We start from the raw sequence: 50,792 nt of genomic DNA, 5'->3' as shown, positions 1-50,792 counted from the left end.
TTAAGCCCAGAAGCCTTTGAACAGAAATATTTCAAGAATTTAGAGGGATCGACTGTCCACAATACTGTCTAGGATCAGCTTGACCAGAAGGCTCTATTAAAAGGATGGGGCATTACTCCAACCAAACGTTCGTGTGTCCTAGAAGAAAGTTGGGCAATAAGTGGCGCTGAGCACTGTCTAAATTATGCTGAGTAATCAATTTCACCGCTTCTTCATCTTTGCATTAGAGGATAATAGCATTGTCGATCTATAATGCTTTGTTTTGTAAAAATACAGGATATTTATCGAGTAGAATTATGGTAGTACGAGTAGAACTGTGTAAAGTGTGTATGAAATAGAAAGACAAAAATACACATTCAAAACGATTTAGATACTTTTTAAACTAAGTTGAGGCTGCAATGTTTTTGAAAAATAAATCACTTGTACTTGGTATGGTGCTGGGGTGTTTAGCACAAATTTCATTTGCTGACGAGGTGGAATTAAGTCAGCAATTTTCTAGCTGTATGGATCGATCTGGTGGTGTTACTGTAGAAATGCTTGATTGTATTGGAGCAGAAACACAACGTCAGGATATACGTTTAAATCAAGCATATAGAGATGTGATGGCATCGCTAACACCTGAACGAAAGAAGCAACTACAAGAAGCTCAGCGTGCATGGATCAAATATCGAGATGCAAACTGTGATTTCTACGCCGATCCTGATGGTGGAACAATGGCAGCTGTGAGTAGTAATGACTGTTTTATGTCCACTACCGCTTCTCGTGCCAAAGAACTGGAGAACTTCAAGTAGGAAATAAAGTACTTATTAGGGAATGGTGGACTGCTAAACAAGAGGATCAGCTTGTAAAAAGGGGAGTCACCATCCAGTTTCTCAAAGAGAATATTTTACTTTCAGATCCTATTATTTTTAGGGACATTACCAGTATGATCCATGAGTTCATTTATCCCTAATTTAAAGATACTTTTGCTCCATATAAATTTCGCCACATTCTCCAGCCATTGAGTGCCAGAAGAATAAAGAAAAAATAGAGCACGGCTGTTAAATACAATGATTTATAGCTATACATGCCGACATAAATCACATCTAAAACACACCATAGTCCCCAGCTTTCAATATATTTTTTGGCCGCCCAATAACTTGCCACCAAGCTAAAAGAGGCCAACATGGAATCCAACCAAGGTAGTGACGCCGCGGTGAAATGAGCAAATAAAGCGCCGATCACCAGACCAGCGACAATACCCACAATCAGACTATACACCCAGATTTTTTTATTTAAATAGCCAATCTGTACGGTAAGATCCTGGTCTTGATCTTTCTTCGACCAGCTATACCAGCCATACAGTTGCATCAAGATAAATACGGCTTGTAATGCTGCGTCTGCATATAAATTGACGCGATAAAAAATAATGATATAGAGAAATACAGCGACAATATTCACCAACCAGCAGGCTTTATATTGTTTGGAGGTCAGCCACACCCCCAACACATTGAACAGGAACGCTGCAATTTCTATATTTTCCATGGCAATATAACCTGATTAAGCAGCCAATTTAGAAGTTCAGATTGAATGACAAGGTTGCTGTGCGTGGCGAACCCAAGAATAAATAATCATCGCCCAAAAATTCACCTGCATCACGCCAGTATTTTTTATTAAACAGGTTATTAATGTTCAAGCGCAGCAATGCATCGGTCGTATTGAGCTTAAATTGATAGGCTGCCCCTAAATCAAATACGCTATAACCCCCAACTTTTGCAGTGCCTTCTTTGTTGGCATATTTACTTGAACTGTACTGACCACCTGCCAGAACAGTGAGACCTTCAATACTTGGTACGTTATAGCGAAGATGCGTTGCGAAACGAACTTTTGGCACGTTTTGCGCTTGATGATTACCATATTCAACCGCTTCAACATCCTCCAAACGGGCTTTGGTCCATGCCAATGATGAGGTCAATGCCAAATCATCCGTTAATGCACCATTGAGTCCTAACTCTAGACCAAGATTATGTTGTTCGCCTTCCTCAACAAAATAGCGAAGTCCTGAAATTGGCTTGGTATATTGATTGTCTTGACGTAAATCAAAAATTGCTGCGGTAAACAAAAACTGCTTGATCTGTTGTTTTAGGCCAATTTCATATTGCTCTGAATAGATCGGCGTCAGAGTTTCAGTAGCATTCTCTGTAAACCAAGGCGCTGTTTTTCCATCTGACAAACCTTTCCCATAAGAGGCATATAGAGTCGTTGACTCTACGGGACTATAACTGACTGCAAACTGCGGTAAAAATTTACCTAAATCTGTATCGCGGACTTTTATTACCCGATCTTCAACATATGCTTGTGCTTGTTCATCAAGCTCAATCCATTTCCCGCCAAGCAAAGTTGTCCAGTGTTCATTCCATTCGATACGGTCTAAGACTGTGAGTGCAGTTTGTTTACTATCTAAAGCTTTAAAATAGGGACTAATATCTCCACCTTCTGGGATTCTATCGTAGGTATCTTGGTAAATATTGCCTACATAATCTGTTGAATTTACGTATTGATATATACCTTTGTAGTGATGTCTAGATTTATTGGTTTGCGTAATATCAAAATTTAGATGATGTAATGCCCAATCAGTACGTAATAGGCCATCTAACTTGATTTTAAACTGATTAGTTTGATAAGTATCATCTGGATTTTGATAGTCGTAAATATCGTACTCACCATCTTTACCAAACGTGTTACAGGAATATGCTTCCAGACACCCTTCTCGATAATAACCGTAAGCAAAGGTTGAATAATCATCAACCTTGGATTTACTGTGCGCTGCAACGAGTCCCAAGTTCCAGTCATCATTAAACGCATAGCTATATTTTAAACTGGTATTGAAGCTGTCAATCGTGACCGGTTTACCCCAAGTCTGATAACCTAGCAATCGATCCCATTTCACATTTTGTGGGACTTTACCATCCAATAATTGATAACCAGGCACTGATCTTTGTTCGGAACGCTGTGCTTCAAGATCAAATTCCAATTTGGATTGCGCTGACATCTTCCAATCCAAAGCCAATGCCGCTAGATAGCGCTCCCCATCCACATGGTCGACATAAGACTCTATCTGCTCATTCACCAGATTGATACGATATCCGAATTGTTGCGCATCACCCAAGAAACCACCGACATCACTTGCCACCGCAAACTGTCCATGTTGATCGGCAGAGAATGTTAATGCTTGTACTTCTTTCGGTCGCTTGGTGACATAATTGACTACACCACCCGGGGTCGACATACCACTTTGAATCGCGGAAATGCCTTTTAAAATTTCTACGCGTTCTTTGTTTTCAAGCGCAACGTTTTGTTCACCACGAATCAGATTGCCATTAATCAGATAGCTAGATGCCAAATCGAGTGCAAAACCACGTGAGACAAAGTTTGGATAATAGCCAATTGCAGCATAGCCATCACCGATGGATGCGTCATTTTTGACCACATCACTCAGTACACGAGCATGTTGCTCCGCGATGAGATCTGCAGTCACGATGGAGACGGATGCAGGTATTTTTTGCAGAACGTCCGTAGCAAATCCCTCAACATTCACTTTGGCACTCGAGTAAGGGATGCTTTGATCAGCTGTGGCGACAATCGTGTCAAGCTGTTGAACATCGTCTTCAGCATAAGTCAGCGGGGCTAAACAAAGCTGCGACAGAATGATCATTTTTAAAGACTTGGTTAATACATTCTGTTTGAATTGACGATTGTTCATACGAAACCTTATGTATTTGAAATGGGGGATGATGCTGGGGTTAGAGAGAGCGACTGAGAAGAGCACAATTCGTGTTGAATGAGTCGGCTTAACATCCGGGTAAATTGCTGACCTTGTTTGCCAAAGAACCAATCGACGTGCCCGATGATCCAATGGTAATAAGCAGCATCTGCATGTTGTTGGTTTTGAGTAATGCCAACAAAATACTCAAGTTCTGAAAAAGCGAAATCTAAATGTACGATTTTCAGTAGTTCCGGCAAAATACTCAAATCTTCTTGTGGAGGTATCTCGGAAAAATAGGCGTGTAGAAAGGCGGTTAAACCGGCTTCATCAATCTGAATATGTGAGTGCTGTTCTAATTCTAACCAATCAATAAAATTACGTTCAATCGTCACAGCCAGATCATAAATTGCTGAATTTCGATCCGATAAGCCAAAATCAATCACAGCCGTAATCTCAGCATCCGCACTAGGTGCTGACCAAAAGAGATTTGAAGCATGTAAATCGTTGTGCGTCCAAATTTTTGCCGCCTGTTGCAAAACAAGCTTAATCTTCTGATGAACCTGTGAGACTCGATCTAGAAAGCATGGATCTAGATTTTTATCGGAAAAATAACGGCTTAATTCTGGACTCTGTGTAATGCGCGATTGTATGGCTGCAACGATATTTTCACTTTCTAAAAGCTGTTGATTGGATACTAGATAACGTGCTGATCGACCCTGTAGATCAGGAAAATCCTGCATCGCACGATGCAGTTTTGCAAGCAAAGATCCCGCTTTGGAGGCATGTTCAGCATAGAAAAAAGGCTTCCAAGATTGCTGATCTGCATATAAATCGAAGCCCTCTGCTTTTTCATAGACTTCATAAGTCCAGTCACCCAACTCTAAAGCCGTGAGACCTTGATGGGTTGAGAGCAATCTTGCAACAGGAATTTCCTTGCCGGCTAAATGCTGAAGAACGGCATGCTCCTGTAAAATATCGCGGGCACGACGAAATGAACAATGGCTGCGCTTAATAAAATACGGATGAGCGACGGTTTCATCTGTGGTCGCTGAATCCTGCATAACGGTTAAGAGTACAGCCGATGAAAAGGGGCGTGGACTATGCCATAAGGTCTGAATATTATTGCCTTGTAAACATGCATAATGCTGCTGTAGGCTTTGTAATTCCCGGTCAGGAATATGTGCCCAGTCTTTATTTTCCCAAGCATTCCCCATACCATGACCTAAATCATCTGTGATGATAGTCATCGTAGACACTCCTGAGCCAGATTCTCATTTCGCAATAGTGGATCTTCATCATTTAAGAAAATTTGCATGCATCATTTTGATCCACATTTAATATGTAAGACATACGATACAGTTAAGTGGTACATACCAGTATTAAGCTGAACGCAAGTTTAGCGTTTTAAATATAAAAATAGAATGATTAGTTGTTATAAGTATTTCATAAATAAAAAATCCTAAAAACAGTTCAAGTCGTTAGGATCTAAATTTTTATGATGAACATTAAAGCTTATACCTGTATATCCAAGGTCATTTCAATTTTGTCTTGTGACCAAATTTCGATGTCATATTCGATCACCAGATCATCTGACTTTGAAATACGTTCAATGTAAGTTGCTGTTTGGCTTAAAGGAATTCCTAAATATTGGCTCTCAAAATGAGACACACCGGTATTTTTGATTTTTAACTGGCTACTCGTGTAATCATAATGAAAACTATTTTTAACGACTTCTTGGACTGAAGTAATCACGTCATAATTCAGTACATTTGGAAATAACATGATAGGCAAATAGTTATATTCTAGAAGTACAGGTACATCATCAGCATAACGTAAACGAATAATTTCAATAAAGCCGAGTTGGCGACTCTCTTCACTAAACAGATCACTGCGATTAAATTGATCAATCTGTTGGGCCGAGATCAGTTCAGTCCGTGCCTGAAAGCCCTGTGCCTGCATGTAGGACGAAAAATTATCAACTGAGGTTGGATAATATTGAATTTTCTTATTGCTTACGAACCAGCCAACATTCTGACGTTTGTAAATTTTATCTTCAGCACGAAGCTGTTCATAGGCTTTACGCACGGTTTCCCTTGAGCACTCAAACTTTAATGCCAAGTAACGTTCTGATGGAATCATTTGATTAAAACTATAATTTTTCAATTCAGCCTCAATCAAATCTTTGATTTCCATATATTTCATTCAGTGAGTCCAGCTCGTCAGCGATAAGTTATATTGATGGTACTAAATTAAAGAATCGAGAAACATAAAAATAAGGCATAGATCAGTAAAATGAGTGAATGAAGCACTCAATCAAGCAGATAAGTTCACAAAATACCGCATGATTTCTTCTTAAATGATAATTAAATAGGAGTACATCGTTAGGCACTTTTGCAAATAGCCATTGATGATAAGCAAAATGGTTTTTAGCTAAAGGTCGAGTATATAAATCTCTTCCATAGTCGGCGTTTTTAGGGTGAAACTATTCTTTGAGATGTACGCTGGTATTGGCATAGGAATTGAAGCCATGTGTGTACTACATAAAGGGCAAGCTTCGTCATTTTATTGTGGTCACAGCATCAGGGTGAAGTATATCTAGTGAAGAAAATTTTCGGCCTCTAAACACTTTTTAAAGGGAACATCACCGACTTAAATTTCTACTTTTTCAAATTGCTCTTATCTGAAACTCCACTTAAGAAAAGACCAAAAATCAAGTAAAATAAAAGGCAGATCAATACCTTATTAGGATGCTTACTGAGATAAACTTTTAAATGCTGTGAATGATCTGTTGTGAACCCTATTCAATACGCTTATTTAAGATATTCTTTTCCATGGATCAATTAGAACAAACTAAAAATTCTCAAAATTCAGAACTGATCGAGATCGATGAGGGTATTCGACTACATATCACTTGGGCGCAAAAAGTATTTGAATACCTCGTTTTAAAAACACCTGCAGAACCTCAATTTTCGGCTGAAAATAGTCATTTATTGTGTCAATTTGGCAAATGGTTTCAATCAAATCACAGCAAGTTTGAAAAAATCAATCCTGATAAAACCCGGGAACTAGAACAAGCGCATTATCTTGTCCATCATTATTTGCATAATATCCTTTCCAGGCTCGGTGGAGATCAGCATGTAGATACAGATTTAGTCAGCCAATATCAAACAAGTCAAAGAGATTTGATTGAGCTCCTGATTTATTTTAGAACCCATTTTATTACCAAGAAATTACAGTATGACCCTTTAACCGGTTTGGCTTTAAGATATGGGATAGAAAATAAATTCGCTATCCTGCGTCAGAGTACAGAAAAATACCAGAAAATATTGGCGGTCGGTTTACTGGATTTGGATTATTTTAAACGGGTGAATGATCAATATGGGCATCAGGCGGGTGATGAAGTTCTTGCTTATACTGCGAAGTTACTCCGTGATTCTCTTCGAGATACGGACAACATTTTTCGCTTTGGCGGAGAAGAGTTTTTAATCTTTCTAGAAGTGAGCAATGTTGATTCCCTGCATAGGATTATTGACAGAATTTTCCAGTCACTGCATAACAATCCGATCCAATTAGAAAGTGGTGAAGTCATCCATATTACCGCAACAATCGGCATTATCATTGTAGAGCCTGATGAAACCATGGAAAACGCCATTGCCAGAGCAGACCGGGCCCTTTATTTAGGAAAACAGCAGGGACGTGACCAGGCAGTTTTTGCATGATCGGATGAATTTGCCGGGTTCATTTACATTCAGAAGAGTCGCTGTTGCAAATAACTACGAATGATAAGCTGAAGAGTTTCATGATAAACATCGTTTTAGTGTGTATGCCTTGGCTATGGCTGAATAGACATTCCACCTGCATTAAGAGGAGAAAGGTGGAGTGATATATGAAAACTATTTGGTGCGCTTGTCGATGCAGAGAAACACATCGGTGCTGCTCAATATGAGTTAGAACGCGACCATGGAATTAAAATCCAATTATTATGATTTAACTTTATGATTTTTTGAATTTCTTACTTTAGATAATTCTGGATATTGAATATTTTTTTGCAGTAGTTTGATAGGGGAAAGATGCATCCCCTTGTTTTAAGTTTAAAGCAGGACTAGTCGTGGGCTGGGTAGGATTTTTCTTTACCGAAATTATTTTTTCTCGATAAAGAACCCTCAACCGTTTTATTAAAGTCAGTTTTGACAAATTATTCATAATTTGAGCTTTCAGTTTGGTATTTGGCTTACTATGGGCGTGCCATTCTCAATGGCATGTGGATTTTTTGCGGATATTTTCATTAGTCACTTCAAAGGTTGAGTATTGTAAAAAATAATACGATTTGTTCATACGTATTCTCTGTGAATTCATAGAAAGAAAATGAGGCCAGTGTGATCGACCTCATCAATATAGGTTCTTTATTCAGATAAAACCTGAAGATCTTTGTATGAGGTAATCAGGTCAGAATATATCCTGCTTGTTTTGGGAGATGGATGGGGCAAGAATTTTTCGCCTTATGCTTAACCGTGAGCAATTGAGCTAACTGTGTTTCAATATTTCGCTGCAGGGTTTGCTGATGTTGCTCGCTTAATCCAGATTGCGCCAACTGAATTTCCAGATGTTCAATTGCTTCACCATAACTAATCTCTTTTTGTTCAATAGCATAGTAGTAACCATATAAGGCACCCTGATTTAAGTTCTGGTAGGGTAAGCCCTGCTGAATATTAAAAGCTATTGACCCCAAAACGCGTTCAGAGGCGGCTAACTTCCGCAAAGGATCACGTGCGACACGTTCACATGGGTCTTTGTAAGCATTGACACAGGAGTTGATGAAGCTTTGTGCCAGGTCATTAAGGTCTTTTTTGCGATGCGGCAGGGTAAGGGCAAGTCCCGCTTTCACTTCTTCTAAAAGATCCTGCATAAACTCTCGAACTTTTAGGTCGGTCATGGATAAACCAATCGTTTCGTAACCTAATTGTGCCGCATACCAGGCAGTCATGGCATGAACACCATTCCATAATCGGTTTTTGATCAACTGAATTTCTCGGATATCTTCCACTACAATCATTTGACGCATTTTGCTGAGTAATGGGCTGTTATTTTCTACGTAAATCGGCATATCCACTTCCGCATGGAAGAGAATCAAGTCCATGGTTTGTAAAATATGACTCGGTTTAAAGTTGTTACACATCTCCTCCACATACATTGAAGCCAACCGTTCCTGCTCAGGATTTAAACGAGTGGCATCTTCAATATCGGTCTGATCAAGTTCATGATCCAGCTGATATTGCTTAAAGATGTTGTACTTAATACGAAGTTGCCGATATAGATTTTGGTCGGTCAATTTGGAAACCATGCGGTTAACCACCGTATCACAAAAGTAGTGCTGATCTAGTATCTGCTCAGCCACGTTTAAAGTCGTGATTTCACTCAAAGCAGTCCGTAGATGTTCAAGTAAGACATTCTTGGCACCAACTTTATTTAAGATAATGAGGATGGTTAAAGGGTGGGTGCATTGCTCGTCATACGCAATGTAACGGGCATACAAGCCTTGGGCAATAGTTTTAGCCTCGCTGGCTAGCGCATGCTCCGGCAAGCAAAGTGCAATCATGCTTGATGTAGTATACATCTCCTGCATTTGTTCAATATTGCCTGCATCAATGATATGCATATTTTCAATACGTTCATCATAGGACAACTGCCCATAACGAATACAATAACTGCCAAAGGCATTAACTGCTGATCGATACAAAGGATTATGTGTTGAAGCATAGATCCGTTTTGGGCGTGTATAACCATCCCAATGCGACATAATCTGTGCCATAAAACCACCACCAATCGCACCAAATCCATGAATGCCGACGATTAATTGATTCAGACTTTGTGGAAAAGGCTCCTGAAGCATGGGCATTTCAAGGCTTGGTGTATATTGATCCAGTTCATGCAGACATTCATACATACTTGCAAAGAAGTAATCTGCCTTATCCAGCATATTGCTATTCGGTTCTTTGATGTCTTGAAGCAAGATGGTTACTCCACCAGCCTCATAGGCTGAAGTAATACCATTTTCAGAGTCTTCGAACATCAGGCATTCAGATGAGGGTAAACTAAGTTTCTCAGCGGCTGACAGAAAAATTTCCGGGTGTGGTTTACCTTGCTGTACTTCATCACCACACACCAGAACATCAAAGAATTTATAAACATTTGCATTTATTAAATATTCTTCAGCAATTAAGCGACGGCTTGATGTAGCCACAGCCATGCGTAAACCAGATTTACGTAAGCGTTCTAGCACCTGTACCAATCCTTTTTTGATTGGAACACCAAAACTTCTCACACTTTCAAGTTCGAGTTCATCCGCTCGTTTTCGAATCTCTGCGTAAGGGATATCTTCTCCATACTGCTGTTTGGCCAGTTGATGTGCACTGGTTGCACTGAGTCCCAGGCAAGCCATTAAATAGGCATCACTAAATGAAACCCCAATTAATTCCTGAGAAGCCTGTTTCAAGGTTTTGAAACGTAGACGCTCAGTATCGAACATGGTTCCATCCATGTCGAAAATTGCCCCATGAATAATATCATTATTAAATTTAAGCACTTATAATCCCTCTTACTGTAACACTACAATCAAATACAGCATAAGGAAAACTGATAACATGATGGAACGATTATAAGAAATGAAACAGTTTTGTTTATTTTTTAGTCGCTTGATAGCTGGATTTACAAAATTATGTAATTTTAAGTAAAGTTACTTTTCTGAAGTGTATATATGTCCCAGGGTAGAGCGTAATCCAAAGACTCATGAATCAGTAGAGATTCAAGATTTTCACTGATATGGATAAGACGTAGGATGTTAAATTGACAAACGACTCGAATGAACATAATTCCCCCCCTAACTCAATCAGTAGATTAAGACGAGTCCGTCATCGCTTTAGTCTACTGGCAGATAAGGCTGAAGATGATGAAATAGAACGTCGAATTCGTGACGGGATCGAGCTATCAGGAGCGATTCCCTGGATTCTCATCTTCGCCATTTTTATTGCATCCGTCGGATTAAATATTAATTCAACCGCTGTGGTGATTGGAGCCATGCTGATTTCCCCACTCATGGGACCGATTATGGGGATCGGGTTAGGGGTAGCAGTTTATGATTTTAAACTGGTGAAACGTGCACTTTTCAATCTGGGTATTGCAACACTGATCAGTCTGGTCGTATCAACCCTATATTTCTCGATATCACCACTCGATAATGCACAATCCGAACTTTTATCACGGACTAGCCCAACAGTTTGGGATGTGCTTATCGCATTATTCGGTGGATTGGCAGGGATCATTGGGGTCACCCGAGAAGAAAAGTCGAATGTTATCCCTGGGGTGGCGATTGCGACTGCATTGATGCCGCCAGTTTGTACCGCCGGATTTGGTATTGCGACCGAACAGTGGATCTTTGTCGGTGGCGCACTGTATTTATATACCATCAATTGTGTATTCATCAGCTTGGCAACGATTATCGGTATCCGAATTCTAAGGTTAAAACCACATAGTTTTGCTGATGAAAAAGTCGAAAGACGTGTGAAGATGTCATTGCTGATGATTGCGATTGTAACCGCAATTCCGAGCGCCTATCTGGCAACCAAATTAGTGAATGAAGAAGTTTTTAAATCCAATGCTAACAAATTCATTACACAAGAATTTACCTTCAAAGATACACAGGTTGCCAGTTCAAAAATTGATAGCAAAACACGTACGATTGAGCTGGCTCTGGTCGGTTTGCCATTAAGTCAGGCTACGTTGCAGAATATTGAGGGAAGACTTGCTGTTGCACAGCTTGAAGGAACTAAAATTATTGTTCATCAAACCAGCGATAATAAGGTGGATGTGACTGCCTTGAAGTCTGGATTACTGAGTGATTTGTATTTGAATGGACAAGAGGCCCTACGTCAAAAGGATGAACAGGTAAAACAGTTACAGCAAGAACTGAAGGTAAAAAATGCCTTATTTACCAATGCAGATGATATTTTTGCTGAACTTCGCGCACAGTATCCAAGCATAACCTCCGTCTTTCTTGGACAGGGGATTGATTTACCAACTGTTGCCAATCAAAAGCAAATACTTCAACTCAGCGTGAGAACATCTGAACCGCTATCTAGTGAAGATAAAGTGCGAATAGAAAATTGGTTCAAGGTCAGGACAAAAACAGATACTGTGCTGTTAAATTTCGTGGTAAATCAAGATAATTAGTTTGTGACGAATGCTTTTCATAAAAAATGGCTCTCTCACAGCAGAAAAATTGGAGAACAATAAGCTCTCCAATTTTTAGCTCAAAACAGTTCACAAGTGAATTAATATAATTGTTCATCAACAAGCTATCAGTTAAAAGTAATATGGATTACTTTTACTTGATATGCCTCTTTAGTTACGTACTACATTTAAAAAATACAAATGACGTTCATATTGATCAATAATGTCCTGAAGTAAATCTTCTTGCGTCCACTCCATGACATTGTAGTTTTTACCCCCTTCTTTCAGAAAAACTTCAGCTTTGTAACATTTCTGCGAGAGGTTACTTTCGTCATCTAGCATAAAACTCGGTGCCCGTGTTTCAGTGGCCATAACTTGATAGATGAAGTTGATTTCATTTTGATGATCTACTTTCAACAATATTCCTCCATCGACTTCAAGGATAGAAACATCCAAATTCCGGCGCTGAAACTCGTGTTTTATGTTCTGGAAAGCCTGGCGGACATTCTGATGAATATAGGATTTTACTTCGGCCTCAGAATGAGGGTAATGCATAATTAAGCCTAGACGCTGTTGCCAGCTTCTTGGGTTTTGTATGGCTCTTGGTGTAATTCTTGCAGTTTGTAAAGCCTGTACTTTAATAACATCCAAACGTAGGGCTTTGATCAGGCCCCAACACAGTAATAGCATGATAAAAGTAAAGGGTAAGGCACTCATGATTACAGCAGACTGTAGAGCACTTAAACCTCCGACGATCAGCAAAATAATAGAAAGGACCGCAATAATTGCCATCCAGAACAAACGTTGCCAAACAGGCGACTGTTCCGTTTTAGCCGTTAGATAGTCCGTGATCAAAGCTCCGGAATCAGCCGAAGTGATAAAAAACAGGAAGATCAGGAGGGTAGCTATCAGGCTGGATATACTTGAGAAAGGTAAAGTCTTTAGAAATTCGAATAAAGCAGTTGAAGAATCTTTTTCTACCGCTAGTACGAGACTAGAATGACTTTCAAAAAGAATGCTAAACAATGCTGCATTCCCCATAAAACCCATCCAAACTAATGTAAAACCAGTCGGAATCAGTAACACCCCTACAATAAATTCACGGATTGAGCGGCCACGAGATACGCGTGCAATAAACATACCGACAAACGGTGACCAGGAAATCCACCAAGCCCAATACATGATCGTCCACCCTCCGATCCAGCCATTCGGTTGATAGGCATACAGGTTGAAGGTCATGACAAATAAATTGGAAACATACTGTCCAATATTCTGAATGGTAGTTTGTAAAATATAAATGGTTGAGCTGGCGAAAAAAACGAAGAGTAGTAATATCACTGCCAAAATGATATTGAGCTCCGATAGCCGCTTAATCCCTTTATCCAGTCCTAAAAAAACTGAAAAGGAGGCAAATAGACTTACAATAACAATCAAAAGAATTTGAGTCTGCAGACTGTTCTGCAAACCGAATAAATAGTTCAAGCCCGAGCTGATCTGGGTGACCCCAAATCCTAATGTTGTCGCAATACCAAAAATGGTACCAATGGTTGCAAAGGTATCAATCCCGTCTCCAAGTGGTCCATAAATACGTTTCCCAATGATCGGATACAAACCCGACCGAACTTTTAAGGGTAAATTATGTCTGAAAGAGAAATATGCCAGACTTAAACCGACTAAGGCATAGATTGCCCAAGCATGTAAGCCCCAATGGAAAAACGTGATCCTCATTGCCTGCTGCGCTGATTGAATGGTTTCAGGTGTTCCTGTTGGTGGGCTGACATAATGCATGACAGGCTCAGCAACCCCAAAGAACATCAGACCAATGCCCATCCCGGCAGTAAAAAGCATGGCAAACCAAGAGCTATTTTTATATTCAGGCTCACTATGATCTGGGCCAAGTTTGATTTGTCCCATTTTAGATAAGGCAATACATGCGAGGACAATCAAAAAAATTGCGACAGACAGTACATAGAACCAGCTGAATGAATGAGTAATCCATTGATTAAGTTGCTGAGTAATCAGATCAAACGCTGCAGGGGTAAAAATGACCAGTGCCAAAAAAACAGAAATGAGTGCAACAGTACTAAAAAAAACATTTGGATTGACATTGTCATACCAAGATGTGTTCTTCGAAGGCATAATTCCTCCATATTTTGTATTGGAACAAAGATCCAAAAGAAGAAAATTTTTTGGATAAGTCACGCTCTTTAAAAGAAAGTAACTTTCATGTTTAAGTATCTCTTTAATGTAAAGAGCTAAATGGATTCGGCGATCGCGCCTACTTTAAGGATGCCTTAGTTATATTCAAGGCTGTCAGACGTAGTGATTGCAAACTGCTTAAAGTCTGTACCTGACGGTGCCTGATACAGCTTTAAACCAAACTCAGGAATAATGGCAATTAAATGATCAAAGATGTCTGATTGAATATTTTCATATTCCTTCCAAACAGTGGTTTGGGTAAAAGCATAAATTTCTAGAGGTAAACCTTCACTGGTCGGTTGTAACTGACGCACCAGTAAAGCTTCTGTATCGTTTATGCCTGGGTGTTGTTTCAAGTAAAACTCAAGATAAGCACGGAAAGTACCTAGATTGGTTAAACGACGGTGGTTATATTGAGACTGATTGGCCAGTTGCTGATTAAATTGTTCAATTTCTTCATTTTTACTATTGATATAGTGATCTAATAATAAAAACTTTTTTAGCTTATCTTGTTCGTGAGCAGTCATAAAGTGCACAGAGTTTTGATCGATCAGCAATGAACGTTTAATTCGTCTGACCCCCGCATCTTGCATGCCTCGCCAGTTTTTAAATGTATCGGTAATCAGTTTGTTGGTTGGAATCGTCGTGAGCGTTTTATCCCAGTTTTGTACTGTGACAGTATGCAAGGAGATATCAATGACATCACCATCTGCATTTAAAGATGGCATTTCAATCCAGTCACCAATACGCACCATGTCATACGAGGAAATTTGTACAGATGCCACCAAGGACAAGATGGTATTTTGAAACACTAGCATCAGTACTGCAGCCATTGCTCCAAAACCTGCCAGTAGAGTAAAAACATCTTTGTTCAGAAAGGTGCCTATAATCATCAGGACACAAACTAAATAAATAATTAGCTTTACTAACTGCAGATATCCTTTAATTGGCTTGTTTCTGGATTTTGGATTACGCTGATAAATGAGATTGAAAATATTGAGACATTCTGAGATCGCAAGGGCAATTGTTAAGAAAATAAAGGCCTGTGTGCCCATTTGCACAAAATTTTCAACTTTATCTGACAGGTGAGGAACCGTAGAAATGCCATTCATGATCACCAGTGCAGGTACAATATTAGCAATGCGCTGAATCACGCTATATTGGGTAACGATGTCATTATTGGCAAAAGCTGTTTTAGAAATGAGCTTACGTATGCCACGTACAATGACTTGTTTGGCAACAAAGTTGGCGAGGATTGCCAAAAAAATCACAATACCGAGAGAGGTGATCATCTCTAACCAAGGGTATTGATTAGACCATTCTTGAAGATTTTGAATAAAGTTAAATTGTTGCAAAAGATACTCTCTTTAAGGTTTTAAATATTTATTTACTGAGAGAAGGTCATACCGCTTGATAGGTAAATCCTTCATACTCAACCTGTAAAGATGAGGTAGTGTATCTGGCAGAGTTCGATTTTTAATATTGAGTAACGCTTCTTCTACATTTTAAACTTTTGTTACATCTTCTATTTTTTGATTTAAGCTACAAAATTCTTCCATCTGACCCTAGCTAAAAATAAAAGGTCATTGTTCTAAGGTTTTGAATATAAAAAATAAAACAGCCCAGCTAAGAAGAGATGGGCTGTGAGAAACATGATGTTGCCTTTGAATTAACAGTAATCGCGATAAAGCGTTTTCTCTTTATTGAAGAAATTCTAGCGATAGGTAGGCTCTACTCAACTTAAATTTTGGCATGCGTCCCATACTTATCAATCATGATAGAACTTGCTTCATTTAAGCCACGTACAGCGACATTCGCACCATTCTTTTGAAACTTATTGACCACAGAATCAAGCATAGCAACAGACGTTACATCCCAAATATGGGAATGGGTTAAATCAATAATCACGTCCTTAATGTCCTCCTTAAAGTCAAAACCTTGCATGAATTTTTCAGAAGAACTAAAGAAGATTTGACCTCTCAAATCATACAAACGGGCTGTTCCTTCAGAAGATGCTATCACCTGGATATCATTTTCAAGCTTATTAGCCAGGAACAAGGCTGAGAGCAATACACCTGTTAGCACACCTAAAGCCAAGTTATGTGTAGCGACTACCACAATGACCGTCGCAATCATGACGATATTACTACTCTTAGGGTTGTCTTTGAGGTGAGTGACTGAACGCCATTCAAAAGTACTGATAGAGACCATGATCATTACAGCAACTAAAGCAGCCATAGGAATGATTTTGATCCAATCACTTAAAAACACCACAAGAACAAGCAGGAAGATACCCGCACAAAAAGTCGATAACCTGGTTAGTCCACCCGATTTTACATTAATCATAGATTGGCCAATCATGGCACAACCCGCCATGCCGCCCATAAAGCCAGCCGCAATATTCGCAATTCCTTGTCCTTTGCATTCCTGATGCTTATCACTTGGCGTATCCGTCATCTCATCTACGATCGTGGCTGTCATCATAGATTCGAGTAAGCCAACTGCTGCTAGTGCGACTGAATATGGCAAAATGATCATCAATGTTTCAATATTCAAAGCAATATTGGGAATCAAGAACATTGGAAGTGTGTCAGGTAATGACCCCATATCACCCACAGTCCGTACATCAATGCCCAGGGCGATTGCCAGTAAGGTAATCGTAATAATGCAGACAAGCGGAGAAGGTAATAACTTCCCTAGTTTTGGAATCAGAGGGAATAGATAAATAATGGCCAGACCTAAAGCAACCAGAGCATACACATGCCAGCTCACATTAATCAGTTCAGGCAGCTGGGCCATAAAGATCAGGATTGCTAAGGCATTGACGAATCCGATGACCACAGATTTAGAGACAAATCTCATTAACTTGGCCAGTTTTAAATAGCCTGCCAGTATCTGAATTACACCCGTCAAAATTGTTGCAGCAAGCAGGTATTCCAGCCCATGCTCTTTAACCAATGTGACCATGAGCAGTGCCATAGCCCCAGTGGCTGCTGAAATCATCGCTGGACGGCCACCTACGAAAGAAATCACGACAGCAATACAGAAGGATGCGTATAAACCCACTTTCGGATCTACACCGGCAATAATTGAAAAAGCAATCGCTTCAGGAATTAAGGCAAGGCCAACCACAAGTCCGGAAAGTACATCGCCGCGGATGTTAGAGAACCATTGTTCTCGTATATTAGATAACATAAACATAGCCTGTTTCTGATTTTTTAGAGAGGCTAGTGATGTGATATATAAACACACAAGCGAGTACACCACATCACTAGACACTGATGAGTTATTTACGGGTTTAGAAGGTAAATAAACTTATGATGGAGTAAGTGTCATGGATTATTAGGAACTTAGCTTAGTTTGAGAAAGAAATCAGGGCAAGGATAACAGCTAGTCATCGTTCCATCCACCCTAGCAACCATATTTAACATAATATACATTATGCGAAATCAGCGTGTAAGCCCCAAATAGAAATGTCCGGTTTCTCCCGTTCATTTAATTAAACTTGTTACTGAAAATTAACTAATTTTGTAACTTTGTCAGATGCAGATGATCCTACAGTATTGATGAGTATGCATTTATCATCTTCTAATTTTAGATAGATATTAGATGCAAATATTTCATGAAGATCTATCTTTCTCCCTTGAAACTTATGTACCTCTTTAATTTTATTGCTTAATTCAAAAATAATATTTATAAGTAATTCGAACAGGATTTCATCAAGGAATTTCTCAACTTTTTTGCTGATATTTATTTTTTGATAATTAAACTCCTGACTTAAGATTCTCTTGACCTCAGTATGTCCTAATAAAGTGTAATCTAACCAATTAGCAATGATTAAATATTCTACTTGTTCATATTGACAAGTTGTCCATAAATTGTTATGGAATTGATTTTCACTTGTTTTCCAATAATACTCCCTCTTTCTATCAGCCCATTTACATTTTTTTTTGCAATGAATTTTATTAATATAATTTAAGTAATTATTAATAAATTTGAAAAATTTAAAATTATTAAACTTGTCAGCTTGCAATTTATTTTTATAGTGCTCTAGTAAATTATTTATTTCATACCTATAATCTCTTACAAAAATTAAGACCTCCTTATCATAATATAATTTTACTTTGGGTGGTGTCTGTTTTATATTCCTGAACATAAAATTAAGATCAGTACTATTGACGGGGAAAATGTAGTTAAAAAATCCTAATAATCTATTAATATCATTCTCATTCGTAGCACATATAATATTCCCTGTAATTAAGAAATAATTTTGAATTTCTTTTTCCAATCCGACCACCCAATTTTTTATTTTACAAAATTTCAATGTTGAAACCCTTTCTTTATTTCTTGGCCAATCTAAATTTAAACTAATTGCCAATTCTTTTATTTTTTCAACCCTTGACTCAAAATAGTCATTTTTATTAGATGTTGATTCTGTCAACAAGTTTATTTTTTGTAATTTAGTCTTGTGTACTGGACATATACTAATCCAATTTTTATTAAAAATTTCACTGTGAAATCCAGATTTCATACATAATTCGCAGTATAAAAATATTTGCTTATGAGTATTGTTTCCTTTTTCTAATTGCATTTCACTCTCAATGCAATCTAGTTTAGCGTACTTGAATTGAGAGTAAGATTCGATTCTGGATGAGTTAAACATTGATATTATCTTCGCCAACTCACCCCAGGCCAAAGGTCGTGTGGAACGTGCTAACAGGACACTTCAGGATCGTCTGATCAAGGAGATGCGTCTGGAAGGCATCAGTTCGATTGCCGAAGCCAATGCCTGGCTACCCTGCTTCATTGAGCAGTTCAATCAGAAGTTCGCCAAGTGTGCGAGAAATTCCAAGAACTTGCATCGCCCTTTAACAGAGTCTGATGCTGAACTGGAGGATATTTTCACCTGGCAGGAACCGCGTAAGGTCACAAAGAACCTGACCATCACTTATGACAAGTGTATTTATATGCTTGAGCCAACAGCACTGAATCATAAGCTTGTTGGGCAATACATTTCATTTCTGGAATACCTGGATGGAACTATAGCCATCATGCATGAGGGACGAAAACTCAACTATAGCGTCTTCAATAAACTGGCAGGACTACAGCAGAATGCAGTGGTTGAGAATAAAAGATTAGGCTCGGTTCTAGCCCATATCCAGCAGCAACATGAGGAGTTGGAGAAACAGAATAAACGTTCCCGTCTCAAGAAAAGTATGCCGAGTCGTAAAGCTCAGAAAGCCATCATTGAACAAAGAAATTTAAATCCTGTGCTTGACTCTTGCAGTTAAAAACAGGACATTTTAAATGGTTTATCGCATAGACATTTTAATTGGTGAATAACACAGTCTGTTAGAACCCATTCAAAATGTCTATATTCTCACCAATAAAAATGTCTAGTTTATGATGGCTTAAACATCATGGACTGGATATGAAATATAGATGCTGATCACTATGTCTGACAAAGAAATTCAACGTCTTGCTGTTCTGCAAGACGTTCGAGATCAACGCATAACCCAGTCCCAAGCTGCTCAGCTACTTCATATTTCAGAGCGTCAGATCAGACGTTTATTGCAAAAATACAAAGCTCAAGGCCCAGCTGCATCTGTGCTTTAGTGGGACTGAAACAACCTTTGACTATATACTTTTCAAGCAGCACCTACATCGCATAGACATTTTAATTTATATGGGTGCCTACATTAATTAATTTCCCATTTCTCAATTCCATAACTTCCGCTTGTAAAAACTCAACTTCATCTAAGTGATGCGTGACGTAAATCATAGGTAATCTCATCTGATCTTTAACCCGCTTTAAAAACACTAAAAGCTGCTTTTTTAGTGCATCATCCAGCCCGGTCAAAGGCTCATCCAGTAACAGTAAATGTGGAGAAGACAACAAGGCGCGCCCAATAGAAACTCGTTGTGCTTCACCACCTGAGAGCTGAGATGTACGGCGTTGTAGTAATGGCGTGAGTTCCAGTAGTTCCACTACTTGCTCAAACTGAAATTTTCGCTCAAACGGCTTCAGCATTTTTTCTGCATAACACAGATTCTTCCGCACGTTCAAATGTGGGAACAGCAATGCCTGCTGGAAAATTAATGCAATCCTGCGTTGATGCATGGGAATATTGATATTGTGTACTGTGCTGAAAAGTACCTGTTGCTGAAATTGGATATTGCCTTGGGTCGGCCTGCACAGACCAACGATATTTTTTAATAAGGTGGTTTTACCACTTCCCGAAGCACCGACCAGCCCCATCATGGGCTGCTGCATGTTCAACTCAACCTGCAACCTAAAATCGGCATGTTGATATTCAAAAGCACATTGCAACATATCAGCTCCCTAACCTTTTCTGATAGTTTTTCAGAATCCATGAATTGGCCAACAAAGCTAAAAATGACAACAGTACAGACAACAGCACCAAGCGTATTGCCATGTTTTCGCCATTCGGCTGCTGCAGAAAAGAATAGATGGCTATCGAGAGCGTTTGGGTTTCATCTGGAATATTACCCACAAAGGTAATCGTTGCCCCAAACTCTCCAAGACTGCGACTAAAGCATAAGATACTGCCGATCAAAATCCCAGGAAATACCAAGGGTAAATTGATACTCCAAAAGACTTTCCACGGTGCTGCGCCCAGTGACCCCGCAATCTGTTCAAGTTGCGGATTCATCAATTGAAAGGATAATCGGATGGGTTGCACCATCAACGGAAAGGCCACCAGCATGGCGGCTAAAACGGCACCTTTCCAGTTGAATGCCAGCTCAATACCTAGCAGTTGCAGATATTGCCCCAGAAAACCCTGTTGACCGAAAGTCAGGAGCAGTAAATAACCCAACACCACGGGAGGTAAAACCATCGGCAATTGCAAAATAGCTTCCAGGATAAACTTCAGATGAAATTCATACCGGGCCAATAGCCAGGCCAGCGCTATAGCAAAAGGCAAACAGAACAATGTGGTACATATTGCGACCTTAGCTGACAAGATCAACGCGCTTAACTCTTCTGGGCTAAACATGCTTAACACTCCTGAATCTATAGTCAGGATTTCAACTGAAAACCGTATTGATGAAAGATAGCTTTGGCTTGCGAACTGTGCTGTAAAAACTGGATGAAACGCACGGCTTCCGGATTTTTTTCACCGCCTTGTGTCAGAGCTATGGGATAGACGATAGGACGATGTGACTGTGTAGGGAATGTCCCGAGGATTTTGACTTTTTGGCTCAACAAAGCATCCGTCTTATAGACAATACCCACCTCACATTCACCGCGTTCGACAAATGCTAGAGCTGAGCGTACATCTTGCATTCCGACAATCCGCCCCTTCAGAGAGGTTAGCCAGTTGAACTGGCTCAAACTTTGTTTGGCATATTTACCGACTGGAACAGACTCCATATGACCTGTACACAGATAGCCCTGGAACGACTGGGCAAATTTAAAATTTGGGCTGGCAGTAAAGGTAATCTTGCGATTTTTTCGGCTAATCACTACCAGTTCATTACTTAGTAAAGGCTTGATAGTCTTGGAATCAACCACCTTTCGCTGCAACAGATAATTCATCCAGTCCGGATCAGATGAAAAAAATAGATCCGCTTTCGCACCCGCTTCGATTTGCTTGGCTAATGTAGAGGATGCTGCAAAAACCGGAATGATGTGCGTTGACTGATGCTGTATCTGATAGGCCTGTGCAATATCCGTCAGGGCATTGCTCAGGCTGGCCGCTGCATAAACTTTGACGCTACCGGCCTGTACTGTAACAATACTACTAGTCAAAGCGATGCCTACCCCCAGGGATGTTTTCATACACTTCTCCTTAGCCTTGGATGAGCAAAACCTTCACGATCTGCCCTGCATGTATTGCAGTCGCTGCAGGGACACGAACCAGCGCATTCGCTTGCATTAAATTACTCAGCATATGTGACTGTTGTTTAGATAAACTTGTAACCTTTAAGGTTGCCTGATCCACAGTCAAGGACATACGTAAAAAGCGCTCTCTCTCATCCGGTTTCAGGTCATGTGTCAAAATGGCAGTTATCCAGTGGGGTTGTTGCTGCTGCCCTTGTAAGGCGAACAGCAAAGTCGAGACATATACTTGCATGCCGACATAAACGGCGGCCGGATTACCAGGCAAACCCAATAAATAACAATGTGAGCCATCTTCACGGCGCTGTCGGGCAAAGAACATTGGCTTTCCCGGTTTCTGCTTCACTTTCCAGAAAATCTGTTGAAAACCCGAATCCAGAGCAGCCGGACGGATAAAATCATAATCTCCCACCGAAATGCCGCCCGTGCTTAGGATGAGATCATAATGTTCGCTTAAGCTTTGCAGTAAGGTTTTGACCGCAGCAGCACTATCCTCGACGTGGATAATATCGACAGAATGTCCGGCTTGCTGGAACCAGACATGGATTAATGGGGTATTGGCATCAAAAATTTTACCGGATGCCAGGTCCTCTATGTTTTCTGCTACCTCATCACCCGTAATTACCACAGCCACTTTCGGGTAACAAAAGACCTCGACTGTTTGAATACCTGCCATACCTAAAGAAGCAATCGCACCGACTGATAAATACTGTCCTTGTTCGGCCAGTAATTGTCCGCAAGTGATTTCTTCTCCAGCATGACGAATATCCACATCCAGACTTAGATTTTTCTCGACCTTAATGCAGGTCGAATTACCCCGATGGACAATTTCCTGACGTGCAACTGTAGTTGTCCCGGTTGGAATCGGAGCACCGGTAAAAATCCTGACGGCTTGTTCAGCCTTGAGTGACACAGCTGCCTGTTGTCCGGCACGAATTTCACCGATCAACTCAAATTCCGTATCTTCTTCAATCACCGATTGTGCACAAATCGCATAACCATCCACCGCACTTTGTGCAAATATAGGCAGATTAATCTTGGAATAAACATCTTCTGCCAAATACCGGTACAATGCCTGATTTAACATGAGCTGTTCTGTCTTCAAAGCTTTGGTCTCATGCAGAATGAGATCCAACGCCTGATCAACACTGATCAACCCCTGCTCTGTATCACATCCTGACATTATTGATACCCACCTTGATGTGGAATATTTTTTTGCACGTCAAATAAATGCACCAAGGCGGGCAACACCGCGATTAAAGATTCTTTTGCCCCTTGTCGACTGCCAGGCAAGGTCATCACCAGACTATTTTCAATATAGCCTGCCACCCCACGGCTCAAGGCCGCATATGGTGTACGTTTCTGGCCAAAACTACGCGATGCTTCCATTAACCCGGGAATTTCGCGTTGCAATAAGGGTTGCAGGGTTTCTACCGTTAAATCTTTAGCTCCAAGTCCGGTTCCACCCACCGTTAGAATCAAAGGATAATCATTTTTTTGCTGTTCGATCAGAGCCAATAATTGTTCAGGACTATCTGCAATCACCTGATATGAAATTTCGTCAAAATTGGCTTCCTTTAAAATCTGCAAAACATTTTTCCCGGCAGTATCGGGTTTTCTACCCGCAGCAACCGTATCTGAAAGCACAATCACCGATGCTGGCATGGCCTGTTTGAGCACGCGAGTAAAATGAGACTTACCGCCTTTTTTTTGCTGCAATTTACATTGATCGAGAGATAAATCTTCCGGCTCACAATGTGGTTTAAGCATGTCATACAAGGTCAGACCAGCCAGGCTCACCGCCGTCAAGGCTTCCATTTCTACACCGGTCGGACCAATGGTTTCCACGGTAGCAATAATCTCAACATGGGCATCAAAGAGTTCATATTCCACATCCGCACGATAAATCGGCAATGGATGACACAGCGGGATCAACTCATCCGTCCGTTTTGCAGCCAAAATGCCTGCAATCCGGGCTGTCTTCAATGCATCGCCTTTCTCCGTATTGCCATTGCGTAACAGTTCAATGCAATGTGACGGGGCATGCAGGATCCCTGTCGCTACGGCAGTACGATAACTTTCAGCTTTCATTCCGACATTTTTCATTGCGGCTTCCCTAGATTCATTCTGATTCCGATGTTAAAGATGGTTGTGGCGTGTGAAGTGCTAGACAGAATGCGCATGATGGCAATGCAAATGTTCAGCGTGTTGAGATGTTTTTAGGGATAAATCTGCTACATATCTGGCATTCGCATAATCTTGACGGATACAGCAACCTTCTACATATTGACTGCTCCCATCCAGATAGAACTCTTCTTTCCAGACCGGGACTTCATGTTTCACCCGTTCGACCACCGCTTCGCATGCAGCAAAAGCCTCACGCCGATGTGCTGCGTAAGCGACTGCAATAATTGCTTCTTCACTAATCTGCAAGGTTCCGATGCGATGCATAACACGGACATAAGACACGCCATATTGCTGCTGGATGTCCTGTTCAATCTGGCGAATCATTTTCTCTGCCACAGGTGCGTAGGCCGTATATCTCAAGGCCTTGACCGCTTTACCTTCATGATGGTTACGCACCGTCCCGATAAACACGCCAACCCCACCACATTTAGGAAAATGCTGAACAGTATCAAAACGGTCCAGGCTCAAACGCGTCTCTGAAATGCGTGCAAAGGATTTAAGTTCGTCCATATCATCCTCCTGCCACAGGTGAAAGCAAAACCAGCGTGCTGTCTTGTCGTAAGATAGCTTGCCGTGGAATGATGTCTTCTCCAATGGCACAGGCACAGCGCTGCAATAGCAGATTTGACTCTGGATAATCCTGTGCCACCTGATCAAGTACATCAGCAACACTTTGGCCTGAATTACAACGTATCTCCAGAACTTGAGGAAGGTTGCGTTCAATTGCACCAAATGCTTCGATTTTAATTTTGAGGGTCTGCATCCTAACCTCCTAGCATGTGCATGCTGATTTTTCGTGAGAACTGAGTACCCGTCTGCTGGGTAATAGCCTGAAAGCCAGATTCTTTGTGCCAGATATAATCGGAAAGTGCCGTCTGTAAGTGCAATGCAGCGAAAGGTTCAGCAGCCATCAAGGCTCTGATTTGATTTTTCAGACTCAGTCCTTTCGGGGCAAATAAACAGTTATAAAAATCACCTTGTGCCGTTAAGCGTAGCCGATCACAGCTGCCACAAAAGGAATGGGTAATGGTCGAAATAATTCCAATAGGATGGCCATCAATTAAATATTGCCGTGCCGGATCAGCTGAATGCCGGTTCAGGACAGTAAGATCAAATTCAGTGGCAAGCGTTTCCAGAATTTGCTGCTCGCTGACCACATGTGCACTGGACCATCGATGTTCACCATCAAGTGGCATAAATTCAATAAAGCGTAAAATAAACTTGTTCTGGATTGACCAGCGTGCTAAACGCAGAATCTGATCTTCATTCACGCCACGCATTAATACGCTATTGATCTTGATCGGAAAACCTGCAGCTTGTGCGGCCTCAATTCCTTCAAGAACCGGTATCAAATCTTTTTGTGTCAACTGTTGAAACTGGGCCGCATCCAGGCTGTCTAAACTGATATTCAGATCATCCAGCCCGGCCTGTTTTAATGCACTCGCATAGTATCTGAGATAATACGCATTACTGGTCATAGCGATACGCTTCAAGCCAATCGCTTTCAGTTGCTGCAATTGCGCAATAAAGTGCACCACTCCCTGACGCATTAAGGGTTCACCGCCGGTGATGCGAATCTCCTGAATGCCACGGCGCACCATAAAATCGCAAAACAGGTAAAGTTCTTCAAAACTGAGCAGGTCTTTTTTATTAATCCATTCTGGATGCTCAGGCATACAATAGACACACTTAAAATTGCAGCGATCTGTCACTGAAATCCGCAGTTTCCGTTTATGACGACCAAACTGATCCACAAAGCGCATGTTAGTTTTAGGCTGTGTCCTCATATTCATGTGGAATATCCCTCTTCAGGCTTGTGCCGCCACACGACCATAATCAGTGCGCGATATCGGCATTGCCCCATCTTGTTATTATTTAATTTGCAATAAGCGTTCCAACTTTGTGGTGGCGTAAAAAATTAGTGGCTGTGCAGAAATTTAAGCTGCTGGTACTGCTGCAATTCATCGAAGGAATTAATACTGTGAAAAAACAGTGCGTGATTTCTAAAACGTGCAACTTGAGCGTGCAGATCAGCAAAACAACCTTTTAAACTGTGCTGTTTTTGCGCCAAATGCTCTAGGAATTGGGCAAGACTGTCGCGTTTCACCAGACAAAACGGATATAAGGCTGTGCCATTGATTTCAACATAGGCCACCTGGGCCAGAGGATGTCTAGCCAAAGCCTGATGCAGCCGGCTCAGGACATTTGGTGGAATAAAAGTCACATCACATGGGACAAAGAGCACGTGGTCCGCTTGTACGTGCGACCAGGCACTTTTCATGCCCATCAATGGTCCTAAAAAGCCGCTTTGGTCATCACTATAACAGTGAACGCTGCCAATGAGGTGTTGATAAATGGACGCATCGCGATGACTATTGATCCAGACCTGTGCAACACTCGCTTTCAGTTGCTGGTGTATTTTGATCAATTGCATCTGATCATCAAATGTCTGGAGCAACTTGTTGACGCCATTCATTCTTCGTGCCTGACCACCGGCCAGGATCACTAGGTCGGTAACAGGGTAATCTTTTTTCTTGAGAACACGACTCATTGTGCCACCTCCGTCTGACAAGCTTTAATCAGCCCGCGAATCTCAGGCAAACATGAGCCACAGTTGCCCCCGGCTTTCAAGCAGGCAGTCACCTGTTTTTCATCGGTCATGTTTTGGCTTAGGATGGTTTCAATAATTCGGTTTTTACCCACTTTAAAACAGCTACAGACCAGTGGACCATCATTATTGAGCATCGACATCGCTTGTCCAGCCAGTAAGGCTTTACGGTGCATGAGACTTAAACGTTCCCGCTTGAACAAACTGGCTATCCAGTCCCGATCGGGTAATAAGTGTTGAGGTGCGATATACAGACTGGTAATCAACTGTCCTTCTTTTAACACTACACTGTGACTGATCTGTGCAGTCTGGTCTTCAAGATTCAGCCATTCAAAGCTTTCTTCCTGAAAAGGCAACCATTCTTTTAAATGTTCGGTGGTTTCTGCCAGTTTCTTACGGTCTGCTATCTCATAACGTACGGCACTAAACAGGGTAATTTTTGTCCACCATGCCATCTTTTCCAATGCTGGCCTTATACGCTGTTCATAGCCTTGACGTATGTATAACACCCCCTGCCATTGGCTATAAAAAGGCTCAATCATGACCGGGGTATGCTTAAATTCCGGCTCGCCTGAAATGACATCCACTACTGGATTGACCACTTTTCCGATACGGGCATCAGAAGCAACTTGATCATTCCAGTGAATAGGTGCAAAAACCTGCCCACGGCGGATATTCTGGCTCAGCTGGGCACGCAGCACGCAGCTACCCCATTGAGATTTCACCTTAACTAACCCAGCGTCCTGGATGCCATATTTCAATGCATCTTGCGGATGAATTTCACAGTAGGGTTCTGCACGATGGCTGCTGAGATTGGCTGACAGCCCAGTGCGGCTCATGGTATGCCACTGGTCCCGAATCCTTCCGGTATTTAAAATCAAAGGAAACGCATGACAAGTTTGATGTACCGGATTGATTGCTATGGTAGCGATAAATTTTGCTTTGCCATTTACATGGCTGAACTGCGCTTGATCATAGAGACGTATCGCTGCAGGATTCGGTTGATCTCTGGACCAGACCGGCCATTGAACCGGTTGCAGTGCCGCATATTCATCAGGGGTTAAATCGGTTAAACCCTGCAGGTTAAAATAACGAAAATGTGGCTTTGTAGTGCGCTGAGCCAGATCCGAATTTTCCAGCGCTGATAACCGCGCATGTTCGAGAAAGATCTCATGGCTGCTACGATAGTCAAAATGCTGAAAACCTATACGTTGTGCCACCTGGCTGATGGCCCACCAATCGGGTTTTGCAGCATAAGGTGCTGGTAAAAAAGCCCGTTGTCTGGAAATACGGCGTTCTGAGTTGGTCACGGTCCCGTCTTTTTCACCCCATCCCAGCGCAGGCAAAAGTACATCAGCATATTGCGTGGTGTCAGTATTCAGGCAGATATCCGATACCACCACAAATTCACATTTTTCCAGTGCACGTTTGACCTGATCAGCATCAGGCAAACTCACCACAGGATTGGTGGCCATGATCCAGATGGCCTTTATTTTTCCGCTTTCTACCGCACGAAATAAATCGACGGCCTTCAAGCCGGGCTGCTGGGCAATATGCGGACTTTGCCAAAAATTCTGTACCAGTTGTTGGTGCGCTGGATTGTCCAGTTCCAGATGTGCTGCCAGCATATTCGCCAATCCACCGACTTCACGCCCCCCCATGGCATTTGGTTGCCCTGTCATGGAGAATGGTGCTGCACCAGGTTTGCCTATTTTGCCGGTCAGCAAATGACAGTTGATAATGCTATTGGCTTTGTCCACGCCTTGCGACGACTGATTAACCCCCATCGAAAATAGGGTCATCACTTTATCTACCTGGGCGAATTTCTCATAAAAACTTTGCAGTTTTTCTAGGGCAATACCCGTCCGTTCAGCCACCTCTATCAATACGGCTTCATCTTCACTGGCAAGCAAAGCCTGCTCTAAGCCTTGAGTATGGGTGTCAATAAAATCTTGATCGGCATATCCGTGTTTAAACAGATACTGCAATAGGCCATTAAACAGCCGGACATCTTGACCCGGCAAAATTGGCAGATGCAAATCGGCGGCTTCACAGGTATTGGTAAAGCGTGGGTCAATCACCACCACGAACAAATCACGTTCTGCTTTGGCCTGCATAATGCGCTGATAGAGTACCGGATGACACCACGCAGTATTCGATCCGACCAACACCACCATATCGGTCTGTTCAAAATCCTCATAACTGGCCGGAACAATATCCTCCCCAAAGGCACGTTTATGTGCTGCTACTGCCGAGGACATGCATAAACGTGAATTGGTATCAATATTGGCTGTGCCTAGATAACCTTTTATAAACTTGTTCACAACATAATAGTCTTCGGTCAGTAATTGCCCCGATACGTAAAAGGCAATACTGTCTCTTCCATACTGATCAATGCAGTGCCGAAATTGATCCGAAATCGTGGCAATTGCAGTTTCCCAATCGACAGGTTGGCGATGGGCTTGCCGTCCAAGCATGGGCTGCAATACACGCGTTTCCAGTCCTAGAGTATCTGCTAGATTGCTGCCTTTAATACATAATTTTCCGTAATTAGAAGGATGCTGCGCATCTCCCCGAACATTAATTTTTTCGCCCAAAGCTGTTTGAGTCACCTCTACGGTCACACCACAGCCCACGCCACAATAAGGACAGGTGGTATGTGTAGTTTTACTGGAATTTTCTGTGGAGCTATTGAGATCCACCATGGAAATACTGTTCATTTAAGCTCCTGATTTGGGATAAGGTTCTGCACATGGCAAAAGGTGACTAAAGCACCTATCCTGCATTTTTTAATGCGAAATCCCGGCCAAACAGCAACTTACTGCGGATATTGGCAATCGGCGTTTGATTGGCAATCAGCTCCGCATACCATGTACCATCTTCGGTATCGCCAAACAGTACGGCACCGATGACTTTGTCTTTCTGGATGATAATGCGTTTATAAATTTTCCGTTTTTCATCATTCAGGATAATGTCTTCATAATCTTCCTGCGGTTCAAAGTTCCCTGCGGAAAAGACATCACAGCCACTCACTTTTAATTGGGTCGGTACGGTCGGTGTTTTAAATGTCAGGCTGCCACGTTCGGCCAGATGTGATGCACAAATAAAGGCTTGCCCCCACAAGGGTTCAACCAGACCAAAAGTTTGGCTGCGGTGTTCAATACACTCTCCAACCGCATAAATGCTTGGATCAAAGCTTTGCATGATGTCATTGACCAGTACACCACGCTGACAGCGCAAGCCGGCACGTTGTGCCAGTTCAATATTCGGACGAATCCCCACAGCAAATACCACCAGATCAGCGTCCAGTAAGGTGCCGTCTTTCAGGCGCAGCTGGATGACATGACCATCTTGCCCAATCAGTTCTTCAGTATTGGCCTCAGTTAAGATTTGGATGCCTTTGGCTTCAATACTCTGTTTCAGCAAGTCACTTGCTCGTGCATCCAGTTGGCGATTCATAATGCGATCCAGCAAATGTACAACGGTCACATTCATTCCGCGCTGTTTCAAGCCATAAGCTGCTTCCAGTCCCAACAATCCCGCACCAATCACCACGGCATTTTTCTTGTGCTTGCAGTACTCCAGCATGATGTTGACATCATGAATATCACGGAAACTGATCACACCCTGCAGATCGCTACCCTTAATTGGTGGAATAAAGGGTTTGGAACCTGTCGCCAGAATTAAACGGTCATAAGCCACGACTTCACCATGTTTTGTGTAGACCTGCTTACGTGCACGGTCAATATTTACAGCAGGATCACCAGCGATAAAACGAATGCCTTTATCTGCATACCAGGCATGTGAATGCAGCATGATGTCATCCATGTGCTTTTCTCCGGAGAGTACTGGAGATAGCATGATACGGTTATAGTTCCCCCAAGGTTCCTCTCCAATGACAGTAATGTCATAACGATCGGGTACCATGTCCAGCAAGTCTTCCAGACAGCGCATGCCGGCCAGGCCATTGCCGATCAGCACCAGTTTCATTTTTTCGCTGGAAGTTCCAGGGTTGGTAATATACGTCTTCTGTGGAATTGGACTGATCAGCACCTTGCCATTTTCAATCTTGCTTGGAAACACCAGAAGTCTCTGGTCTTTATCTTCCAGACAGCGCCCTGTAGCCAAACTGAAATGCTGCTTATAAATCGGAGAAGCCACTACCCGTTCGCCCTGCAAATCTCCCAAAATACCGCGCGACATCACAAAGGCTTTGCTGAACGGATCTTGATTACTGAGTGCATAGACCCGTTTTTCATGACCTACCCGGAAAATCGCAATTTGCTGTCCTTGCAGCAGAGCGCCCACGCCAGTATTCGGTGTGATGTCCTCTAGGCTGCACACTTCAATCCAATCCAACTCGTTCATTTTTTTTAAAATTGTCATTTTCATTCTCCTTTATTTTTCAATCTGCTTAGGCTTCGGCCATAGCGATGCGCGTTGCATCACGTTCTACTTCAGTCTTTGGCCGGATTTGTCCGCGAACTTCAGCAAATTGAATATGCGGGTCTTGCTGCTGTTCAGCTTTAGCATTGATAAAGGTTTTAAAGCGCTTACGCACTTCCGGATCTTCCACCGCCGTACGCCATTCATCCTGATAGGTTCCCACTACATGGCTCATACGGCGTTCCAATTCAGCAGCTAGCCCCAGAGAATCATTCACCACGACATCTTTCAGATAATCCAGCCCACCTTCCATGTTGTCACGCCATACCGAGGTACGCTGCAAGCGGTCTGCCGTCTGGATATAGAACATAAAGAAGCGGTCGATATAACGGATCAAGGTGTGGGTATCGAGATCAGAAGCCAGTAATTCGGCATGGCGTGGTTTCATGCCGCCATTGCCACAAACATAAAGATTCCAGCCTTTTTCAGTGGCAATGACGCCGACGTCCTTACTTTGTGCTTCGGCACATTCACGGGTGCAACCTGATACGGCCATTTTCAGCTTATGGGGTGAACGCAGACCTTTGTAACGGTTTTCCAGGAAGATGGCCAAACCGACGGAATCATCTACTCCATAACGGCACCACGTGCTGCCGACACAGGATTTCACCGTACGCAGCGATTTACCATAAGCATGGCCGGATTCGAAACCGGCTTTGATGAGTTTTTCCCAGATTTCAGGCAACTGATGCACTTGCGCACCAAACATATCGACACGCTGACCACCAGTTAATTTGGTATACAAACCATATTCTTTTGCAATCTGACCAACCGCAATTAAGCCATCGGGTGTCACTTCACCACCGGCCATACGTGGTACGACTGAATACGAACCATCTTTTTGAATATTACCGAGATAATAGTCATTACTGTCTTGCAGTCCGGCATGACTTGGCTTCAATACGAAGTCATTCCAGCAGGAAGCCAAGATATTTGCCACCGTCGGTTTACAGATATCACAGCCCAAACCGTGGCCATGCTGCTGAATCAGATCATCAAAGGTTTTGATTTCATTCACACGTACCAGGTGATACAGCTCTTGGCGTGAATAGGCAAAGTGTTCGCATAGATGGTTATTCACCATAACACCTTGACGTTGTAGTTCAGCCTTCAACACCTGAGTCACTAACGGTGTACAGCCGCCACAAGCAGTTGCAGCTTTTGTGCATTTTTTTAGTGCGCCCAGCGAGGTTGAACCCTCCGCAATTGCACTGCAGAGATCTGCTTTAGAAACATTGTTACATGAACAGATAGTTGCACTGTCTGGCAGCAAATCAACCCCGCTTCCCCCAGTTTTTGCCGTGGATTGCGCATAACCCGGCATGATGAGACTTTCCGGATTTTCCGGCAGCGACAACCCATTCAGCATCATTTGCAGTAAGTCATTATATTCTTTGGCACATCCGACCAGCACTGCACCCAGCAATTTCGTTTTCTCAGCATTGACCACAATCTTTTTATAGATTTGCGCAGCTTCATCGGCATAGAAATAGCTCAGTGCATTCGGTGTCACGGCATGTGCATCTCCGACAGAAGCCACATCCACGCCCATCAGTTTCAGCTTGGTGCTCATATCTGCACCAGCAAACGGGCTGCATGCCTGTTCCATTACATGCTTGGCGGCAATCCGGGCCATGTCATAACCGGGGGCTACCAACCCGTAAATTTTGTTATTCCAAAGTGCACATTCACCAATGGCATAAATATCGGGGTTGGATGTTTGGCAATAATCATTAATCATGATTCCGCCGCGCTCCCCAATAGCAAGCCCGCTCTGACGCGCCAATTCATCCCGTGGACGGATACCCGCAGAGAATAGAATAATGTCCGTTTCCAGTTCCGAACCATCCGCAAACTTCATTACGTGAGTACTAGAAATTCCGGCTTCAATTGATGATGTTGCCTTTTGGGTATGAACACTCACTCCCAAATTCTCGATTTTTGCCCGTAAAACTTTACCGCCCAGATCATCAATTTGTACTGTCATAAGGCGCGGAGCAAATTCCACCACATGGGTGTCCAGATTCAAATCACACAGTGCCTTCGCCGCCTCCAAGCCGAGTAAGCCACCGCCAATGACCGCACCGGTTTTTGCAGTTAAGCTGGCAGCACGAATCGCATCCAGATCTTCAATGGTGCGGTAAACAAAGCAGTTCTCACGGTCATTGCCCGGAATAGGAGGAACAAAAGCGTATGAACCGGTTGCCAACACCAATTTATCAAAACTCAGAACATCTCCATGATGAGTGGTGACCGTTTTATGCAAGGGGTCAATCGCCACAGCTTTGGTGTCCAAGCGTAAATCGATGCCATACGCATCGGCAAAATCCGCACGGCACAAGGTCAAATCTTTGGCAGATTTTCCGCTGAAATATTCAGTCAAATGCACCCGGTCATACGCCAAACGTGATTCTTCGGCCAAAATGGTGATTTCCACTTCGTCACCGGCATGTTCCAAAACAGATTCGATAAATTTGTGGCCAACCATGCCATGACCGATCATAATAATTTTCATATGTTTTCTCCGGATTCTTACAATTTCTTAGATTTAATTTTGAGCTTCAGCCATGTTGCGTTCATGCACAGCTTGTTCAAATAAACGCTGTTCTTTTTCTTTATGCTCAACCGAGAAACGGATCATCAGGACACAGCTGGCAGCAATCACCACCAAACCGCCAAGCACCATTAAGGTCGTTTGAATGTCTAACATGCCCTTGAGTAAGAAACCTGCTGCTACAGCTCCGACATTCCCACCTGCACCAATAATGCCTGCTACGCCGCCCAAAGCATCACGGTCAATAAAGGGCACCAAAGCATAGGTTGCACCACACGCCATATGGGTGAATAGAGCGAACACCGTCATAGTTAAAATCGCCAGCATCGCACTGTTCATTTGCGAGAACACGATCAGAAACAGACCTTCCATGAGAATCATGCTGAACAGTACCTTGGTACGGCCATCCAGACCTTTTTTCAGCGCGACTTTGTCTGAAACAATTCCGCCTAGCGCACGGGCAAACAGCGCCAGCAAACCAAAAATACCTGCAGCTAAACCCGCTTCTTTCAAACCGAAGCTAAAGTGTTCGACGTAGTACATCGCGACGATGTTATGAATAAAGATTTCGATGCCAAAACACGCTGCATAGGCACCAAAAAGAATCCAGACGCGATAGTTACGTGCCGCATGCATCAGAATAGCCATGCCGCCTTTTTTATCACTGCCGACCTGGATGCCTTGTGCACGTAATTCTTTAAAATTCCCTTGTGGGCAGTCTTGGGTCAGTTTCCAGTACATGACGCCTACGATCAGCATCAACACACCTGGAACAATCAAAGCAACTCTCCAGCCCATAGCCTGTTCAACACCAAACATAACCAAGGCGGAAAGTAGTAAAGGCATTATTGCTTGTGTTGCGCCACCACCTGCATTGCCCCATCCTGCTGAAGCTGCATTGGCAGTTCCGACCACATTAGAGGCAAACATGATGCTAGTGTGATATTGGGTGATCACAAAACTTGCACCGATTGCACCAATTAATAACCGGAAAAACAGGAAGGATTCATAACTGTTGGCAGCAGCTACGCCAAACACAGGAATACTGCCGATAATGAGCAAAGCCGTATAGGTTTTACGTGGGCCGTATTTATCACATAATGGACCAACAATCAGTCGAACCAAAATCGTGATGGCGACTGCAGCAATGTTGATATTGGCAATTTGATCTTTGGTTAAATCGAATTCACCGGCAATCACCGGCATTAACGGCGCACAGGCAAACCAGGCAAAGAAACAGACAAAAAAAGCCAGCCAACTCATATGGAAGGCTCTCATCGCTGCGCTGCTGAAGTTCAATAAACTTATTTTTGTCGCTTTTTTAGCATTGATATTGAAAGACATAGCCATCTCTCCAGAACTGAACCTATTGAGTGATCTGTCATACAGATTGCTGTAGAACAGACTCCATCAGAGCGGACGTCATTGGCCGTCTTACAAAATTATATGAGTCATCTTTGACTCAACTGAGATAATGCAAAGCCTGTGCCAAAGTAATATAAGTCGATCTAAGCTACTATTTTTATTTGTTTTAACGATGGGATTTTGAAGGATATCTAGCTTTTTTCCAGTTTGAGAAACTGAGAGATCAGGATAAATCTGAGTTGCGTGCGCTGTTGTAATACGCCGTGCCTTAACAAGGTGCAACCCTGAACATTCGGTATGCTTTTTCAGGATTCAAGAGCCGATGAAAATGTGCTGCTCGAATTTGGCATTTTAATTGCTTCTGATTGGAAACGACGTTTCTTTCAGGTTCTTCCTGATGATAGTAGCCTTATGCCAAAACTCAAAATCGCACTGATTGATGATGATCAAGCACGTGCCAACCACATCAAAGCTTCGTTAATCCAGCATGATTTCGAGGTGGTGGCCTGTCTCATCTTTGATCATTTAAACCTGCTGCGTCTGGAGCAGTTACAGGCGGACATCATTTTACTGGACATGGATCACCCACAGCGTGACCTGATTGAAAGTTGTGTCAGCCAGTTTAATCTTCCCACCGTTTTGTTCACCAAAAACAGCCAGAAAGACATGATCAAAAATGCCATAGAGGCAGGTGTCACTGCCTATATTGTGGATGGCATTGATCCCAGCAGGCTTGAAAGTATTCTGCACATTTCCATTGAGCAATTTAAAAAACATAAAAAATTGCTCTCGGACCTTGAAAGCGCCAAAAATAAATTGGCGGATCGAAAAGATATCGAAAAAGCCAAAGCCTTAATGATGCAATTACATGGCCTGACTGAAGATCAGGCCTTCCAGCTGCTACGTAAAAATGCCATGAGCCACCGCATGACCATTGGAGAAATGGCTCGCCGTTTACTGGATGCACAACAACTTTTACAGAACCATTTGAAGGATTAAACGATGTATGATTTAGAAAAAACACAAATCCAGATCGGTTATCTTCCTTTACTGGATACTGTAGCAATTCTTTGGGCGAAACAGCGTGGGTTTTTTGCAGAACTAGGTTTGGATGTCAGCCTGGTACAAGAAGCATCCTGGGCCAGCCTGCGAGACCGGCTGGCTTTTGGTTTTATCGATGCCGCACACTGCCTATCTGCAATGCTCCCTGCCGCTGCATTAGGTGAAGATCCGCTGGGTATTCCCTTACAAACCGCACTGATTTTAAGTTATAACAGGGCATTCATCAGTCTGCATCAGGAGTTATGCTATGAACTCGGGATTACTGCAGATGATAGCGCACAAGCATCGGCAGAAAAAATCGTGGCAGCCCTACAGCAACAACGCTCCATTCACTTGGCACATGTCTTTAAGCAATCCATTCATCATTACTGCTTAAGAGAATGGTTAGCCCTTGCTAACCCAAAGGTAGCACGAGAAATTCAACTGTTAACCCTTCCTCCAGCTTATATGGTAGAAGCCTTAACAAAACATCATATTAATGGTTGTTGTGTTGGAGAACCCTGGAATACTCAAGGGGAAATGTTAAGTATTAGTCAAATCGTCGCTTCGAGTCAGGAGATTATGCCTAAAGTGGCAGATAAAGTTCTGGCAGTGACTGCCGATTGGGCAATGCAACATCCAAACACTCATCAGGCAATGATTATCGCCATTCAGAAAGCACAGCAAGAGTTAAAAAATCTGGAAAATTACACGGCAGTTTGGCAAATGCTGACTGATTTCAATATCATTCAGTTTCAATCTCTGGTCACACTGCATAGCCAGAGGTTTCATGCCATTGAACAAATGATTCGCAATTTGGTGGAGGGCTCTTCACAACCGAAGGTAAAAGATTTTGAGTGGTTGATTTCACAAATGGCCAAATGGGATCAAATAAAAATTGATGAAAACTTAAAAGCAAAAATCATACGCTCATGTATTTTAAATTAGCCAATAACTTAGAACGTATAGGGTCAGAAATCTTTATCTTTTCACCAGACTGAATTAAAAATAAGGATGTATTATGGTAAAAAATCTGATTGATATTTAAATGAATCAATCAAAGGGATATATTGGCTCTGATTTAAATTATCATTTAATCAATAACATAGCTTTATTTAATTATGTGACATCAACACCTAGCTTTAAAGCAACGTGAAATGGAAACTAGTATTTTAGAGGTGCTTATGCTTATTTCTGACATGGAAATACCCCATCTTGCCGTACTAAAAAACGTTCTAGATCAAGATATTCCAGAATAAAAAGCGAGTCATACTGACTCGCTTTTTTAACCTAAATGCTGAATAAAGCTTCATTCTATTCAGATTGCAGGAATGTAAACGTTTCCTTCCATTAACACCCGTGCACTACGGCTCATAATGGCTTTTTTGACTATCCATTGGCCATTACTCAATTCAGCCTGAGCACCGACACGTAATGTTCCCGAAGGATGTCCAAAACGCACAGCTTCACGCTCTCCACCACCGGCAGCCAAGTTCACCAAAGTCCCTGGAATCGCTGCAGCTGTACCAATGGCGACTGCGGCTGTCCCCATCATGGCATGGTGCAGTTTACCCATCGATAATGCACGTACCAGCAAGTCAACATCACTGTCTTTAACTGTCTTGCCACTCGATGCCGAATAGGTTTTTGGCTTAGACACAAAGGCAATTTTTGGCGTATGCTGGCGTGCCGCTGCTTCCGAAATATCCTGAATCAAACCCATCTGTACGGCGCCATAGGCACGGATTTTTTCAAAACGTGCCAAAGCCGCTGCATCATTATTGATATGGTCTTGCAGTTCAGTGCCTTCATAGCCTAGATCTTCCGCATTCAGGAAAATGGTTGGGATACCGGCATTAATAAAAGTTGCCTGAAAACTCCCAATCTCCGGTACCTTAAGCTGATCGACCACATTTCCGGTTGGGAACATGGCACCACCGTCTTCCCCATCATCAGCCGGATCTAAAAACTCGATCTGAACTTCAGCTGCAGGAAAAGTTACCCCATCCAGCTCAAAATCACCAATTTCTTGAACTTGACCATTGCTCATCGGAACATGCGCAATAATGGTTTTTTGAATGTTTTTTTGCCAGATCCTCACAGTACAAATACCATTTTCTGGAATCCGATCTGCATCAACCAAACCATTTGAAATGGCAAAGGATCCAACAGCTGCGGTTAAATTGCCGCAGTTGCCACTCCAGTCCACAAAAGGCTGATCAATTGCAACCTGACCAAACAAATAGTCAACATCATGTTCCGGTTGATCGCTTTGAGCAAGAATGACGGTTTTGCTGGTACTGGATGTTGCACCGCCCATACCATCAATTTGTTTTCCATAAGGATCTGGACTGCCCATCACACGCAGCAAGATTTGATCTCTTGCTGAACCTGCGACTTGAGCTTGCTCCGGCAAATCATCCAGTTTAAAGAACACGCCTTTACTGGTTCCACCACGCATGTAGGTTGCCGGAATTTTTACTTGTGGTTTATAAGACATTCAGTATTGTCCTCAAAATGATTTTGCTCATTCATCACTACAGATTTTTTAGCTCGCTTTCGCGGCCAAAAAGTCCTGAGCAAAACGTTGTAATACCCCACCCGCTTCATAGACAGACACTTCTTCTTCAGTGTCCAGACGGCAAGTCACAGGCACTTCAAGGATTTCTTCTTTGCCTTCCGCCGTTGCACGTTCAATCACCAGAATCAGATCAGAACGTGGCGCAATATTGCCGATCACGCTATACAACTCAGTACCATCCAGTTTTAAGGTATTACGGTTGACACCCTGTTTAAACTCCAGCGGTAACACGCCCATACCAACCAAGTTAGTGCGGTGAATACGCTCAAAGCCTTCCGCTACAATCGCTTCTACACCCGCCAGACGTACACCTTTCGCCGCCCAGTCACGGCTTGAGCCTTGGCCATAATCCGCACCGGCAATAATAATCAGTGGTTGCTTGCGGTTCATGTAGGTTTCAATCGCTTCCCACATGCGCATCACTTCGCCTTCCGGCTCCACACGTGCTTTTGAACCTTGCTTAACCGTACCGTCAGCACGGCGGACCATTTCATTAAACAGTTTCGGGTTGGCAAAAGTGGCACGTTGCGCAGTCAAGTGGTCGCCACGGTGCGTTGCGTAGGAATTGAAGTCTTCTTCCGGCACGCCCATTTTGTGCAAGTATTCACCGGCTGCAGAGTCCATCAAAATCGCATTGGACGGCGACAAGTGATCAGTGGTGATATTGTCACCCAAAATCGCCAATGGACGCATATTGCTTAAGGTGCGAGGTGCAGCCAAAGCCCCTTCCCAATATGGCGGACGGCGAATATAGGTACTTTGCGGACGCCAGTTATACAGTGGACTTTCAGCTTGTTCAACTTCGCCCAAATCAAACATTGGAATGTAAACTTTACGGAACTGTTCAGGCTTCACGGCTTCTTTAACTAAAGCATCAATTTCTGCATCAGATGGCCAGATGTCTTTGAGATAAATCGGGTTGCCGTCTTTATCGTGGCCTAACGCATCTTTCTCGATGTCAAAACGGATAGTACCGGCAATCGCATACGCTACAACCAACGGTGGAGATGCCAAGAATGCCTGTTTGGCGTATGGATGGATACGTCCATCAAAGTTACGGTTACCGGAAAGTACCGCAGTCGCGTATAAATCACGGTCAATGATTTCTTGTTGAATCTTCGGATCCAAAGCACCCGACATCCCGTTACAGGTTGTGCAGGCATATGCCACGATACCAAAGCCCAGTTTTTCTAAATCGTGCAATACGCCGGCTTCTTCCAAATACAACGCAGCAGCTTTTGAACCGGGTGCAAAGGATGATTTCACCCAAGGTTTACGGGTTAAACCAAGCTCATTGGCCTTACGTGCCAATAAGCCAGCAGCCACGGTGTTACGTGGGTTAGAAGTGTTGGTACACGACGTAATGGCTGCAATGATAATGGCACCATCTGGCATTAAACCATCGGTACGTTGCTCAACAACACCCGCAATACCTTTCGCTTTCAGATCGCTTGTTGATACACGTGCATGCGGATTGGATGGGCCGGCAATATTACGGGTCACAGTGGACAAATCAAAACGAAGTACACGTGGATACTCCGCTTGGGTCATATCGGATGCCCAAAGACCAATTTCTTTGGCATATTGTTCCACCAGTGCCACTTGGGCATCTTCACGGCCTGTTAAGCGCAGGTAATCAAGGGTGTTCTGGTCAATGTAGAACATCGCAGCCGTTGCACCATATTCCGGGGTCATGTTTGAAATCGTTGCACGATCACCGACCGACATGGTGTCTGCACCTTCACCGAAGAACTCAAGATATGCGCCGACCACACGTTCTTTACGCAAGAACTCAGTTAATGCTAATACGATATCTGTTGCAGTAATGCCAGCTTGACGCTGCCCGACCAGCTCTACGCCAATAATGTCAGGTAAACGCATCCAGGAGGCACGGCCCAACATCACATTTTCCGCTTCCAGACCACCTACACCGACAGAAATGACCCCCAACGCATCGGTATGCGGCGTGTGAGAGTCTGTCCCCACGCAAGTGTCCGGGAAGGCAACTCCGTCACGTACCTGAATCACTGGAGACATTTTCTCCAGGTTAATCTGATGCATGATACCGTTCCCGGCTGGAATCACATCGACATTTTTAAAGGCAGTTTTGGTCCATTCAATAAAGTGGAAGCGGTCTTCATTACGGCGATCTTCAACTGCACGGTTTTTTTCAAAAGCATCCGGGTCAAAGCCACCGTATTCCACAGCCAAAGAGTGATCGACAATCAGCTGGGTTGGCACCACAGGATTGACTTGAGAAGGGTCACCACCCTTTTCAGCAATCGCATCACGCAAACCAGCCAGATCAACCAAAGCGGTTTGACCTAAAATATCGTGACATACGACACGGGCTGGATACCACGGAAAGTCCATGTCCTGACGGCGTTCAATGAGCTGTTTTAAATACTCAGTCAGATTTTCTGCATCGGCACGGCGTACCAATTGCTCGGCCAAGACTTTGGAAGTGTATGGCAGCTTTTCATATGCACCGGGCTGAATATCTTCCACGGCTTGACGCACATCATAATATTCAAGCTGAGTGCCTGCTAATGGTTTACGGTATTGGGTATTCATTAACCACGCTCCGCCAATGGTTTAAATTCAAGGTTTTCAGGACCTGTGTAGTTCGCGCTTGGACGAATGATTTTGCCATCCTGACGTTGTTCAATCACGTGTGCTGACCATCCTGCGGTACGTGCAATCACGAACAATGGCGTAAACATGGCCGTTGGAACGCCCATCAAGTGGTAGCTCACTGCACTGAACCAATCAAGGTTCGGGAACATGTTCTTGACTTCTTTCATCACTGCTTCTAAGCGTTCAGCGATTAAGTACATTTTTGTGTTCTCTTGTGCATTCGCCAAGTCGCGCGCCACTTTTTTGATCACTTCATTACGTGGATCGGCAATGGTATAGACCGGGTGACCGAAACCAATGACCACTTCTTTATTTTCGACACGTTTGCGAATGTCAGCTTCAGCCTCATCGGCATTGTCGTAACGTTGTTGAATCACAAAGGCAACTTCGTTGGCACCGCCGTGTTTAGGCCCACGAAGTGCGCCAATACCGCCGGTAATCGCTGAGTACATGTCCGAACCTGTACCTGCCACCACACGTGAGGTAAAGGTAGAAGCGTTAAATTCATGCTCAGCATACAAAATTAATGAAGTATGCATGGCTTGAACCCATTCTTCAGATGGCGCTTCACCATGCAGTAAATGCAAGAAATGCGCTGCGATGGATTCATCATCGGTTTCAACTTCAATACGGCGGCCGTTGTTGCTGAAGTGATACCAGTACAGCAGCATTGAACCTAAGCTCGCCATCAATTTATCCGCAATATCTTTTGCACCCGCTTCGTTGTGATCTTCATGTTCTGGCGTTAAACAGCCTAAAACTGAAACCCCGGTACGCATCACATCCATCGGGTGTGCAGACGGTGGTAACTGTTCAAGTGCAGTTTTCAGTGCTGCTGGTAAACCACGGAGTGCCTTTAATTTGGCTTTATAGGCTTTGAGCTCTGCTTTATTCGGTAATTTACCATGGACCAGCAAGTGAGCCACTTCTTCAAACTCGCTGCCGATGGCAAGATCAAGAATGTCATAGCCACGGTAGTGCAAGTCGTTACCGCTACGGCCTACGGTACACAGCGCGGTATTGCCTGCTACTTGTCCACTCAATGCAACTGATTTTTTTGGCTTGAAGCCTGTTGTTGTTTCATTTGTGCTCATAAGATTGTCCTTTCCTATTGATTTAAATTATTGGGGGAACACGGCGGCCTTCGCCGTGTTGACGTGTTATTTCTTTTTGGCAAATGCATTGTCTAAGTAGTCTTCAAACGCATAGTAGTTGATGCGTTCATATAACTCTTTACGCGTTTGCATCATATCGATCACATTTTTTTGCGTGCCTTCTTTGCGCAAGGTTTCATACACCGTTTCTGCCGCTTTGTTCATGGCACGGAAAGCAGAAAGTGGGTAAAGCGCGAGGCTAACATCGGCAGAGGCCAATTCTTCAGTGGTAAACAGTGGCGTAGAACCGAATTCGGTGATATTCGCCAGAATTGGAACACCCGTGGTCTGAGCAAACTGCTTATACATCGCAAGCTCGGTGATGGCTTCCGGGAAGAGCATGTCTGCACCGGCTTCAATATAGGCGCCAGCACGGTCAATCGCGGCCTGCAAGCCTTCAACCGCCAATGCATCGGTACGTGCCATAATCACAAAGCTGTCGTCAGTACGGGCATCTACAGCCGCTTTAATACGGTCGACCATTTCTTCTTGGGTCACAATGGCTTTGTTTGGACGGTGGCCACAACGTTTGGCACCGACCTGGTCTTCAATATGCATGGCGCCTGCACCAAACTTGATTAAAGATTTCACGGTACGTGCGATATTAAATGCCGAAGCACCAAACCCCGTGTCAGCATCAACCAATAATGGCAGATCACATACATCGGTAATACGGCGTACATCGGTTAACACATCATCCAGGTTACTGATCCCTAAATCAGGTAAACCTAAAGAACCCGCTGCTACACCACCACCGGATAAGTAAATCGCTTTGTAACCGGCACGTTTGGCTAAAAGTGCATGATTGGCATTGATGGTTCCAACCACTTGTAACGGCTTTTCCTGGGCCACGGCATCGCGAAATAGCTGACCTGCGGATTGATTAGACATTGTTTATTCTCCTTGTGCTTGTAGCAGAGCCTGCTCAATAATTTTGTAAGACGCATTGATATGTCGAAGCATTAACAGTTCGGCGAGTTCACCATCACCTTCTGCAATTGCATCTAAGATACGAATATGTTCATCGAACGCTTTATGCGGACGATCTGGTGTGTTGGAAAACTGAATTCGGTACATACGGATGAGGTGATACAACTCATCACACAGCATTTTTTCTAAGGTTTTATTGCCACTGCTTTTGATAATGCAGTAATGAAAGTCGTCTTGGCCTTCTTGCAGGTAATAGCCCTTGCCTGCTTTAAAATTTTCATCTTCCGCATGCACACGCAAGACATCACGCAGCGCCAGAATCTGCTTTTTATCAATATGCTGTGCAGCAAGCTTGCAGGCTAGACCCTCCAAGGAAGCACGAATCTGATATAGCTCTTTAAACTGTTGCAATGACAGTGAAACCACGCGTGCACCCACATGAGCCGTCCGATCAACCAGCTTTTGTCCTTCCAGACGGTGGATCGCTTCACGTAATGGGCCTCGGCTAATGCCATAGGTTCGCGCCAGCTCAGGTTCAGATATTTTGCTTCCTGCCGGAATTTGACCTAAAACGATGGCTGTCTGTATTTGTTTGAATACATGGTCGGTTAGCGTTCTACCATGACTTTCAGACAGCTCTGTTTTAAAGCTCACATCTTGCATATTGTTGACAATCTTTGATGATTTATCGATTTTATAACCATATTAAGGCATTAAATCAATTTTATTGTTAACAATAATAAATAGTCTTTAGTCTAATATTTGTAATTATTTTTTATATTCAATCACTTATAGCTATTGAAACACAAAGGGCTGAGATTAGCCGTGAGAGTTCATACGCTTTTTCATTAAAAAAGTTGAAAAAAGGAGAATCCGCCAAGTGCGGATTTTCTTTTGCCCGTACTCATCAACAGGTAAGAATTTAGATAGAGAGGTGAAGTTTAGGAAAGCATTCCCTCTTTTAATTGAGTTAAAATAATTTATCTGATTTGAAATTCTTTTGATTACAACTCGTGAATCTTCAGCAAAAATTAAATCGACCGTTGCAGTTTATCCAGACAGCTCTAGCCTTAATGTGGATTTATCAGGGTCTTGTCCCTAAACTGTTGCTACGTTCACCTTCTGAGCTTCAGATCTGGCAATTCGTTGGTTTTGATTTAGCGAGCGCTCAAATTGGGGTCATGTTGTCTGGTGCAATAGAGATTTTATTTGGCTGCATTTTCCTCATTTGTAGGAAAGCGATTCTTCCACATCAGCTGAATATTCTCGGGTTGGGCACCCTCTTGTTGTTGGTGATAGTTGTGGATCCCTTACAGTTAACCAATGCTTTCAACCCGGTCATCATGAATGTTGCCATGATGGTGTTGTCAATCGTGGCCATCCAGCTTATACAAATAATTAAAAATTGCCATTCAGCTTAAAATTTTTAAAAAGTTCACAATAAAATTATGAGATTGCTTATTGAATCTTTGTTCATAAAAAAACTTCTAGAAACCGCACATGCAAAGAGAATTTGGGAAATGCTGAGTTTTTATGGCAATTCACTAAATAAATCAAAAATGACTTTTCTCAGCCACTGGTTACTGCTTTGGTGATGACAAGAGGTATGCCAATACTGACGAACCGGATAGGTTGGGAAATCTAACGGCGCTTGTAATATTTTCAGATTACCCCGTGAGAGTAAAACCTCACTGAGATAATAAGGAATTGTTGCAATAGCATCGGTTTCTTGTACCACTAATCCCACGCCGAGATAACTCGGTAAAGTCATCAGGATATTACGTTTGAGTCCTCTTTTGATCAGTTCATTTTCAATATGGTAATGACCGATACTGGTATCCACATCGACATGAGACTCTTGAATGTAGGTTTCAATATCCAGATATTCGGACTGAATTCGCGGATGATCCTTTCGGCTGATCACGACATAATATTGAGAAAAAAGTTGCTGCTGGTAAAAACCCTGCTCGAATTCAGGTAAAAATCCCACCGCCAGATCAATCTCACCATTCGACATCTGATAGCTGGTTTCGCGGCTGATCGGACGCACTTTCAAGCGAATAGAGGGCGCATGCTGTTTGAGATATTTGGTAAGCTTCGGTAATAAAACCAAATGCGAAACATCAGTCATTGCGATGGTAAACAGCTGCTCCGAATGGCTCGGATCAAAATCCACCTTAAAATTATTGACAATTTCCAGTTTACCAATGATCTCACTGATGGGTGAAAACAACTGTTTGGCCAACTCAGTAGGGACCATTTCATTACCGACCCGCAAAAACAGCGGGTCATTAAAATGCGTTCTGATTTTATTTAGACAGTTGCTCACCGCCGGCTGACTCATCCCCAAAGTTTCAGCCGCTGCCGAGACATTCTTATATTTGTAAATATAATAAAAAATCTCAAGGAGTTTACTGTCTAGTTTAAACATCGCAATCATTCCCTAATTACAATATGTTTGATGCAAAGTTCACGATATAAGCCAAGATAATGGGCTTGTATCCATAAGAATGTTGGGTCAAGGCCAAGGAATGAACTGGTCTTTCTAACTCCTCTTATTTAAACATAATTTCATTGTTTATGGAGCAAGTTTCAAGCGTTGATTTCGGTAATCTGGCTATTTCCAGTATTTCAGTTTCGAGGTTTGGCCAATCCCAACATTGAAACTGTTAGTGGGATCAAGTTTCTGGTAATGCTGCTTCAGCGCGGGTTTAGCCACATATAAATGTCCAACATTATGCTCTGCCGGGTACTCTGCTCCACGGTCATCCAGCAAATGCCACATTTGATGTTCCATTTCCAAAGGGTCTACCCCTTTTTTTACAATATAGTCTTGATGGAACACATGACATATAAAGTGGCCATAATACAATTTGTGAATAATCTGCTGATCTATGTCAGGCGGTAGACACTCCACCCACTGGCGGTCATTACGGCGCAGTGCGATGTCCAAAGCCACGATATCTTCCACTTCACCGCGGTGGGTATCACGATAACGAATCGCTGCGCCAGCCACCGCAAAGCGGTGCAAAAAGGCTTTGCGTCCTTCATCTTCACTGCACAGGAAGTGTTGACCCGTCGGATGCTGCTTAAAATAACTCGCCAAGAACTGATTCACCTGCTCAACATCCTGATGTTCGATCCGCAGAATCAGGTGATGCTCATATAGATCCCGAAATTCATTCATGCGTTTCGGTAAATGGTTCGGTAGCAGTTTGGTGACAATTTGCAGAAGCTTGTCAGACAGGCCTTTCATGCCAAATTTTTCCAGGTAACCATCGACCTTGTCTTTCATGGCAAAGGCAGCCGGGACACGTGCCGTACCGAATTTTTCAATAAACATGAAGGTGTCTTTGCCATATTCGGCACCAATGTCATAGGCTACACGATGGATATACTCTCCAGCGATCGGCAATCGTGGTAAATCGGCGAGCAAAAAACGGCGGATTTCAGTGAGATCATCCTGCGCGTTGGTACCAATGTAAAAGACCTGGCTCGGGATTTTTTCAAAAGTATCCAGACGCACGGCAAACACACAGATTTTTCCGGCAGAACCCGAAGCTTCATACAACCGTGATGGATCGGCATTAAAACGTGCCGGTGTGGCTTCATCGACCTGTTTCACATCATGGGCATAACGCTGATCGGATGCACAACAGTTGTGGTCAAAGCGGATATCCGTCGCCTGATACTGCTGCTGCTCCAATCTGGATAGAATCTCTTCTGGCGAATTGCCCAAATCAATACCGAGATGGTTGACCAGTTCAAGCTGTCCTTGATCATTCACCCGTGCATACAGTGCCAGTTCGGTATAGGCGGGACCGCGGCGTACTAGTGCACCGCCGGAATTATTACACACGCCACCCAATACTGAAGCGCCGATACAGGATGAACCAATCACCGAATGCGGTTCACGCTGATAGGGAGCTAGCTGTTTTTCCAAGGCATCCAGTGTTGCACCCGGCAAGCAGATCACCTGTCTAGCGTCATCAATCAGTTGAATGCCAGCCAAGCGGCGTGTACTGATTAAAATCACCGGACGGTCATAGTCTTCTCCATACGGTGTTGAGCCACCAGTTAGACCGGTATTGGCAGCTTGCATAATCACGATACAGTCCGCATCAACCGCCACCTGCAAGACCTGCCATTGCTCAAGTAAAGAACCCGGTGCAACCACGGCCAGTACCTTGCCTTCACCAAAACGACGACCCTGACGGTACAGGCGTGTATCAGCATCCTCCGTCAAGACATGGGTTTTACCTACAATGTCTGTTAGCTGTTTTAAAACTTTCTGCACATTAAACGCAGTGGATGCTTGAGAATGGTCTTGCATGATCTTTCACTCCTAGTCCCGCAGTTCACGATCAAGCTTGACCAGACAGTCGGAAGTAATGTCGGCAATGGTTTTCGCGCCGGTCAGGGTCATGGCCACACGCATTTCCTTATCGATCAGGTTCAGCAAATTACTCACACCTTCACCACCTGCAGCACCCAAGGCATAGACAAAAGCACGTCCCAACATACAGGTATCGGCACCCATGGCCAGCATACGCACCACGTCCAGACCGTTACGGATACCGGAATCCACCAGAATTTTCAGATCACCTTTCACCGCATCGGCAATCGGGGGCAAGGCACGTGTCGTCGAAAGCACCCCATCCAGCTGACGACCGCCATGATTCGACACCACAATGCCATCGGCACCAAAACGTACCGCATCTTTGGCATCTTCAGGATCCAGAATGCCCTTGATGACCATCGGGCCCTCCCAGAAATCACGGATCCATTCCAGATCTTTCCAGGAAATGGACGGGTCAAAGTTGCTTCCCAACCAGCCAATATAGTCTTCCAGTCCAGTCGGCTTGCCTAGATATTTCGAGATATTGCCCAAATCATGTGGACGCCCCATCAGCCCGACATTCCAGGCCCAGTGCGGGTGCATGCAGGACTGTAAATAACGGCGCATGGCGGCATTTGGACCACTCATGCCGGAATGGGCATCACGGTAACGCGCACCCGGCACTGGCATATCCACGGTAAACACTAAGGTTGAACAACCCGCTGCCTTGGCACGTTCCAGGGCATTTTTCATAAAGCCACGGTCACGTAAAACGTAGAGCTGGAACCACATCGGGCGCTGAATGGCCGGCGCCACTTCTTCAATCGGACAAACCGACACCGTCGACAAGGTAAAAGGAATGCCTTTCTTGTCGGCAGCCACCGCGGCCTGCACCTCGCCACGACGGGCATACATGCCAGTCAAACCTACCGGCGAAAGTGCGACCGGCATCGACAAGGTTTCATCAAATAGTTTGGTTTCAAGACTCAATTCAGACATATCGTTAAGTACACGCTGCCTTAACGCGATTTTGGATAGATCTTCTACATTACGCTTCAGGGTATATTCGGCATAAGCACCGCCATCGATATAGTGAAACAAGAATGGGGGTAAACGGCGTTTTGCCGCTTCGCGATAGTCATTCGCAGAAGAAATAATCATGCTTATATCCTGTTTAATCGACTCGCACGCTGACGACGGGCGTCTTCCTCATCAATCATGCGTACTTGTTGAACGACAAATTCAATATGACCACAAACAGCGGCACGTGCCGCCTCCGGGTCCTGCTGTTCAATCGCGTCCATCACCTGCTGGTGCTGGTCACGCAATTGATCATAACGGTGTGCTTCCGAGTAGACTTTGCGTCGACCGAGAACCACATTGTATTGCAACAGATCAAACAGCCCGCGCATCATCTGGATCAGCACCAGATTGTGCGAAGCCTCGGCAATCGCCAGATGAAATTTGGCATCGGCAATTGCGGCCTGATCATCATCACCCATCGACTGAAAATGCGAGATCTGTTGATAATAATGACGAATCTTGCTCACATCCTCCGGTGTCGCGCGTTGCGCGGCATACCAGGCAGTTCCACCTTCCAGAATGATACGGGCTTCCTGTACGTCAAAACGATAAGCTGGATCTTCATCAATCAGGTTACTCAGCGGCTGCACAATCTGATGCTGCGACCAGTTGGTCGGCAGTTGCTGTAAATAAGTTCCCGCTCCAACTTTACTGACCAGCATGCCCTGACTGGTCAATTGTTGAATCGCCTCACGTAAAGAAGAGCGGGAAACACCGAGTTGCTCAGCGAGCTTACGTTCGGCAGGCAAACGGTCTCCGACCTGCATATTGCTTTGTTCAATTAACATGCGAAGGTTTTGTACTACTTTGTCGGAAACTTTCATCCTGCCGTCCTCAATTGCGTGTTATGGAATCATCCACGGGAACACATAAGCCTGTAAGGTAATCATAATACCCATCATAATCGTGAACGTTATACTGTGTTTAACAGTGAAACGGAACAGATCAGATTCTTTACCCACCAGACCCACCGCCGCACAGGCAATCGCAATTGACTGTGGAGAAATCATCTTGCCGGTGACACCACCACTGGTATTGGCTGCCACCAGAAGTACCTCCGGCACCCCAATCTGCTGAGCCGTGGTGGCTTGTAACGCGGCAAACAAGGCATTCGCGGATGTATCCGATCCGGTCAGGAATACCCCGATCCAGCCCAGAAATGGCGAGAAGAAGGTAAAAGCATCGCCAGTATGTGCCAAGGCTAGCGCCAAGGTCGCCGACATGCCTGAATAGTTTGCGATAAAGGCAAAAGCCAATACCATGCCGATGGAATAAATCGGGGTTTTTAACTCATTCAGGGTTTCACCGAAGGTTTTCACCGCCTCAAGCGGCTTCATTTTCAGGAAAATAATGGTGATGATCGCCGCAATAATGATCGCCGTACCGGTGGCAGAGAACCAGTCAAACTTATAGATCGCGTCATAATCTTTCACTTGTGGCACGACCGGTGGCATTTTCTGAACCAGTTGATGCAGATAAGGCACCTTGATCGCAATCACCATGTCATGCAGTGCTCCATCTTTGGCGAATAGATCTTTAAACGGCTTGATACTCCAGATGGTGACCATCACGGTTAAGATCATGAATGGAGACCAGGCTTTTGCAATTTGACCCAAGCTATATTTGGTCTGCTTTTGCGCTGCAAGGTTGGCATCGACATTGGCATCTTGATCACTGAAGCGGAAGATGTGTTTTGGCTGCCAGAATTTAAACAGGATGGTTAAGCTCACTAGTGAAGCAATCGCGGCAGTAATATCTGGTAGTTCAGGGCCAACAAAGTTTGAAGTTAAATATTGCGCGATCGCGAAAGCACCACCACCGACCAGCACCGCA

General features: G+C 43.3%; 37 protein-coding genes and 3 pseudogenes (1 of these 40 only partly in view). 8 read left to right on the top strand and 32 right to left on the bottom strand.

The features are described 5' to 3' along the window. Positions 1 to 398 precede the first annotated feature (398 nt). Positions 399 to 791 (top strand): lysozyme inhibitor LprI family protein, encoded by a 393-nt coding sequence (locus tag PAE54_RS04540; protein ID WP_326518591.1) that lies wholly within the window; start codon positions 399 to 401, stop codon positions 789 to 791. Positions 792 to 948: 157 nt separating this feature from the next. Here PAE54_RS04540 and pnuC read toward each other — a convergent pair whose 3' ends face one another. From pnuC to PAE54_RS04520, 4 genes are all read right to left on the bottom strand, one after another. Beyond that, the gene (gene pnuC / locus PAE54_RS04535; protein ID WP_326518590.1) at positions 949 to 1,524 is read right to left on the bottom strand and encodes a nicotinamide riboside transporter PnuC; all 576 of its coding nucleotides are present in this window, start codon (positions 1,522 to 1,524) and stop codon (positions 949 to 951) included. 28 nt (positions 1,525 to 1,552) lie between these two features. Further along, positions 1,553 to 3,742, bottom strand: coding sequence for a TonB-dependent siderophore receptor (locus tag PAE54_RS04530; protein WP_326518589.1), 2,190 nt, complete (start codon positions 3,740 to 3,742; stop codon positions 1,553 to 1,555). 8 nt (positions 3,743 to 3,750) lie between these two features. Beyond that, positions 3,751 to 4,992, bottom strand: coding sequence for a phosphotransferase enzyme family protein (locus tag PAE54_RS04525; protein ID WP_326518588.1), 1,242 nt, complete (start codon positions 4,990 to 4,992; stop codon positions 3,751 to 3,753). A 265-nt stretch (positions 4,993 to 5,257) separates the two neighbouring features. Further along, positions 5,258 to 5,947 carry a GntR family transcriptional regulator gene (locus tag PAE54_RS04520; RefSeq protein ID WP_326518587.1) on the bottom strand — a complete coding sequence of 230 codons (690 nt, stop codon included), beginning with the start codon at positions 5,945 to 5,947 and terminating at the stop codon, positions 5,258 to 5,260. Positions 5,948 to 6,576: 629 nt separating this feature from the next. Between PAE54_RS04520 and PAE54_RS04515 the strand changes: the two genes are divergently transcribed. Continuing rightward, positions 6,577 to 7,464: a diguanylate cyclase gene (locus tag PAE54_RS04515; RefSeq protein ID WP_326518586.1), complete on the top strand. Its 888-nt coding sequence runs from the start codon at positions 6,577 to 6,579 to the stop codon at positions 7,462 to 7,464. Between the two features lie 722 nt (positions 7,465 to 8,186). On the opposite strand, the gene mtlD is transcribed toward PAE54_RS04515, so the two are convergent. Then, positions 8,187 to 10,328 carry a bifunctional mannitol-1-phosphate dehydrogenase/phosphatase gene (gene mtlD, locus PAE54_RS04510; protein ID WP_326518585.1) on the bottom strand — a complete coding sequence of 714 codons (2,142 nt, stop codon included), beginning with the start codon at positions 10,326 to 10,328 and terminating at the stop codon, positions 8,187 to 8,189. A 260-nt stretch (positions 10,329 to 10,588) separates the two neighbouring features. Here mtlD and PAE54_RS04505 point away from each other — a divergent pair, with 260 nt between their 5' ends. Then, positions 10,589 to 11,971, top strand: a complete 1,383-nt coding sequence (locus PAE54_RS04505) for a TIGR00341 family protein (RefSeq protein WP_326518584.1) — start codon at positions 10,589 to 10,591, stop codon at positions 11,969 to 11,971. A 171-nt stretch (positions 11,972 to 12,142) separates the two neighbouring features. Here PAE54_RS04505 and PAE54_RS04500 read toward each other — a convergent pair whose 3' ends face one another. The 4 genes from PAE54_RS04500 to PAE54_RS04485 all read right to left on the bottom strand — a co-directional run bounded on the left by PAE54_RS04500 (position 12,143) and on the right by PAE54_RS04485 (position 18,761). Then, a complete protein-coding gene (locus tag PAE54_RS04500) occupies positions 12,143 to 14,110 on the bottom strand; it encodes a glycine betaine transporter (protein WP_326518583.1) in 1,968 nt (655 codons plus the stop codon). A 155-nt stretch (positions 14,111 to 14,265) separates the two neighbouring features. Continuing rightward, positions 14,266 to 15,525 carry a mechanosensitive ion channel family protein gene (locus tag PAE54_RS04495; protein WP_326518582.1) on the bottom strand — a complete coding sequence of 420 codons (1,260 nt, stop codon included), beginning with the start codon at positions 15,523 to 15,525 and terminating at the stop codon, positions 14,266 to 14,268. 385 nt (positions 15,526 to 15,910) lie between these two features. After that, positions 15,911 to 17,365 carry a SulP family inorganic anion transporter gene (locus PAE54_RS04490; RefSeq protein WP_326518581.1) on the bottom strand — a complete coding sequence of 485 codons (1,455 nt, stop codon included), beginning with the start codon at positions 17,363 to 17,365 and terminating at the stop codon, positions 15,911 to 15,913. Positions 17,366 to 17,678: 313 nt separating this feature from the next. Next, positions 17,679 to 18,761 (bottom strand): hypothetical protein, encoded by a 1,083-nt coding sequence (locus PAE54_RS04485; RefSeq protein ID WP_326518580.1) that lies wholly within the window; start codon positions 18,759 to 18,761, stop codon positions 17,679 to 17,681. A gap of 52 nt (positions 18,762 to 18,813) precedes the next feature. Between PAE54_RS04485 and PAE54_RS04480 the strand changes: the two are divergent. After that, a pseudogene (locus tag PAE54_RS04480) lies at positions 18,814 to 19,461 on the top strand (transposase family protein); the annotation flags it as partial. A gap of 163 nt (positions 19,462 to 19,624) precedes the next feature. Further along, positions 19,625 to 19,774, top strand: a pseudogene (locus PAE54_RS04475) (helix-turn-helix domain-containing protein); the annotation flags it as partial. A gap of 73 nt (positions 19,775 to 19,847) precedes the next feature. Here PAE54_RS04475 and PAE54_RS04470 read toward each other — a convergent pair. The 13 genes and pseudogenes from PAE54_RS04470 to PAE54_RS04410 all read right to left on the bottom strand — a co-directional run bounded on the left by PAE54_RS04470 (position 19,848) and on the right by PAE54_RS04410 (position 35,173). Next, positions 19,848 to 20,504 (bottom strand): ATP-binding cassette domain-containing protein, encoded by a 657-nt coding sequence (locus tag PAE54_RS04470; RefSeq protein WP_273779211.1) that lies wholly within the window; start codon positions 20,502 to 20,504, stop codon positions 19,848 to 19,850. A gap of 1 nt (position 20,505) precedes the next feature. Beyond that, on the bottom strand, positions 20,506 to 21,189 hold the full coding sequence (modB, locus tag PAE54_RS04465) for a molybdate ABC transporter permease subunit (RefSeq protein ID WP_273779213.1): 684 nt from the start codon (positions 21,187 to 21,189) through the stop codon (positions 20,506 to 20,508). 23 nt (positions 21,190 to 21,212) lie between these two features. Continuing rightward, a complete protein-coding gene (gene modA, locus PAE54_RS04460) occupies positions 21,213 to 21,974 on the bottom strand; it encodes a molybdate ABC transporter substrate-binding protein (protein WP_326518579.1) in 762 nt (253 codons plus the stop codon). Positions 21,975 to 21,984: 10 nt separating this feature from the next. Next, positions 21,985 to 23,217: a molybdopterin molybdotransferase MoeA gene (locus PAE54_RS04455; RefSeq protein ID WP_273779215.1), complete on the bottom strand. Its 1,233-nt coding sequence runs from the start codon at positions 23,215 to 23,217 to the stop codon at positions 21,985 to 21,987. Continuing rightward, positions 23,217 to 24,152 (bottom strand): annotated as a pseudogene (gene moaCB, locus PAE54_RS04450) (bifunctional molybdenum cofactor biosynthesis protein MoaC/MoaB); the annotation flags it as partial. The gene PAE54_RS04455 and the pseudogene moaCB, both read right to left, overlap by 1 nt. Before the next feature lie 48 nt (positions 24,153 to 24,200). After that, positions 24,201 to 24,731, bottom strand: coding sequence for a molybdenum cofactor biosynthesis protein MoaE (locus tag PAE54_RS04445; RefSeq protein ID WP_273779217.1), 531 nt, complete (start codon positions 24,729 to 24,731; stop codon positions 24,201 to 24,203). 1 nt (position 24,732) lies between these two features. Next, positions 24,733 to 24,984, bottom strand: coding sequence for a MoaD/ThiS family protein (locus PAE54_RS04440; RefSeq protein WP_273779218.1), 252 nt, complete (start codon positions 24,982 to 24,984; stop codon positions 24,733 to 24,735). A gap of 1 nt (position 24,985) precedes the next feature. Beyond that, complete coding sequence (gene moaA / locus PAE54_RS04435; protein WP_273779220.1) at positions 24,986 to 26,014, bottom strand: GTP 3',8-cyclase MoaA; 1,029 nt, start codon at positions 26,012 to 26,014, stop codon at positions 24,986 to 24,988. Between the two features lie 125 nt (positions 26,015 to 26,139). Beyond that, complete coding sequence (gene mobA / locus PAE54_RS04430) at positions 26,140 to 26,772, bottom strand: molybdenum cofactor guanylyltransferase (protein WP_273779222.1); 633 nt, start codon at positions 26,770 to 26,772, stop codon at positions 26,140 to 26,142. Next, a complete protein-coding gene (locus tag PAE54_RS04425) occupies positions 26,769 to 29,549 on the bottom strand; it encodes a nitrate reductase (RefSeq protein WP_273779223.1) in 2,781 nt (926 codons plus the stop codon). The genes mobA and PAE54_RS04425 overlap by 4 nt, the downstream gene beginning before the upstream one ends. Positions 29,550 to 29,604: 55 nt before the next feature. Next, positions 29,605 to 31,215, bottom strand: coding sequence for a nitrite reductase small subunit NirD (gene nirD / locus PAE54_RS04420; protein ID WP_273779224.1), 1,611 nt, complete (start codon positions 31,213 to 31,215; stop codon positions 29,605 to 29,607). A 28-nt stretch (positions 31,216 to 31,243) separates the two neighbouring features. Further along, positions 31,244 to 33,790, bottom strand: coding sequence for a nitrite reductase large subunit NirB (gene nirB / locus PAE54_RS04415; protein WP_273779225.1), 2,547 nt, complete (start codon positions 33,788 to 33,790; stop codon positions 31,244 to 31,246). Positions 33,791 to 33,823: 33 nt separating this feature from the next. Continuing rightward, on the bottom strand, positions 33,824 to 35,173 hold the full coding sequence (locus PAE54_RS04410; protein WP_442784379.1) for an MFS transporter: 1,350 nt from the start codon (positions 35,171 to 35,173) through the stop codon (positions 33,824 to 33,826). A gap of 432 nt (positions 35,174 to 35,605) precedes the next feature. On the opposite strand from PAE54_RS04410, the gene PAE54_RS04405 reads away from it, so the two are divergent. Together PAE54_RS04405 and PAE54_RS04400 are read left to right on the top strand one after the other, a co-directional pair. Beyond that, a complete protein-coding gene (locus PAE54_RS04405) occupies positions 35,606 to 36,193 on the top strand; it encodes an ANTAR domain-containing response regulator (RefSeq protein ID WP_273779227.1) in 588 nt (195 codons plus the stop codon). 3 nt (positions 36,194 to 36,196) lie between these two features. Then, positions 36,197 to 37,183, top strand: a complete 987-nt coding sequence (locus PAE54_RS04400) for an ABC transporter substrate-binding protein (protein ID WP_326518578.1) — start codon at positions 36,197 to 36,199, stop codon at positions 37,181 to 37,183. 370 nt (positions 37,184 to 37,553) lie between these two features. Here PAE54_RS04400 and prpF read toward each other — a convergent pair whose 3' ends face one another. The 5 genes from prpF to PAE54_RS04375 all read right to left on the bottom strand — a co-directional run bounded on the left by prpF (position 37,554) and on the right by PAE54_RS04375 (position 44,200). Continuing rightward, on the bottom strand, positions 37,554 to 38,735 hold the full coding sequence (gene prpF, locus PAE54_RS04395) for a 2-methylaconitate cis-trans isomerase PrpF (RefSeq protein WP_326518577.1): 1,182 nt from the start codon (positions 38,733 to 38,735) through the stop codon (positions 37,554 to 37,556). Between the two features lie 48 nt (positions 38,736 to 38,783). Then, entirely contained in the window at positions 38,784 to 41,390 is a 2,607-nt protein-coding gene (gene acnD / locus PAE54_RS04390; protein ID WP_326518576.1) for a Fe/S-dependent 2-methylisocitrate dehydratase AcnD, read from the bottom strand. Continuing rightward, entirely contained in the window at positions 41,390 to 42,547 is a 1,158-nt protein-coding gene (prpC, locus tag PAE54_RS04385) for a bifunctional 2-methylcitrate synthase/citrate synthase (RefSeq protein WP_273779233.1), read from the bottom strand. Before prpC ends, acnD begins: the two co-directional genes overlap by 1 nt. A gap of 66 nt (positions 42,548 to 42,613) precedes the next feature. Next, positions 42,614 to 43,498, bottom strand: coding sequence for a methylisocitrate lyase (gene prpB, locus PAE54_RS04380; RefSeq protein ID WP_273779234.1), 885 nt, complete (start codon positions 43,496 to 43,498; stop codon positions 42,614 to 42,616). A gap of 3 nt (positions 43,499 to 43,501) precedes the next feature. Then, the gene (locus PAE54_RS04375) at positions 43,502 to 44,200 is read right to left on the bottom strand and encodes a GntR family transcriptional regulator (protein ID WP_326518575.1); all 699 of its coding nucleotides are present in this window, start codon (positions 44,198 to 44,200) and stop codon (positions 43,502 to 43,504) included. A gap of 410 nt (positions 44,201 to 44,610) precedes the next feature. Here PAE54_RS04375 and PAE54_RS04370 point away from each other — a divergent pair, with 410 nt between their 5' ends. After that, complete coding sequence (locus PAE54_RS04370; protein WP_326518593.1) at positions 44,611 to 44,958, top strand: DoxX-like family protein; 348 nt, start codon at positions 44,611 to 44,613, stop codon at positions 44,956 to 44,958. Positions 44,959 to 45,068: 110 nt separating this feature from the next. Here the strand turns inward: PAE54_RS04370 and PAE54_RS04365 are convergent, their stop codons facing one another. The 5 genes from PAE54_RS04365 to lldP all read right to left on the bottom strand — a co-directional run. Continuing rightward, positions 45,069 to 45,968 carry a LysR family transcriptional regulator gene (locus PAE54_RS04365; RefSeq protein WP_273779236.1) on the bottom strand — a complete coding sequence of 300 codons (900 nt, stop codon included), beginning with the start codon at positions 45,966 to 45,968 and terminating at the stop codon, positions 45,069 to 45,071. Between the two features lie 186 nt (positions 45,969 to 46,154). Further along, positions 46,155 to 47,870 carry a D-lactate dehydrogenase gene (dld, locus tag PAE54_RS04360; protein WP_326518574.1) on the bottom strand — a complete coding sequence of 572 codons (1,716 nt, stop codon included), beginning with the start codon at positions 47,868 to 47,870 and terminating at the stop codon, positions 46,155 to 46,157. A 12-nt stretch (positions 47,871 to 47,882) separates the two neighbouring features. Beyond that, on the bottom strand, positions 47,883 to 49,037 hold the full coding sequence (gene lldD / locus PAE54_RS04355) for an FMN-dependent L-lactate dehydrogenase LldD (RefSeq protein ID WP_326518573.1): 1,155 nt from the start codon (positions 49,035 to 49,037) through the stop codon (positions 47,883 to 47,885). Between the two features lie 2 nt (positions 49,038 to 49,039). Further along, positions 49,040 to 49,783, bottom strand: coding sequence for a transcriptional regulator LldR (lldR, locus tag PAE54_RS04350; RefSeq protein WP_326518572.1), 744 nt, complete (start codon positions 49,781 to 49,783; stop codon positions 49,040 to 49,042). 21 nt (positions 49,784 to 49,804) lie between these two features. Next, positions 49,805 to 50,792, bottom strand: the 3' portion of a protein-coding gene (gene lldP / locus PAE54_RS04345) for an L-lactate permease (protein WP_326518571.1). The gene runs 683 nt beyond the window's last position; the window shows 988 of its 1,671 coding nt (coding positions 684–1,671); the start codon falls outside the window, past its right edge; the stop codon is at positions 49,805 to 49,807.

It is taken from the genome of Acinetobacter minutum, assembly GCF_035916735.1.
In the GTDB taxonomy this organism is placed as follows: domain Bacteria; phylum Pseudomonadota; class Gammaproteobacteria; order Pseudomonadales; family Moraxellaceae; genus Acinetobacter.
The sequence above is the reverse complement of the archived record's forward strand: the minus strand, read 5'-3'. Positions and strand labels throughout refer to the sequence as shown.

What these genes read in the sequence shown, in the direction of transcription:
- PAE54_RS04540 (WP_326518591.1), top strand. Translation starts at nt 399, where the DNA reads ATGTTTTTGAAAAATAAATCACTTGTACTTGGTATGGTGCTGGGGTGT.
- pnuC (WP_326518590.1), bottom strand. Translation starts at nt 1,524, where the DNA reads ATGGAAAATATAGAAATTGCAGCGTTCCTGTTCAATGTGTTGGGGGTG.
- PAE54_RS04530 (WP_326518589.1), bottom strand. Translation starts at nt 3,742, where the DNA reads ATGAACAATCGTCAATTCAAACAGAATGTATTAACCAAGTCTTTAAAA.
- PAE54_RS04525 (WP_326518588.1), bottom strand. Translation starts at nt 4,992, where the DNA reads ATGACTATCATCACAGATGATTTAGGTCATGGTATGGGGAATGCTTGG.
- PAE54_RS04520 (WP_326518587.1), bottom strand. Translation starts at nt 5,947, where the DNA reads ATGAAATATATGGAAATCAAAGATTTGATTGAGGCTGAATTGAAAAAT.
- PAE54_RS04515 (WP_326518586.1), top strand. Translation starts at nt 6,577, where the DNA reads ATGGATCAATTAGAACAAACTAAAAATTCTCAAAATTCAGAACTGATC.
- PAE54_RS04500 (WP_326518583.1), bottom strand. Translation starts at nt 14,110, where the DNA reads ATGCCTTCGAAGAACACATCTTGGTATGACAATGTCAATCCAAATGTT.
- PAE54_RS04490 (WP_326518581.1), bottom strand. Translation starts at nt 17,365, where the DNA reads ATGTTATCTAATATACGAGAACAATGGTTCTCTAACATCCGCGGCGAT.
- PAE54_RS04485 (WP_326518580.1), bottom strand. Translation starts at nt 18,761, where the DNA reads ATGCAATTAGAAAAAGGAAACAATACTCATAAGCAAATATTTTTATAC.
- PAE54_RS04470 (WP_273779211.1), bottom strand. Translation starts at nt 20,504, where the DNA reads ATGTTGCAATGTGCTTTTGAATATCAACATGCCGATTTTAGGTTGCAG.
- modB (WP_273779213.1), bottom strand. Translation starts at nt 21,189, where the DNA reads ATGTTTAGCCCAGAAGAGTTAAGCGCGTTGATCTTGTCAGCTAAGGTC.
- modA (WP_326518579.1), bottom strand. Translation starts at nt 21,974, where the DNA reads ATGAAAACATCCCTGGGGGTAGGCATCGCTTTGACTAGTAGTATTGTT.
- PAE54_RS04455 (WP_273779215.1), bottom strand. Translation starts at nt 23,217, where the DNA reads ATGTCAGGATGTGATACAGAGCAGGGGTTGATCAGTGTTGATCAGGCG.
- PAE54_RS04445 (WP_273779217.1), bottom strand. Translation starts at nt 24,731, where the DNA reads ATGGACGAACTTAAATCCTTTGCACGCATTTCAGAGACGCGTTTGAGC.
- PAE54_RS04440 (WP_273779218.1), bottom strand. Translation starts at nt 24,984, where the DNA reads ATGCAGACCCTCAAAATTAAAATCGAAGCATTTGGTGCAATTGAACGC.
- moaA (WP_273779220.1), bottom strand. Translation starts at nt 26,014, where the DNA reads ATGAATATGAGGACACAGCCTAAAACTAACATGCGCTTTGTGGATCAG.
- mobA (WP_273779222.1), bottom strand. Translation starts at nt 26,772, where the DNA reads ATGAGTCGTGTTCTCAAGAAAAAAGATTACCCTGTTACCGACCTAGTG.
- PAE54_RS04425 (WP_273779223.1), bottom strand. Translation starts at nt 29,549, where the DNA reads ATGAACAGTATTTCCATGGTGGATCTCAATAGCTCCACAGAAAATTCC.
- nirD (WP_273779224.1), bottom strand. Translation starts at nt 31,215, where the DNA reads ATGACAATTTTAAAAAAAATGAACGAGTTGGATTGGATTGAAGTGTGC.
- nirB (WP_273779225.1), bottom strand. Translation starts at nt 33,790, where the DNA reads ATGAAAATTATTATGATCGGTCATGGCATGGTTGGCCACAAATTTATC.
- PAE54_RS04410 (WP_442784379.1), bottom strand. Translation starts at nt 35,173, where the DNA reads ATGTCTTTCAATATCAATGCTAAAAAAGCGACAAAAATAAGTTTATTG.
- PAE54_RS04405 (WP_273779227.1), top strand. Translation starts at nt 35,606, where the DNA reads ATGCCAAAACTCAAAATCGCACTGATTGATGATGATCAAGCACGTGCC.
- PAE54_RS04400 (WP_326518578.1), top strand. Translation starts at nt 36,197, where the DNA reads ATGTATGATTTAGAAAAAACACAAATCCAGATCGGTTATCTTCCTTTA.
- prpF (WP_326518577.1), bottom strand. Translation starts at nt 38,735, where the DNA reads ATGTCTTATAAACCACAAGTAAAAATTCCGGCAACCTACATGCGTGGT.
- acnD (WP_326518576.1), bottom strand. Translation starts at nt 41,390, where the DNA reads ATGAATACCCAATACCGTAAACCATTAGCAGGCACTCAGCTTGAATAT.
- prpC (WP_273779233.1), bottom strand. Translation starts at nt 42,547, where the DNA reads ATGAGCACAAATGAAACAACAACAGGCTTCAAGCCAAAAAAATCAGTT.
- prpB (WP_273779234.1), bottom strand. Translation starts at nt 43,498, where the DNA reads ATGTCTAATCAATCCGCAGGTCAGCTATTTCGCGATGCCGTGGCCCAG.
- PAE54_RS04375 (WP_326518575.1), bottom strand. Translation starts at nt 44,200, where the DNA reads ATGCAAGATGTGAGCTTTAAAACAGAGCTGTCTGAAAGTCATGGTAGA.
- PAE54_RS04370 (WP_326518593.1), top strand. Translation starts at nt 44,611, where the DNA reads ATGTGGATTTATCAGGGTCTTGTCCCTAAACTGTTGCTACGTTCACCT.
- PAE54_RS04365 (WP_273779236.1), bottom strand. Translation starts at nt 45,968, where the DNA reads ATGTTTAAACTAGACAGTAAACTCCTTGAGATTTTTTATTATATTTAC.
- dld (WP_326518574.1), bottom strand. Translation starts at nt 47,870, where the DNA reads ATGCAAGACCATTCTCAAGCATCCACTGCGTTTAATGTGCAGAAAGTT.
- lldD (WP_326518573.1), bottom strand. Translation starts at nt 49,037, where the DNA reads ATGATTATTTCTTCTGCGAATGACTATCGCGAAGCGGCAAAACGCCGT.
- lldR (WP_326518572.1), bottom strand. Translation starts at nt 49,783, where the DNA reads ATGAAAGTTTCCGACAAAGTAGTACAAAACCTTCGCATGTTAATTGAA.